The organism is Pseudomonas sp. KCJK9016, from assembly GCF_046231795.1.
Lineage (GTDB): Bacteria > Pseudomonadota > Gammaproteobacteria > Pseudomonadales > Pseudomonadaceae > Aquipseudomonas > Aquipseudomonas bananamidigenes.
Map to the genome: position 1 here is coordinate 230,687 of NZ_JBJJMM010000001.1, position 57,671 is coordinate 288,357.

Here is a 57,671-nt window from a genome sequence, read left to right on the forward strand (position 1 = left end):
GCCGGGTGTTCGGCGGCAAACGCCAGCTGGAAGGCCAATTCCCGAATGCCTACTACGTATCGCCGGCCATCGTTGAAATGCCGGAGCAGAGCGACGTGGTGTGCAGCGAGACCTTCGCGCCGATCCTGTACGTGGTCGGCTACCGCGATTTCGATGAGGCGCTGCGCCTGAACAACGCCGTGCCGCAAGGCCTGTCGTCGTGCATCTTCACCACCGATGTGCGCGAGGCCGAGAAATTCATGTCGGCGGTCGGCAGCGACTGCGGCATCGCCAACGTCAACATCGGGCCAAGCGGTGCGGAAATCGGCGGCGCGTTCGGTGGCGAGAAAGAAACGGGTGGCGGTCGTGAGTCCGGTTCGGATGCGTGGCGCGCCTACATGCGCCGCCAGACCAACACCGTGAACTACTCGCTGGAGTTGCCGCTGGCGCAGGGCATCACATTCGATTGACAGAGTAATCGATGCGACGAGGAAACCTGTGGGAGCGGGCAAGCCCGCTCTCATAGTGTCAGCTGTGTGTTTTGTTAGGTTTCTGTTGGAGTCTGGCAATGCCGTTACGCGAAGAATGTCTGTGGGAAAAGCTCACGCCGCAACGACCGGATAACAGGGCGCTCAGGGGCGAGGTCAAAGTCGATGTCTGCGTGATCGGCGCCGGGTTTACCGGGCTGTCGGCGGCGCTGCATCTGTTGGAGAAAGGCAAAAGCGTCTGCGTGCTCGAAGCCCATCGCGCCGGGCAGGGCGGGTCCGGGCGCAATGTCGGGCTGGTCAACGCCGGGATGTGGATCCCGCCGGACGAGATCGAGGCCGGATTCGGCGAGGCGGTCGGCAGCCAGCTCAACCGCATGCTCGGTGCGGCGCCGGCGCTGGTGTTCAGCCTTGTGGATAAATACAACATCGATTGCCAGTTGCGCCGCGAAGGCACCCTGCACATGGCGCACAACGCCAAGGGCGAGGCGGATCTGCGCAGTCGCGAAGAACAATGGAAGCGCCGCGGTGCGCCGGTCGAACTGCTGACCGGAAAAGCCTGTGAGCAAGCGACCGGCACGAAAAAGATAGCGGCTGCGCTACTGGATCGGCGGGCCGGTACGCTCAATCCGATGGCTTACGTCACCGGGCTGGCGAAAGCGGTGGCAGGGCTTGGCGGCCAGATGTTCGACCATTCGCCGGTCACCCGCCTTGAACGCCAGGGCCAGCAGTGGTCGGTGCAGACCGGGCAGGGTTCGGTGCTCGCCGAACAAGTGGTGATCGCGTCCAACGCCTACACCGAAGGTGACTGGACCGAACTCAAGCGCAACTTCTTCCCCGGTTACTACTATCAGGTCGCTTCGGTGCCGCTCACCGAAGATGCGGCTCAGGAGATCCTTCCGGGCGGGCAGGGCTCGTGGGATACCCGCCAGGTGCTGAGCAGCATCCGCCGTGACAAGGACGGGCGTCTGTTACTGGGTAGCCTGGGTAACGGCAATCAGAAACCGATCTGGTTTCTCAAGGCCTGGGCCGACCGGGTGCAGCAGCACTACTTCCCCAACCTCAAGCCCGTGGAATGGGAATGCACCTGGACCGGGCGCATCGCGTTCACCCCCGATCACCTGATGCGCCTGTTCGAACCGGCGCCGGGACTGGTGGCCGTCACCGGTTACAACGGTCGCGGCGTGACCACCGGTACGGTGGTCGGCAAGGCCTTCGCCGATTACCTGTGTAACGGAAATCCTCAAGCCTTGCCGATTCCCTTTGCACCGATGCAGCCCCTGGCAGGCGCGGGCTTGCGCAGTTGCCTGTACGAGGCCGGGTTCTCGCTGTATCACGCGGGCCAGTGCCTGCGCATCGTCATTTGAATGTTGAATTTTGTTGCGCAAAGCGGCGCTTTTTAACGCAGCGACTAGCCTGTAATGGTGCGGGTTGTAGCAGTCTCGCACCAGCAGTGTGCAGTTCGGTGACGCGGGCTGTTACAGGCTGGTTGCACGTTGATTGGCGCCGCGGTTGCAATGATGGCGCGCGTGGGTTGCGCCTGAAAAAACAAATGGTTTCACCTTCCGCGGTTTAGACGGTTGCACGCCCAATGAAAATGGGAACGAAACAGTCGAAAAAGCAAGAAAGCAGCGACTTTTTGAAGAATAAAAAACCGATGGCACGGCCCTTGCTCTGAGCAATCCAGTGAAGTCGCAGTGCCAACTAAAAAAAACCTTGGAGCACCACCTCATGTCCCAGACGTTTTACAAGAAAGGCTTTCTGGCCCTCGCAGTGGCTACTGCGCTGGGTGTTTCTGCGTTTGCACAAGCTGATGTGAAAATCGGTGTGGCGGGCCCCATGACCGGCGCCAACGCGGCATTTGGCGAGCAGTACATGAAGGGGGCACAAGCGGCGGCCGATGCGGTCAACGCGGCGGGCGGCGTCAACGGGGAGAAAATCGTGCTGGTCAAGGGCGATGACGCCTGCGAACCGAAACAGGCGGTGACGGTCGCCAAGGACCTCACCAACCAGAAAGTCGCCGGTGTGGTCGGCCACTTCTGCTCGTCCTCCACCATTCCTGCGTCGGAGATCTACGACGAGGCCGGCATCATCGCGATCACGCCGGGCTCCACCAACCCGCAAGTGACCGAGCGCGGTCTGAGCGCCATGTTCCGCATGTGCGGCCGTGACGACCAGCAGGGCATCGTCGCCGGCGACTACATCGTCGACGTGCTCAAGGGCAAGAAGGTGGCCGTGCTGCACGACAAGGACACCTACGGTCAGGGCCTGGCCGATGCGACCAAGGCACAGCTGGAAAAACGCGGCGTGAAACCGGTGCTGTACGAAGGTCTGACCCGTGGCGAGAAAGACTTCAGCGCCGTGGTCACCAAGATCCGCGCGGCCGGTGCCGACGTGGTCTACTTCGGCGGCCTGCATCCCGAAGCCGGTCCGCTGGTCAAGCAGCTGCGTACCGAAGGCCTGAAAGACGTGAAGTTCATGTCTGACGACGGCATCGTGACCGACGAACTGGTGACCACCGCCGGTGGCCCGCAATACGTCGACGGCGTGCTGATGACCTTCGGCGCCGACCCGCGCCTGCTGCCGGACAGCAAGACCGTGGTCGAGCAGTTCCGCAAGTCCGGCACCGAGCCTGAAGGCTACACCCTATACGCCTACGCCTCGATCCAGGCCCTGGCCGCCGGCTTCAACGGCGCCAAGTCCAACAAGGGCGAAGACGCTGCCAAATGGCTGAAAGCCAACCCTGTGAAAACCGTGATGGGCGAGAAGACCTGGGACGCCAAGGGCGACCTGAAAGTCTCCGACTACGTGGTTTACCAGTGGGACAAGGACGGCAAATATCACCAGCTGGAAAAACAGAAGTAAGGGCTGACGCGATCAGTTGATCCCACTCATCCCATGTGGGAGCGAGCTTGCTCGCGAAGACGGAATCACAGGCAACATCCCTGTTGAATGTTTAACCGCTTTCGCGAGCAAGCTCGCTCCCACAGGATCCTGTGGTGGTCGGGCTGACTGCGCTCTGACATTGCTCCGACGTAAATCTGTATTTTTCCTAGAAGAACCGCGCGCCTGCGGTGCGTGCAGGTTCTCACTGCGTGAGATTGCGTTATGGATGGTATTTTCCTGCAGCAACTGGTCAACGGCCTGACCCTCGGGTCGGTCTATGGCCTGATCGCCATCGGCTACACAATGGTCTACGGCATCATCGGCATGATCAACTTCGCCCACGGCGAGGTTTACATGATTTCCGCTTACCTCGCGGCAATCAGTCTGGCTCTGCTGGCTTACTTCGGTATCGAATCCTTCCCGCTGCTGATGCTCGGCACCCTGGTCTTCACCATTGTCGTCACGGGGGTGTATGGCTGGGTCATCGAACGCATCGCCTACAAACCACTGCGCAACTCCACCCGACTGGCGCCGCTGATCAGCGCCATCGGTATCTCCCTGATCCTGCAGAACTATGCCCAGATCAGTCAGGGCGCCCGCCAACAGGGTGTTCCGACGCTGCTCACCGGCGCCTGGCGCATCGACGTCGGCTCGGGCTTCGTCCAGCTGACCTACACCAAAGTCTTCATTCTCGTGGCCGCATTCATCGGCATGGGGTTGCTGACCTATGTGATCAAGTACACCAAGCTCGGCCGCATGTGCCGCGCCACCCAGCAGGACCGCAAAATGGCCTCGATCCTGGGGATCAACACCGACCGGGTGATTTCCTACGTGTTCATCATCGGTGCGGCGATGGCGGCCCTGGCCGGCGTGCTGATCACCATGAACTACGGCACGTTCGACTTCTACGCAGGCTTCGTCATCGGCATCAAGGCGTTTACCGCCGCGGTGCTCGGCGGGATCGGCTCGCTGCCCGGCGCCATGCTCGGCGGGATCATCCTCGGGATCTCCGAGTCGCTGTTCTCGGGTCTGGTCAACTCCGACTACAAAGACGTGTTCAGCTTCTCGCTGCTCGTACTTGTTCTGGTCTTCCGGCCTCAAGGCCTGCTGGGCCGTCCTCTTGTGTCGAAGGTGTAAGCGATGTCTTCAACCACAGCAAAATCCATTGATGTCAAAAAAAGCCTGGTTGAGGCGATACTCGCCGGTCTGATCGCCCTGATCGTGTTCGGGCCGATCGTCGGCGTGGTACTCGACGGCTACAGCTTCAACCTCGAACCCACCCGTGTGGCGTGGATCATTGCCATCGTCATGGCGGGGCGGTTTTTCCTGAGCCTGTTCCTGCAGACGCCCAGGGGTCTGAAAATTCTCGAAGGATTCGAGAGCACCGGCTCCGGCGTGCATGTGCTGCCACCGGACTACAAGTCGCGCCTGCGCTGGATCATCCCGGTGATGATCGCCATCGCCGTGGCGCTGCCGTTCTTCTCCAATTCCTACCTGCTGGGCGTGGTCATCCTCGGGTTGATCTACGTGCTGCTGGGCCTGGGGCTGAACATCGTGGTCGGTCTGGCCGGTCTGCTCGACCTGGGTTACGTGGCGTTCTACGCCATCGGCGCCTATGGTCTGGCGCTCGGTTATCAGTACCTCGGTCTGGGCTTCTGGACAGTGCTGCCACTGGCGGCCATCACTGCTGGCCTGGCCGGTTGCATCCTCGGTTTCCCGGTGCTGCGCCTGCATGGCGACTACCTGGCGATCGTGACCCTGGGCTTCGGTGAAATCATTCGTCTGGTACTCAACAACTGGTTGTCCCTGACCGGCGGCCCGAACGGCATGCCGGCGCCACTGCCGACCTTCTTCGGTCTGGAATTCGGCAAGCGGGCGAAGGATGGCGGGGTACCGTTCCACGAGTTCTTCGGCATCGCCTACAACCCGGACGTGAAGTACTACTTCATTTATACGGTGTTGTTCCTGGTGGTTCTGGCCGTGCTGTACATCAAGCATCGTCTGGTGAAAATGCCGGTCGGCCGCGCCTGGGAAGCCCTGCGTGAAGACGAGATCGCCTGCCGCTCGATGGGGCTGAACCACGTGCTGGTCAAACTCTCGGCGTTCACCATCGGCGCCTCCACGGCAGGCCTGGCGGGTGTGTTTTTCGCCACCTATCAAGGTTTCGTCAACCCGACCTCGTTCACCTTCTTCGAATCGGCGCTGATCCTTGCCATCGTCGTGCTCGGTGGCATGGGCTCGACCATCGGCGTGGTGATCGCCGCGTTCGTGCTGACGGTTGCCCCGGAACTGTTGCGCAGCTTTGCCGAATATCGCGTGCTGCTGTTCGGCATCCTGATGGTGTTGATGATGATCTGGCGACCTCGCGGACTGATCCGCATCAGCCGTACCGGGGTCACTCCACGCAAAGGTGCCATTCACTATGAGAGGGCTGCGCCATGAGTGAAGTCGTACTCTCTGTTGAAAAACTGATGATGCACTTCGGTGGCATCAAGGCCTTGAGCGACGTCAGCCTGAAGGTCAAACGCAACTCGATCTTCGCCCTGATCGGCCCCAACGGCGCCGGCAAGACCACGGTGTTCAACTGCCTGACCGGGTTCTACAAGGCCTCCGGCGGCAAGATCGAACTCAACGTGCGAGGCCGGCAGACCAATGTCATCCAACTGCTGGGCGAGTCGTTCAAACCAACCGACTTCGTCTCGCCGAAAAACTTCGCCAGTCGCCTGTACTACAAGATGTTTGGCGGCACTCACCTGGTGAACCGCGCGGGCCTGGCCCGGACCTTCCAGAACATTCGCCTGTTCAAGGAAATGTCGGTGCTGGAAAACCTGCTGGTGGCCCAGCACATGTGGGTCAACCGCAACATGCTGGCCGGCATCCTCAACACCAAGGGCTATCGCAAGGCCGAAAGCGATGCGCTGGACTGCGCGTTCTACTGGCTGGAAGTGGTGGATCTGGTGGACTGCGCCAACCGTCTGGCCGGTGAGTTGTCCTACGGCCAGCAGCGTCGTCTGGAGATCGCCCGGGCCATGTGCACGCGGCCACAGATCATCTGCCTCGACGAACCGGCCGCCGGCCTCAACCCTCAGGAAACCGAAGCGCTGAGCGCGATGATCCGGCTGCTGCGCGACGAGCACGATCTGACCGTGGTGCTGATCGAACACGACATGGGCATGGTCATGAGCATTTCCGATCACATCGTGGTACTGGACCACGGCATTGTCATCGCCGAGGGCGGTCCGGACGATATCCGCCACGATCCGAAAGTAATTGCGGCTTATCTGGGCGCCGATGAAGAGGAAGTCGTATGACGCAACCCATCCTCGAACTCAAGGAACTGGACGTGTTCTACGGCCCGATCCAGGCCCTCAAAGGCGTCTCGCTGCAGATCAACGAAGGGGAAACCGTCAGCCTGATCGGCTCCAACGGCGCCGGCAAGTCGACCCTGCTGATGTCGATCTTCGGCCAGCCCCGGGCGGCGGGCGGGCAGATCCTCTATCAGGGCGTGGACATCACCCACAAGTCATCGCACTACATCGCCTCCAACGGCATCGCGCAGTCGCCGGAAGGGCGGCGGGTGTTCCCCGACATGACCGTCGAGGAAAACCTGCTGATGGGCACCATCCCGATCGGCGACAAATATGCGAAGGAGGACATGCAACGCATGTTCGAGCTGTTCCCTCGGCTCGAAGAGCGCCGCAATCAGCGTGCAATGACCATGTCCGGCGGCGAGCAGCAAATGCTCGCCATCGCCCGGGCGCTGATGAGCCGGCCAAAGTTGCTGCTGCTGGATGAACCGAGCCTGGGGCTGGCGCCGATCGTGGTGAAACAGATCTTCGCCACCCTGCGGGAACTGGCGAAAACCGGCATGACCATTTTCCTCGTCGAGCAGAACGCCAACCATGCGTTGAAACTGTCCGACCGGGCGTATGTGATGGTCAACGGCGAGATTCGCCTCAGTGGCACCGGTCAGGAACTGCTGGTGAACGAGGAGGTGCGTAACGCCTATCTTGGCGGGCACTGAGTTCTCAGGTTTTCCACAGCGATACAGAGCCCCGAGACGCGAGTCCCGGGGCTTTTTTGTATCCAGAATCGATCACGATCCACGCCATTCCCGAAATTGTGGAAAACAAAATCCGGAACCTGCCAAAGCGCGACATATAGACGCTGCAAATGGCTGTTTTTCCACCGTTTTGACTTGTCCCCGGTTGCTGTGGAGCCGGCTGTGAATAACGTGGGAGTAGCTGGCTGAAAGCCTTTAAAGACGTGGTCTTCAGGCGAACGGTCGTTTTTTGAACAGGCCGTTTGCCGGTAGCGCCCAGCCGTTTTGTCAACCTTTTTATGGCTGCGGGAAAGCACGGGATCGTCTGTGCGCAAGCCTGTGGATAAGTCTGTGATCAAACTCTGGAAAGACTGCGCAGAGCGCCGTGATTGCTGGCCCCGGGCAAGCAGGGTGGTGACCGGTCGGTCGTGCGCAATGCCATGCCCGGCATAATCGGCGGATCCGGGTCAAGCGAAATACTTTGCCTTCGTCGCGCAAAGCCTTGTGTGGCGCGGCTTTGCGCTTTTCCACTTGCCCCCGGAAACTGTGGAAGGGCATGTGGATAACATGCGGGCATGTGGCTACAGGCCACGTCAGACAAGGCGTTGAGCCGGTTGATCAAATTCTGAGCAGAAATGTCCGCCGGTCGATGGTTGCTCGTGAATGCCGGGCCGGGCATGCTGCCTGCTGATTTTCTATTCCAATGGCTACCCCGGGTGGCCGAAGCAAGGAGAACACGATGTCCAACACCCTGTTTATCACCGGCGCGACGTCCGGTTTTGGTGAAGCCTGTGCCCGTCGTTTTGCCGAGGCCGGCTGGAAACTGGTGCTGACCGGTCGTCGTGAAGAACGCCTCAACGCGCTGTGCGCCGAGCTGTCGAAGCAGACCGAAGTGCATGGCCTGGTGCTGGACGTACGTGACCGCAAGGCAATGGAGGAGGCGATTGCCAACCTGCCGCCGTCGTTCGCCAAACTGCGCGGCCTGATCAACAACGCCGGTCTGGCGCTGGGCGTGGACCCGGCACCGAAGTGCGACCTCGACGATTGGGACACCATGGTCGACACCAACGTCAAAGGCCTGATGTACGGCACCCGCCTGTTGCTGCCACGCCTGATCGCCCACGGTCGCGGCGCCGGCATCGTCAACCTCGGTTCCATCGCCGGCAACTACCCGTACCCGGGCAGCCACGTTTATGGCGCGACCAAGGCGTTCGTCAAACAGTTCTCGCTGAACCTGCGTTGCGACTTGCAGGGCACCGGCGTTCGCGTGAGCAACATTGAGCCGGGTCTGTGCGAGAGCGAGTTCTCGCTGGTGCGCTTCGGCGGTGACCAGGCGCGTTATGACGCAACCTACGCCGGCGCCGAGCCGATCCAGCCGCAGGACATCGCCGAGACGATTTTCTGGGTGCTCAATACCCCGGCGCACATCAACATCAACAGCCTGGAACTGATGCCGGTGAGCCAGACCTGGGCGGGTTTTGCCATCGAGCGTAACAAGATCTGACACAGCGTAACGGCTAATCGCTGGCAAGCCAGCTCCCACAGGTATCGCGGCAATCCCGGAATTTCGCCGCACCGATAACCCTGTGGGAGCGAGCTTGCTCCGGGCGGCGATCCGACGATGGGGCCGGAACAGGCAAATCGCCGCATAAGGTAGACTCCTTACTCAACAACCCCACCGCACCCTGCGGTTTTCAAGGTGTTTCGAGGAGTCAAAGTGAGTAACCGAGGTGAGCAGTCGCTGCTCAAACAATCGACCCTTCTGATGTTTGCCGTGTCGATTGCCGGGATCGTCACCGGTTTTGTATCGGGTTCCCAATCCATCCTGTTCGATGGTTTTTTTTCGCTGATTGCAACGTTCATCAAAGTCCTGATGCTGATCACGGCGAAGCTGATCGCCAAGCAGAGCAACCACCGCTTCCAGTTCGGTTTCTGGCATCTGGAACCGATGGTGCTGCTGATCGAGGGCAGTTTCCTGTTATTGATCGCGATCTACGCGTTTCTCAACGGCGTGTTCGGCATCATCAATGGCGGTCGTGAAATCGAACTGGGGCTGGTGATCATCTACGCGGCGGTGTTTACCGTTGTCGAATTCGCCTACTTCTTCTACGTGCGTCACCGCAATCGCAAGCTCAAGTCGAGTCTGATCCAGTTCGACAACATCAGCTGGCTGGTGGACGCGATGCTGTCGGTTGGCCTGTTGATCAGTTTCCTCGTGGCGTTGCTGCTCAAATCCCGGGGCTATGGCGAATGGGCCAAATTCGTCGACCCGCTGATTCTCATCGTACTGGCCCTGACCATGCTGCCGCCGGCCTTCAAGATCCTCGGCCCGGCGCTGCGTGACGTGCTCGGCATTGCGCCGGACACGCTGGATGAGCAGGTGCGCGAAGTGATGGAGGCGGCGAAGGTCGAGCATGGTTTCGACGATTACGTGTCCTACGTGCAGAAGCACGGGCGGGCGCGATTCATCGAGATTCATGTGGTGTTGCCAGCGGATTACCGGCTGCAGAGTGTCGGTCAGCTGGATGTGCTGCGCGAGGCGATTTCCGCGAAGCTGGGCAAACCGGATGCGGCGCGCTGGCTGACCATCAGTTTTACGGGTGACAGGAAGTGGATTGCCTGAGGTTATGTGGCGAGGGAGTTTGCTCCCTCGCCACTGTTGTCAGCCCAGATAATCGGCGAGGCCGCGATAGCAGGTCGCCAGGTGATACGGCGTGGTCGAGGGCATGTCCTTGCGGCTGACCTCGCCCTGTTCGTCACGGCATTCATGCCAGCCGCCGACATGCAGGAAACGCTGCTGCAACGCCTGCAACTGGCGCAGCACGGCAGCTTCGCTGCCCGGACGCAAGGTCAGGGCACGCAGGTATTCGGCCTGGGCCCAGATGCGCTGGGTCGAATCTTTCGGGCGCCCGTCCAGATTCAGGTCGAGCATTGCGCGAACGGCACCGGACGGTCGCACCACGCCGTACTGCTCGGTGAAGGCAAACGCCCGGTCCAGCGCGGCATGCAGTTTCGAACCGCGCAGCAGCGGCGAAGATTCCAGCAGGAAGTACCACTCGAATTGATGACCCGGCTCGTACCAGTTATCCACAGCCCCCAGCGGTTTTTCCATCAGCACACCGGCCTGCGGATCGACGAAGTGCTTGTGCATGGCTGTGCATAACTCGCTCAGCGCCTGCTTGACCGGCGCATCTTCGCGCACGGCCAGCGTGGCCAGGAAGGCTTCGGCCAGGTGCATCAGCGGGTTCTGCAACGGGCCGGTTTCCAGCGTGGTCCAGTCGCGGTCGAGGCAGGCTTCGTAGAGACCGTCGCCGGTGGCGAAACGCCGGCCGATGACTTCCAGCGCTGCATTGAGGGTCGATTCGACCAACGGCTCGCGAGACTTTTCCCAGTAATGAGCGCAGGCGAACAGGATGAACGCGTGGGTGTAGAGGTCCTTGCGCTGATCCAGCGGTTTGCCCTGGGGATCGATGCTGTAGAACCAGCCGCCGTGCTCGGCATCGTGGAAGTGTCGTTGCAGGGAGCGGAACAGCGCGGCCGCCCGTACTTCGGCGTTATCCACAACCCCGATCAGGCTGGAAAACAGATACAGCTGCCTTGCGCAGGCCATGGCCCGATAGCGCTGCGGTGGCAGCGGCTGATGCGCGGCGTCCAGCGCCTCGTAAGGCAACGCCATGTCGGCGTTCCAGCCAGGTCCTTGCCAGAGGGGCACGATCACGTTCAGGAAATGCTGTTGCACTTCACCGAACAGGGCGGTCAATTCAGGCAGGGAGGTGGAGCGGGAAGCGTGGGGCATGGGCGGACGTCGTCACGGCTGGGGCGATTGCGCGACATGGTAGCAGAGAGACCGGCCTTGGAGACGCAGTGTCTGTCAGTCCGCCTTCGCGAGCGGGCTCGCTCCCACACGGGTCACGTTGAACACAATATTTGTGAGCAACACAAAACAACTGTGGGAGCGAGCCAGCTCGCGAAGAGGCCAGTTCAAGCGATGGAAATCAGCCGGTCAGCAACCACGCGCCAGTCACCGCCGAAGCCGCTCCGGCCAGTCGAACCAGCGGTGCGGCAGCCTGAGGCAGAAAGCGCACGACGGCATAACCGGCCGCATGCAGGGCTGCTGTCGCGACCACGAAACCGGCGGCATACGCCCACGGGCTCGACATGTCCGGCAGCTCCAGACCATGGGCCACGCCATGGAACAGCGCAAACAGCGCCGTTGCGGCCACTGCCATCGCCAGTGGCAGACGCACCGCCAGCGCCACCGCCAGACCCAGCGCCAGCACTGAAGCGGCAATCCCGCCTTCCAGCGCCGGCAACTCCAGCCCTTCAAACCCGAGCATCCCGCCGATCAGCATGGTGCCGACAAAGGTGCACGGCAGCGCCCAGCGCGCCGCGCCTTGCTGCTGCGCGGCCCACAGACCGACGGCCACCATCGCCAGCAAATGGTCGAGGCCGCCGATCGGGTGGCTGATGCCGGCCACCAGACCAGAATCGCCGTGGCCGGGGTGGGCGAAGGCCAGGGCCGGTGTCAGCAGCAGTGCGACGGCGCCGAAAATGCGTTTGAGTGTCATGGATAAGCTTCCTTGTTGATCAGTGAATCAGGCTGCCGTCAGCAGGCCCTGGCGTTCGATGAAGGCGATGATGTCTTCCAGGCCCTGCCCGGTTTTCTGATTGCTGAACACGAACGGCTTGCCGTTGCGCATGCGCTGGGTGTCGCTGTTCATCATCTCCAGCGAGGCGCCGACCAGCGGCGCGAGGTCGATCTTGTTGATCACCAGCAGGTCGGATTTGCAAATGCCGGGCCCGCCCTTGCGCGGCAGCTTGTCGCCGGCCGATACGTCGATCACGTAGATGGTCAGGTCGGACAGTTCCGGGCTGAAGGTCGCGGAAAGGTTGTCACCTCCGGACTCCACCAGAATCAGATCCAGCCCCGGAAAGCGCCGGTTCAGTTGATCCACGGCTTCGAGGTTGATCGAGGCGTCTTCGCGAATCGCGGTGTGCGGGCAGCCGCCGGTTTCCACGCCGATGATGCGCTCCGGTGCCAGCGCTTCGTTGCGCACCAGAAAGTCGGCGTCTTCACGGGTGTAGATGTCGTTGGTGACAACCGCCAGGTTATAGCGCTCGCGCAGCGCCAGACACAGGGCCAGGGTCAACGCGGTTTTGCCGGAACCGACCGGGCCGCCGATGCCGACGCGCAGGGGTTGTGTGTGCATGAGATTCTCCAGACTGAAAGGCCCTAGGAACGGAACAGGCGGCTGTACTGGCGCTCATGGGCCATGCACGCCAGGGACAGACCGAACGCGGCGCTGCCGAGGTGTTCGGGATTGATTCGGGTGGCGTCCTGCTGCGCCTGTTGCAGCAGCGGCAGCAGTTCGCTGGTCAGGCGCTGGGCGGCTTGCTGGCCCAGCGGCAGGGTTTTCATCAGCACCGCGAGCTGGTTTTCCAGCCAGCTCCACAGCCATGCGGCGAGGGCGTCCTGCGGGCTGATCTGCCAGGCGCGGGCGGCCAGTGCCCAGCACAGGGCCAGATGCGGTTCGTTGCAGTGTTCGAGAAAGTCCCGTGCAGCCTGATCAAGTTCGGGCAAGCCGTTGAGCAATTGCTGCAGCGAATAACCCATCTGCCGGCTCTCCAGATGCAGTTCGCGGGTTTCGCGGCTGGCGCGGTGGCTTTCGCAGATACGCCGCAGCTCATCCCAGTTTTCATCCGCAGCCGCCTGGCAATGGGCAAGCAGCAGGGGGGCTTCGAATCGCGCGAGATTGAGCAGCAATTGATCGCTGATCCAGCGCCGGGCGCTGTCCGGGTTGTTCACTCGGCCGTTATCCACCGCCATTTCCAGACCCTGGGAATAGCTGTAGCCGCCAATCGGCAGTTGCGGACTGGCCAGGCGCAGCAGCGCCCAGGCCGGGTTCACAAACGTACGCCGAACTGGTGGAGTTTCGGCGCGTAGTTGAAGTCTTCGTCGCCGTGACGCGAATGGTGATGGCCACCGCCGTAGGCGCCGTGTTCCGGCTGGAACGGCGCCTCGATGGATTCAACCTGCGCGCCCAGCTGTTCCAGCATCGCCTTGAGCACGTAATCGTCGAGCAGACGCAACCAGCCGTCACCGACTTGCAGTGCGACATGGCGATTGCCCAGGTGATAGGCCGCGCGGGTCAGTTCGAAGACGTTGGCGCAGGTGACGTGCAGCAGTTGTTCGGAGCGGGCGCAGACCCGGACGATCCGGCCATCTTCGGCTTGCAGGCATTCGCCGTCATGCAGCGGCGGTTGACCACGCTCCAGAAACAGCCCGACGTCTTCGCCTTCGGCACTGAAACAGCGCAGGCGGCTTTTGCTCCTGGCCTCGAAGGTCAGGTGCAATTCGGCGGCCCAGAGGGGTTGAGGGTCGATTCGGCGGTGAATCACCAGCATCGGAAAGCTTCCTGCCATTGACAATGCTCAGGCTAGAGCAAGGGGCTTGCCAACCGGACGATATGTAGGAAAACCCTGTCGGAGCGTAGCGGATGTTTCAAGATGTTGCAGGATTGTGAGGTGTTTTGGTGCGTGAAGTTTTTTACATGCACCCTTTTGCGGCACAAAAAAATCGCAGCCTTGGCTGCGATCTTTTGGTGACTCACTCGGTACTCCCGAGTCCTTGCCAATGCTTGAGCCCGATAAAGATGAAGCGCAGTTGCTGGGTCATCTTCGCCTGCGGCGTCAAATGCTCGGGCAGGGCTTCGGATGGCGGGTCAATGATGTCCGGCAGGGTGGCGAACACCGACTTGACGATCAGGTCGGCCATCACGCTCAAGCCTTCGCGATTGAGGTGTTGCAGCTTGGGCATCAAGGCCAGGTCCGCCGCGAGGTCGGAGCTGATGTCCTCACGCAAGCGGCCAATGGCCTGACGCACCGGCAACGATCCGCCGTACTGCTCACGAGCCAGAAACAGGAATTGCGAACGGTTGGCGCTGACCACGTCGAGGAAGATCCGCACCGAGGCATCGATGATTCCGCCCATGACGAATTCGTTATGGCGGACCAGGCGAATGGTTTCGCGGAAGGTCTGGCCGACTTCGCTGACCAGTACCAGGCCGAGTTCATCCATATCGGCGAAATGCCGGTAGAAACCGGTGGGCACGATGCCGGCGGTTTTCGTCACTTCACGCAGGCTCAGGCTGCCGAATCCTCGGCCGCTTTCCATCAGGTGGCGGGCAGCGTCCATCAGGGCGTTGCGGGTCTGTTGTTTCTGTTCGGCGCGGGGCAGCATCGCAAGGGTGTGTTCTTAGGCAAGACAAGCGCCGCACTCTAGCAAATCGGCTTTGTCGGCGTCGAACGGCAGCGGGGATACAGCGGGATTTCGCGACTTCTTCATACCGGCTCCTGAAAAGTCAAAAGCCCAATCCGGGGATTGGGCTTTTTTTCCAGGCCGCCACGGGCTTAGCTCAAGGCGCTGTTGCGTTCGATCACGCGGTCACCACCACCTTCGGCCAGGGTTTGACCTTGTGGGGTCTTGTCGTAGCCGTCAGCTGCGAGGGTCTGACCTTGAGGGGTCTTGTCGTAGCCGTCAGCAGCCAGGGTCTGACCTTGTGGAGTCTTGTCATAACCGTCCTGGACCAGGCCTTTCTCTTCCAGACGATCACGGCCGCCTTCGGCTAAGGTTTGACCTTGTGGAGTCTTGTCATAGCCATCTTGAACCAGACCTTTTTCTTCCAGGCGGTTACGACCGTTTTCAGCCAGGGTCTGGCCTTGTGGCGTGCGGTCCGAACCATCAGCAGCAACGGTCTGGCTGAACACCGAGTGGCTGGATTTCACTTGCGGAGTAGCCTGATCGGCAGCTGGCAGAGCGAAAGCGGTGCTGGCCAGCATCGAGAGGGCAAAACTGAACAGAATTTGGCGTTTCATGATGGGTTGCTCCTTGGGAGGGCGATAAAGTGGGTACGAAGCCAATGCTACTCTCGATAAGTCGATATAAAAGTTCATAAACACAATGGTAATAATCAACAGAATTGATTGTTCGCTTGGGAGGCTCTAGCTCGGGCGTTTCAGGCGAGCGGTTTTGCACCGGAGTGGGTATTTTCCACCCACTTTTGCCTCGCAAAAGTGCGGGGGCGGTAACGTCAACTCGACCGATCGGTCAGCAGTGCGACCGTTTTTTGGCCTCGATGGGGCTTTCGATTAAACCTGCGGGCTGTTTGCCAGTCGTAGACTTCATGAGGGCCTGGCAAGGCCCGTCGTTCAAGCGGTGTCGATCCGCCGTCGTTTTCAGGAGCTTTGTGCATGACGCGCAGCCGTAAAATTTTCGTCTGGACCTTCGCCACCCTCGTGCTGCTGCTGGCGGTGCTGGTCCTGATCATCGTGTTCTTCGACTGGAACCGGATCAAACCGCCGCTCAACGCCAAAGTTTCGGAAGAACTGCACCGAGCGTTCGCCATCAATGGCAACCTCGCCGTGGTCTGGCAGCGCGAGCCGGACGAGGGCGGCTGGCGCGCCTGGGTGCCGTGGCCGCATGTGGTGGCCGAAGACCTGACCCTGGGTAACCCGGACTGGTCGAAGCAACCGCAGATGGTCACCCTCAAAAAGGTCGAGTTGCGCATCTCTCCGCTGGCCTTGCTGGCGCAACGGGTGACGATCCCACGCATCGACCTGACCGAGCCCAACGCGCAATTGCAGCGTCTGGCCGATGGCCGCGCCAACTGGACGTTCAAGTTCGATCCCAAGGACCCGAATGCCGAACCGTCTAACTGGGTGGTGGACATCGGCGCCATCGGTTTCGACAAGGGCCACGTCACCCTGGACGACCAGACCCTCAAGACCAGTCTCGACCTGTTGATCGATCCACTGGGCAAGCCGATTCCCTTCAGCGATATCGTCGGCGACAAAGCGGCGAAAACCGCATTGGAGAAGGGTGGTGCGCCGCAGGATTATGCGTTCGCACTTAAAGTCACAGGCCAGTACCACGGCCAAAAGCTCGCCGGCCAGGGCAAGATCGGCGGTCTGCTGGCCTTGCAGGATGCGGCGAAACCGTTCCCGCTGCAGGCTCAGGCGAAAATCGGCGATACCAGCATCGAGCTGGCCGGCACGCTGACCGATCCACTGAACCTCGGCGCCCTCGATCTGCGCCTCAAACTGGCGGGCGCCAGCCTCGGCAATCTCTATCCGCTGACCGGCGTGACCCTGCCGGACACGCCGCCGTATTCCACCGACGGTCATCTGATCGCCAAACTCCATGAGCCGGGTGGCGCGCAGTTCCGCTACGAGCAGTTCAACGGCAAGATCGGTGGCAGCGACATTCACGGTGACCTGGCCTACGTCGCCAGTCAGCCACGACCCAGACTCAGCGGGGCGCTGCTGTCCAATCAACTGCTGTTCGCCGACCTCGCGCCGCTGATTGGCGCGGATTCCAATGACAAGCAGAAGGCCCGTGGTGGCGAGAGCAAGCAACCGGCGGACAAGGTGCTGCCGGTGGAGGAGTTCAAGACTGACCGCTGGCGGGCGATGGACGCCGACGTCGAGTTCACCGGCAAGCGCATCGTCCACAGCGAGAAGCTGCCGTTCACCGACCTCTATACCCACCTCAAACTCAATGACGGCGAGCTGAGCCTTGAGCCGCTGCGCTTTGGCGTCGCCGGCGGCAATCTCGATGCGCAGATCCGCCTCAACGGCCGCACCGAGCCACTGGAAGGGCGGGCGAAACTGACCGCGCGCAAGTTCAAGCTCAAGCAACTGTTCCCGACCTTCGAACCGATGAAGACCAGTTTCGGCGAGCTCAACGGCGATGCCGACATCAGCGGGCGCGGCAACTCGGTGGCCAAACTGCTGGGCGGCGCCAACGGCAATCTGAAGATGTTGATCAACGACGGCGCCATCAGCCGTGAGTTGATGGAACTGGCAGGACTCAACGTCGGCAACTACGTGGTCGGCAAGGTGTTTGGCGACAAGGAAGTGAAGATCAATTGCGCGGCGGCGGATTTCGATATCAAGACCGGCCTGGCGACGACGCGACTGTTCGTGTTCGATACCGAGAACGCCATCGTCTACATCGACGGCACGGCAAACATGGCCACCGAGCAACTGGACTTGACCGTGACGCCGGAATCAAAGGGCTGGCGGCTGATCTCCCTGCGTTCGCCGTTGTACGTGCGCGGCAAGTTCATCAAGCCTGACGCCGGAGTGAAAGCGGTGCCGCTGATGCTGCGCGGTGCCGGCATGGTGGCGCTGGGCGTGATCGCCGCGCCGGCGGCGGGGCTGCTGGCACTGGTGGCGCCGAGTGGCGGCGAACCTAATCAGTGCGCGCCGTTGCTGGAGCAGATGAAGGCGGGCAAGGCACCTGTCACGGTGAAACCTACGAAATGATCGGTGATTGACAGGGCCTCTTCGCGAGCAGGCTCGCTCCCACACTTGAAATGCATTCCAGTGGGAGCGGGCCTGCTCGCGAAGGCGATTTTCGCCAGAATTACAGGTCTTTCAGGATGTCCGCCATGTCATCGGCATGCTCTTCTTCCTGAGCCAGGATGTCTTCGAAGATGCGCCGGGTGGTCGGGTCTTTATCGCCGATGTACTGGATGATTTCACGATAGCTGTCGATGGCGATCCGTTCGGCTACCAGGTCTTCGTAGACCATTTCCTTCAGGGTTTTGCCCGCCACGTATTGCGCGTGGGACAGCTTCGACAGCAGGTCCGGGTTGAACTCGGGCTCGCCACCCAGTTGCACGATGCGCTCGGCGAGGCGGTCGGCGTGATCCGCTTCCTGCGTGGCGTGCTCAAGAAACTCGTCGGCGGCGACGTTGGCTTTCAGGCCGTTGGCCATGAAGTAATGGCGCTTGTAGCGCAATACGCAGACCAGTTCGGTGGCCAGCGATTCATTGAGCAGGCGCAGCACTTCCTCACGATTGGCGCTGTAGCTTTCGGTCACCGCGCCGTTTTCGACGTGTTGTCGTGCGCGCTCGCGCAGGGTTTGAACATCAGACAGATGCAGGTCGCTCATTTCAGTCTCCTGGAGGCTAATCCGGTGGGCGCCACGTTCGGCCGACGTGATCGCTACCCAGGTTGTGAGTGATGCGAGCGGCAAAAAGTTTTATGTATTTTTCGCGGGTCTCGGCGACAGCCCGGACAACTGCGCCTCTTCCTGCAACCAGGTGAAGAATGCCCGCACCGGGGGATGCCGCTCGCGCCCCGGCACGCAAAGTGCGCTGTAACCGGCGCCATCGACCTGCACCTCGCCCTTGTACGGCACCAGCAAACCGCTGGCGACGTTCTCCGACACCAGAATGTTGCTCGCCAGCACCAGCCCTTGTCCGGCGATGGCCGCCTGCAGGGCGTAATGTTCTTCGTCGTATTCGCGCACGGCCGGGTGCTTATTCAGCCAGTGCTCTCCCGACTGCGCGCACCAGGCTTCCCAGCCGTGGGCATACAGCTTCGAGTTATGCCAGCGCACGCTGATCAGCGTCGGAGTGCGACGGGCGGCCAGCGCCACTTGTTCCGGCGAGCCGTAGACGCCGAACGATTCATCGAACAGGCACAAGCCGTACAGGTTCGGGTAATCGTCGAGGCTGTAGCGCAATACCAGATCGACGCTGGCGTCCTGATGCAGGTCGATCACTTCGCAATGGGTGTCCAGCCGCACGTTGATATTCGGATGTTTCGCGTAAAACCGACCCAGTCGCGGCACCAGCCACAGTGCGGCGAACGCCGCGGTGGTCGACAGTGTCAGGCTGCTGACGCTGCGTTGCGGGCGCAGGGTGTCGACGCTTTGCGCCACTTCCAGCAGCGCGCCGTGCAGGCTGCGGAACAGCCGCTCGCCGCCCTCGGTCAGGCGTACCTGACGCGGCAGACGCTCGAACAGCGCCACGCCGAGCCAGTCCTCCAGCGAACGGATCTGATGGGAAATCGCCGTTGGTGTCACCGCCAGTTCTTCGGCGGCAGCCTTGAAACTCAAGAGGCGCGAGGCGGATTCGAAGGCGCGCAGGGCGGTCAGTGGCAATGACGCGAACATGACAACTCCATGGATGAAAGCAATTCATCCAGACTGATTTTTGCTCATTTGAGGCAACAACTGAATGGCTGCAATCTGCCGCCACACAGTCATTCAAGTCTAGTGCCAAAGGAGTTTCAGATGAGCAAGATTCTTGCGATCCATGCCAGCCCACGCGGCGACCGTTCCCATTCTCGGCGTCTGGCGGAAGGTTTTCTCAGCGCCTGGCAAGTCCGTCATCCTCAGGCTCAAGTCACTCGTCGCGAAGTTGGCCGGGCACTGATTCCGGCGGTCAACGAGGCGTTTGTCGCTGCGGCGTTTTACCCCGAGCCCGAAACACGGCCGCTGACGATGCAGGCCGATCTGGCCCTCAGCGACCAACTGGTGGGCGAGTTGTTCGATCATGACCTGCTGCTGATTTCCACGCCGATGTACAACTTCAACGTGCCCAGCGGTCTCAAGGCCTGGGTCGACCAGATCGTGCGGTTGGGCCTGACGTTCGACCATACCCTGGACAATGGCATCGCCCAGTACACGCCACTGTTGCGCGGCAAAAAAGCGCTGATCGTCACCACGCGCGGCGGCTTCGGCTTCGGCCCGGGCGGCGAGCTGGAGGCATTGAACCACGCCGATCCTTGGCTGCGCACGGCGCTGGGTTTCATCGGTATCAACGACGTCTCGGTGGTCGCTGCCGAGGGCGAAGAATCCGCCGAACGCACCTTCGCGGTGTCGGTGGCCGAGGCCGAGCAGCGCTTGCTCGATCTCGCCCGGGAGTTCTAGGTGGCCTGGCTGTTTCTGCTGATCGCCGCCGGTTTCGAAGTCACCTTCGCCATGGGCATGAAGTACGCCGAGGGTTTCACCCGGCTCTGGCCCTCACTGATTACCGTGGTCGCGGCGGTGGGCGGGATTTATTTCCTGACCCTGGCGATGCGCGAATTGCCGGTCAGCATCGCCTACCCGATCTGGACCGCCATCGGTTCACTGGGCACGGTGTTTCTCGGTTTTGCGCTGCTGGGCGAGAGCCTGACGCTGGTGAAGGTGCTGTCGGTGGGGCTGATTGTGGCGGGGGTGGTGGGGCTGAAGTAGGCTGGTCGTGGAGTTGTCATCATCACGGAGGATGCTTGGCGGGCGTTTTGCACGTCATGCAACCACCCACCGACCACAGGGATGTCTGCCTATGTCGCAGGAATCGGCCACACGTTATCCACTGGTGCTGGTGCCGGGAATGCTCGGTTTCATCCGGCTGGTGCTGTACCCGTACTGGTACGGGATCATCAAGGCGCTGCGTCGGGGCGGGGCGACGGTGATTGCGGTGCAGGTGTCGCCGCTCAATTCCACCGAAGTGCGTGGCGAGCAGTTGCTGGCACGTATCGATGAAATCCTGCGCGAGACCGGTGCCGCCAAAGTCAATCTGTTCGGTCATAGCCAGGGCTCGCTGACGGCGCGTTACGCGGCGGCCAAGCGCCCGGATCTGGTGGCCTCGGTGACCTCGGTGGCCGGGCCCAATCACGGTTCGGAACTGGCCGACTATCTGGCGAAACATTATCCGGCGGACAGCGCCCGGGGCCGCATCCTCGAGGCACTGTTGCGGTTTGTCGGCTGGTTGATGGCGCTGCTGGAAACCGGTTACCACGGGCCGAAACTGCCGGTGGATATCCATGCTTCACATCATTCACTGACCACTGAAGGCGTGGCGCTGTTCAACCAGCGTTATCCACAGGGCCTGCCTGATACGTGGGGCGGGCACGGGCCGGAGGAGGTCAACGGCGTGCGCTATTACTCGTGGTCCGGCACCTTGCAGCCGGGCAAGACCGACCGTGGCGGCAACCTGTTCGACGGCACCAACCGCAGCTGTCGGTTGTTCGCCAAAACCTTCGTGCGCGAGCCGGGGCAGTGCGACGGCATGGTCGGACGCTTCAGCTCGCACCTCGGTACGGTCATCGGGGATGACTACCCACTGGACCACTTCGACATCGTCAACCAGTCGCTGGGACTGGTCGGCAAAGGCGCGAACCCGGTGCGGCTGTTTGTCGAGCATGCGGCGCGGTTGAAAGCCGCTGGTTTATAGCCATGTGGGAATCAGGCAACGCTGACTCGGCGACCGAGGACAGTGGTCCAGCGTTCGGAAAGAATCACCCCGCCCAGCGTCAGTACGCCGCCGACCAGGTGATACATCGCCAGTTGTTCCTTCAACACCACCGCAGCAATCAGCGCCGTGATCAATGGCAGCAGGTTGAAGAACAGCGTGGTCCGGCTCGGCCCCAGGCGCTGCACGGCCTGCATCCACGCCAGCGGCGCGAGCATCGAGGCCAGCAGGCACGCGTAGAGCACCAGCGGAATGTTCTGCAGGGTCAGACCGGTTTTCGGCGATGCGGCGTACAGCGGAAACAGCACCACCACCGCCACCAGCACCTGCAAATACAGCAACACCAGAGGCGGCAGGCGCAGCTGCCATTTTTTCAGCAGGGTGCTGTAGATCGCGTAGGCGAGGGTGGCGATCAGCATCATCGCGTCACCCAGGTTCACTCCGTGTTGCAGCAGTGCGCCGAGGCTGCCGGACGACACCACCACCAGCACCCCGGCGAAGGACAGCACCGCACCGACCAGCGCGCCGGCGGTCAGGCGCTGGCCGAGGCTGATGATCGCCATGGCCAGCGACATCAACGGCATCAGCGACAGAATGATGCCCATGTTGGTGGCGCTGGTCATCGTGGCCGCGAAATAGGCCAGGCTCTGATAGACCGCCATGCCGAGCACGCCGAGAATGAAGATCTTGCCCAGGTTCGGGCGGATCTGCGGCCAGTGCGCAATCACCTTCCCGAGCATGAACGGGGTGAACAGCAGACCGGCGAGCAGCCAGCGGTAGAAGCCGATCTCGGCGGGGAAAATGGCACCGACCGCGAGTTTGTTGATCACGGTGTTGCCGGCCCAGATGAAAATCGCCAGCAGGGGAAACGCGTATTGCATGGGAAGAGAAACCAGTACGTTGATGAGCGCTGATTATCCCTTGTCCGGATGCCGGCCTATACTTCGAACCGGACAACCTGCCTCTGATTCCGGACAGCATGAACAGTAAACACATCGATCTGCTGGATTTCAGCGAACTGCCGTCGGCCGTGTACTTTCGCTATGCCGACTTCAATGCCCATGAATATGCCGCGCCGCACCGTCACCCGTGGGGCACACTGGAGTACGCAGCCCACGGGGTGTTGCACATGGAGGTCGACGGCAGTCGCTTCATGTCGCCGCCGCAATACGCGGTGTGGGTGCCGCCGCAGGTCGAGCACAGTTTCTACAGTCATCAGCCGGTGAATTATCGGGCGGTCTGCCTGGCGCCGGCGGTGTGCGCGGATTTACCGGCGCAAGCGTGCACCCTGGCGATCAGCGATATCCTCAAGGCCATTCTCAAGGACTTCGCCGCCCGGGATGTGAAGATCCCTGCGCTCGAGGCCGACCAGAGACTGGCCCGGGTGCTGGTGGATCAACTGCGTCAGGCGCCGGTTCACCAATGCTATTTGCCGTATGCCAGCAGTCCCGGTTTGCGGATCATCCTCGAGACCCTGCAGGCCGGGCCCGGTAACAATGAACCGCTGGCGCACTGGGCGGCGCAGGTGCATGTCAGCGAACGCACCCTGGCCCGGCAATTCGTCCGGGAGCTGGGGATGAGTTTCGGCGAGTGGCGTCAGCGCCTGCGTTATCTCGCCGCCATCGAGGCATTGGAGAGTTCACGCAGCGTGCAGGAAATCGCCTTCGATCTCGGTTACAGCAGCGGCTCGGCGTTCATCGCCATGTTCGCCCGGCAGGCCGGGTGTACGCCGGAGCAATACCGGCGCAGTCATCTGGAAGGCAGGAAGGTGTAACAAGATTTGGCTACACTCAGCCGGAGGCCGTATCCATCGATGCGGCGACAAGGAGAAAACTCCATGAAGATGCTGCGTGTCCCTTTGTTGATGATCGGTCTGCTGCTGTGCTCGCAGGGTTTCGCCGCCACGGCGCAACAGAACAAGATGACCACTTGCAACGCCGACGCCACGGCCAAGAGCCTCAAAGGCGATGAGCGCAAAGCCTTCATGAGCACTTGCCTCAAGGCCGCGCCGGCCGCCAACGATGCCAAGACCCTGACCCCGCAGCAGGAAAAGATGAAAACCTGCAATGCCGACGCGAAAACCAAAGCCCTGACCGGTGATGCGCGCAAGGCGTTCATGAGTGATTGTCTGAAGAAAAAATAATCAGTTGGACTTGTGGTGAGCAGGTTGGCCTCATCGTCGGATCGCCGCCCGGGCCAAGCCCGCTCCCACAGGTATTCAAGCGGTTCACGACATGGGTGTTCGACACTTGACCTGTGGGAGCTGGCTTGCCAGCGATGAGGCCCTATAGGTCTGGCTGCATATCCCTAGTGCTCATCCCGGATCGCTGGCAGACTGCCAATCCTTTTACGCCGTTCGTTTTGAGGCTGTATGCCAACGTTTTCTGAGCGTCATGTTGTGTTCTGGGTCAGTTGCATCATCATTTTCGGCGGTTTGCTGCTGGTACTGCCGCTGCGTTTATTGCCCAGTCTGCTGGCGGGGCTGCTGGTATTCGAGCTGGTCAACATGCTCACCCCGCAACTGCAAAGGCTGATCGAAGGCCGTCGCGCGCGCTGGCTGGCGGTGGCGTTACTGGGCACGCTGGTGGTGAGTGTGCTGGCGCTGATCTTTGCCGGGGCCATCAGTTTCCTGATGCACGAAGCGGAAAACCCCGGGGCTTCCCTCGATAAATTCATGGGCGTGGTCGACCGAGCCCGCGGGCAGTTGCCGCCGTTTCTCGACAGCTACCTGCCGGCCAGTGCCGCCGAGTTCCGTGTCGCCATTGGCCAATGGGCGAGCAAACACCTGTCCGAGCTGCAACTGGTAGGCAAGGATGCGGCGCACATGTTCGTGACCTTGTTGATCGGCATGGTGCTCGGCGCGATCATTGCGCTGCAGCGCATACCGGACGTGACCAAGCGCAAGCCGCTGGCGGCTGCACTGTTCGACCGCCTGCACCTGCTGGTTCAGGCGTTTCGCAATATCGTCTTCGCGCAGATCAAGATTTCGCTGCTCAACACCTTCTTCACCGGGATTTTCCTGGCGGTCATCCTGCCGCTGTTGGGGATCAAGCTGCCGCTGACCAAGACCCTGATCGTGCTGACCTTCCTGCTCGGCCTGCTGCCGGTGATCGGCAACCTGATGTCGAATACGCTGATCACCATTGTCGGCCTGTCGCTGTCGATCTGGGTCGCGGTTGCCGCGCTGGGTTACCTGATCTTTATCCACAAGCTCGAATACTTCCTCAACGCGCGCATCGTTGGCGGGCAGATCAGTGCCAAGTCCTGGGAGTTGCTGCTGGCGATGCTGGTGTTCGAAGCCGCGTTCGGCCTGCCGGGGGTGGTGGCGGGGCCGATTTATTACGCGTATCTGAAGAGTGAGCTGAAGCTCGGAGGAATGGTTTAAGGGCAGCTGCGAATTTCGAGCTGCGAGCTGCGAGCTGCGAGCTGCAAGAAAAAGGCAAGAGCGGTGGTCGCTCTTGCCTTTTCTTTTACTTGTAGCTTGCAGCTCGAAGCTGGCGTCAAACGCCGTAACGTTTCATGGCCTCGATCGCCAGACCGCTGCCGATGCTGCCGAAGATATTGCCTTCCACATGCCGGGCATTCGGCAGCATCGCTGAAACGCTGTTGCGCAGCGCCGGAATGCCGCTGGAGCCGCCGGTGAAGAACACCGTATCGACCTGACCTACCGCCACATTGGCGTCCGCCAGCAATTGCGTGACGCTGCCGCGCACCCGTTCCAGTTGCGAGTCGATGGCTGACTCGAACAAGGCACGACTGAGTTCCACGTTCAACCCGGACTCGATGCGATCCAGTGCTACATGGCGACTGTCGTTGTGGGTCAGATGAATCTTGGTTTCTTCCACTTCCATCGCCAGCCAGTGCCCGGCGCGCTGTTCGATCAGCTTGAACAGACGGTCGATGCCGCCGGTGTCTTCGATGTCGTAGCGCATGCTGCCCAGAGCCAGGGTCGACTTCTGCGAATACACCGAGTTGATGGTGTGCCAGGTTGCCAGGTTCATGTGGTGGCTGGTGGGCATCAGCGCGCCGCTCTTCATGCGGCTGCCGTAGCCGAACAGCGGCATCAGGCCCTGCAGGCTCAGTTGCTTGTCGAAGTCGGTCCCGCCGATGTGCACGCCGCCGGTGGCGAGGATATCGTCGTGACGGTTGTCCATGCCCCGGCGCTCCGGCGACAGGCGCACCAGGGAGAAGTCCGAAGTACCACCGCCGATGTCGACGATCAGTACCAGTTCTTCCCTTTCGATGGTCGATTCATAGTCGAATGCCGCAGCAATCGGCTCGTACTGGAACGACACGTCCTTGAAACCGAGCTTGCGCGCCACTTCCACCAGGGTGTCTTCGGCTTCCTGGTCGGCCAGCGGATCGTCATCGACGAAGAACACCGGGCGACCCAGCACAACCTGCTCGAACTCACGACCGGCGGCGGCTTCGGCGCGACTCTTGAGTTGGCCGATGAACAGCCCGAGCAAGTCCTTGAATGGCATCGCGGTGCCGAGAACGCTGGTGTCGTGCTTGATCAGCTTGGAGCCGAGCAGGCTCTTGAGCGAGCGCATCAGCCGGCCTTCGTAGCCTTCCAGGTATTCGTGCAGCGCCAGGCGACCGTAGACCGGGCGGCGCTCCTCGATATTGAAGAACACCACCGAGGGCAGGGTGATCTTGTCGTCTTCCAGCGCGATCATCGTTTCCATGCCGGGGCGCAGCCAGCCGACGGTGGAGTTGGAGGTGCCGAAGTCGATGCCGCAGGCACGGGCTGGAGAGGCGTCTTTCATGTCTTTCGGTTCCGGTCAAAAAAACGGCCGCGCAGTGTATGCCAGTGCGCGGCAGATTCGAAGGCCGGTCATCCGCTATTTCACGACTATGCTTGCTTGAAAGTCGCCGCTTTGCCCCAAACTTGCTGGCATGGGCCGGCAGACACACCGGCGGTCACAAGAACCGCCGTCCACTGCCGATAAACTTCTGCTGCGCCACCCGGTCACAACCTTGAGATCGGTCAACCCGGCACGCGCGAACAGGCGCATGCTGGCATCGGCGCGAAATCGATAACGGATGGTGATTCCTTCGATGGACTTCAAAGACTATTACAAGATACTCGGCGTGGAGCCGACGGCTGACGACAAGGCGATCAAGGCGGCCTATCGCAAGCTGGCGCGCAAATATCACCCCGATGTCAGCAAGGAAAAAGACGCCGAGAGCAAGTTCAAGGATGTCTCGGAAGCCTATGAAGCGCTGAAAAGTGCCGACAAGCGCGCCGAATACGACGACCTGCGCCGCTACGGCCAACATGGTCAGCCGTTCCAGGGCCCTCCGGGCTGGCAGAGCCGTGGCGGTTTTGGCGGTGGTGGCGACACCGGCGATTTCTCGGACTTTTTCAGTTCGATCTTCGGCAATCGCGGCCCCGGTTTCGGCGGCGGTGGTGGCCGGCAATCCCGTAGCACCGGGCGTCGAGGACAAGACGTGGAACTGGAACTGCCGATTTTCCTGGAAGAGACCCTGTCGAACGAATCGAAAAAGATCAGCTTCCAGGTGCCGCAATACAACGCCAGCGGCCAGCACGTCAGCAACACCAGCAAGAGCCTGAACGTGAAAATTCCGGCGGGCGTGACGGACGGCGAGCGCATCCGCCTCAAGGGGCAGGGCGCACCGGGCATCGGTGGCGGTACCAATGGCGATCTGTACCTGACCATCCGTTTCGCGCCACACCCGAAATTCGATGTCGAAGGCGAGAACCTGATCATCACCCTGCCGCTGGCGCCGTGGGAACTGGCGCTGGGTACCGAAGTGGCGGTGCCGACCCTGACCGGCAAGATCAACCTCAAGGTACCGGCCGGCAGCCAGAACGGCCAGCGCATGCGTGCCAAGGGCCATGGTCTGCAGAACAAGGCGGGTGAACGCGGCTACCTGTTCGTCCAGCTGAAGGCTGTCATGCCGAAAGCGACAGGCGATGACGTCAAGGCGCTGTGGCAGGAACTGGCGAAGAAAGCCGCCTTCAATCCGCGAGAGAACTTCTGAATCCGACGACGGAGTAGCCCATCATGAGCAGCCCCCTGATCGTTCAACTGGACATGACAGAATTCTGTAAGGCGGCCGGCTTGTCGGACGCCTGGGTGATCGAAATTGTCGATCACGGCATCCTCGAACCTCAGGGCACGCAGCCCCGGGAATGGCGCTTCACCGACTATGAGCTGGCCCTGGCCAAACGCGCCGCGAGGTTGCGGCGCGATCTGGAGCTGGAGTGGGAAGGCGTCGCCCTGGCGCTGGATCTGCTGGACGAGGTGAAGGAGCTCCGGGCGGAGAACCGCATGCTGCGCCAGCGACTGGCGCGGCTGGTGGTCGAATAGCGTTCAGGCCTGTCTGGGCAGCGTCACGCTGAACAGCGTTCCTTCTGCTTCGCTTGAGCTGACTTCGATGGTCCCGCCGTGGGCGGTCACCACTTCCTTGACGATGAACAGCCCCAGCCCGAGGCTGGTCGATGCCTGACCGAGCTCTTCATCGGAGCTGCGCACCAAGGGATCGAAAATCGTGCCGATGGCCTCTTCGGAAATCGGCTCGCCATGGTTGTGCACCGTCAGGATCACGACATTGCCTTCACCTTTCAATGTCACGATCAGATCCTGCGGGTGAGTCCCGTGCTGCAAGGCGTTGCCGATCAGATTCTGCAGCAGTTGGGCCAGTCGTCCGGCATCCCAGACGCCACGGGTGTCGCCTTCGATGATCAGCGTCGGATCGCTTTGCGGGTTGCCGGCGCAGGCTTCGGCAATCGCTGCCCGCGCCGTATCGGCCAGATCCATCGGCGCCGGCTCTATCGGCAGGCTCTTGCCCAGGCGACTGCGCACCAGTTCCAGCAGATCACTGACCATCGCTGCCATGTGCCGCGAACCCTGCCTGATATTCTGTGCGCAGAGCAGCGCTTCGTCTTGCAAGGCGGTTTTACGCATCAGCATTTCGACGGACATGCTGACGGCCTGCAGCGGTGCGCGCAGGTCGTGGCCGAGGATGGCCAGGAATATGTCCCGCGAGCGATTGACCTGTTCGGCGTAAGCGGCGGTGGACTCGACCAGCGCTTCATCAATGGCTTCATTGAAGCGGATCATTTCCTGAAAACAGGCCATGTCCGGTTTTTCGAGGCTGTTGACCCACAGACGGATCACACAGGCGCGCAGGTGGCGAAATTCGGAGGTCATCTGGACCAGATCGAATCCCTCCGTATGGCGCAGTTCGCCATGGCTGGCGCCGGCCCGATCCAGGCTCGGAGTCTTGTCCGGCCCCTCTCCTCTGGCCTTGGCCCGTTGCTCGCTGGCGGTCTGCGTCGTGGTCATGTCCCGGGCAGCGGCCAGCAGGATGGCCCGTGCGTGATCGCGCAAGGCGTCGCGATCCAGATACTCGCTTGCCGGTGTGATCGTCCTGGCGAACTGCTCCCACTCTTCGACGATCCGGTCCGTGTATTGACGGATGAATTCGGGTAGACGCATGACCGGGATCCTGGACATTCAGCAAAGGGGTCTTTCGATGGTAGACCCTTTGCGCGATAACGGTAGCGCCGTCGGGAACCCTGATTCTCTGTAATAACCAGGTACCACCGTACAGGCTGATCGACATGGTGTGCTGACGCTTCAACAATGCTGGAGCAATGCCATGTCAGACAGAACCAACACCCCGCCCCGCCCGCCGGTGACCCGCAGTATTCACCGTGAACTTCTGGAAAAAAGCATTCCTGAGTGGCTGACCGATGCCACTTCGGAGCGCAGAAAGGCGCTCAAGAGCGCCGACCGGTCTGTACCGGACTGGTATCGTCAGGCCACGCCTCAACAGCGCAAGGCAATCGACGAAAGTCATGTCGCGAGCTTCAAGGCCCAGACCTCTCTGGACAAGGCCATGGCCTGGCTACAGGACATCGATACCTTCGCCGCGCCTTTACTGAGCAAAGCCCTGAAGGATCGGTTCAATGTCGAGCCGGACGTCAGCAAGACGTTTGTGTTGCTGAGAAAACCGCTGGAAATTGGCATCTTCGGAATTGATGTCAGCAGTTTCGAAGTCATGAATCTGCCTCTGTTACAGGCGGCACTGCATAACTTCGAGGCGTCGGAATGCGAAAGCGGAGCCTTCCATGAAACATCGCAATTTCAGGTAGAGGGGGCCACTCCCGGTTCGCGGCAAAGGCTCGACATTCCTCTTACGGTCGAGCAGTTCACCGGGTTGTGCCGTTCACTGGATATTGGTGCGAAGTATCAGGCGTACCTCAAGGAGCATCTTCACCCCAGGGACAGCGCGTCGGAAGCGGTGCTGCGGGAGACGTTCGGGGCCGCACAGAAGACCGCTCTGCGAGCGGCGGCCGAGCGGGCGCTGCTGCAAAAGGATATCGAGCCGAAGGATTACACCTCGATCATTGAACTGATTGCGGGAAACCCTCAGCCAGTCCAGGGCAAGAAACGGATCTGGCTCTGCGATCTGTGCTTGATGCACCGTCGTGTCACCGGGTGCGTCTGGTTTTCAATCAGCGAAAAGTACCGTTACACCGATGAATCCATCATTTACATTCCCGGTGATCCCGACCATCCACTCAAACGTTACAGCAACGATGAACTGGAAACTCTGTTCAGGAGGCGTTTCACCGCGCGTAATGATATGCCCGCGCAGGATCCGAGCCCCACGGCTTATCAGCGTTTCTTCAGCCGGTTCGTGAGCTACGCCGATCTTCCCCGTTACTTTTCCGAATTCACCAATGACGCACCGGGCAAGACGTTTACTAAAACGCTGGAACCCTATGGTCCGTTACTCAATGCCTTGCTCAAGGGGGGCAGCCCCTTCGTCGGGATTTTCGGGATCAAGGAGTTGCCGCCGCCATCAGCATTCAGCCAGGTGCCCAACGCGGCGCCCTGGCTGGGGATCACTGGTGATCCACAAAAGGGTCGGGGGTTGTGGGGAGAAAACATTGAACTGTGGGGCTATCTGTTCGACCGCCATAGGGAAAAACTGATCGATGATGCCCGCAGCCATGCGGTGCCCACGGCGGACGTTGATGCCAGAGTGCGTTCGGAGAAATTCGCGGCGCTGCTCAATATCGGCATGTTGGGGCTCACAGCAGTATCGATGTTCGTACCGGTAATGGGTGAGGTCATGATGGCGGTGATGATGTATCCGCTGCTGGCAGAGGCCTTTCTTGGCGCAATGGAATGGGCAGAGGGTGACCGCAAGGCTGCGAAACGACACCTGATTGATGTGGGAGAAAACCTGATATTGCTCGCGGTGACGGCCGGGGCCGGGAAAGGTCTGGCAAAAATGGTCGCGTCAAGGGCGGAACCGGTCATCGAAAGCCTGCATTCGATTCAACTGCCCGATGGCTCGACCCGTTTGTGGAAGGCCGGTCTTGGTGGTTATGAATCGTCCGTCTCTTTCAATCCCGAAGCAATGCCCAACGCCAGGGGCCAATACGAACTGAACGGTAAGTACTACATCAGGATCGAAGACCGGTTTTACGAGCAGTTCTACGATACAAAAGTGTCACGCTGGCGAATCCGTCATCCCACGGATCCGGAGACTTATCAGCCGGTGTTGAGTCACAACGGCGCTGGCGCCTGGCGCTATGTCCAGGAACGCCCGCTCACCTGGAATCGCCTGACCTTGATGCGACGTATGGGGCCGGTCGCTGAAGCTTATTCCGACGAACAGTTGCTTGGAATCGCCGACATCAGCGGCATGAGCGACAGTGCGTTGCGCAAGATGCACATGGACAACGCACTGCCTCCTCCCCAGCTCACCGAGGCTGTTCGGCTGTTCGATGCCGACCGTGACGTCGGCCAGGTGATCGAGCAACTGGCGAGCGGGCACGGCATCGACGGACGCTATCTGTATAGCCTGCCGCTGGTGACCGAAATGCCGCGATGGCCTGTCGACCGTCTGCTGGAGGTCTTTGAGCGCAACGATCTGTCCGGAGCGTCGGTCAAGTACGGTGCGGAGCGCCTGATACCGGGCGCGGTGTTAAAGCCGACAGTTCGCATCAGCCAGGCTGATGCCCTGAGCGGTGAATTGCCTGCGCGGATTCTGGCGCAACTCGATGAATCGGAAATCACTCGCTTTCTGGGTGGGGAACCGGCGCGGGTACGGGAGTTGCGGCTGATGGAGTTCAGAAAGCAACTGGCCGATTTTGCCCGGACCCGGCGGCCGGCGCTGTTTGAAAGTCTTTATACGGGCACATCGCCGGCGGACGCACGTGTCGTCAAATTGCAACGAGCGATTCCCGGTCTGAGCGAGCCGGCGGCACAACGAGTGCTGAGTCAGGCGGACGCTGAAGAGCTCGCCCGCCTGGATGCAACGCATCGTGTGCCGTTGAGCATGCTGGAGTCGGGCCATTGGTATGCGCGGGAGGGGCGGCTTACTCGCGCCTTTGCCGGTCTTTACAATGAAAACATGGCCCTGCCCGACAGTATTCGTCTGGCGCTGCATTCACTGGAAAAGTTGCCGGGCTGGCTCCCGGGTGTGCGCCTCGAGATACGCGAAGGCGGGATGAATGGACGGGTGATCGATGCCATCGGCAGCGAATCTGACGGGATTCGCAAGTACCTGGTCAAGCGGGGGCCTTACTATCAGGCGTTCAACGAGCGCGGGGAAACCCTCAATTCGATGTCCGTTTATGGAAGCAATTTTTACAGTTCGATAATGCATGCATTACCCGATGGAGCCCGTCTATCGCTGGGTATCCCCGAAGTCGGACGCGACGCCGATCTACAGCGTGCCATCATTGATTACGCCATAGGACATCGCAGCGAATCGCAGCAAGTGTTGCTCGATGCCGACAAGCCAAATGTCAAGTTTCGGCCGCCAGAAAGAATTTCATCAGAACGGGTCGGCTACCGCGCCAGCGGCTCGACCGGCGAACTCGTACCTTCGCTGGTGGCGCGGGTACGGGACGTTTATCCCGCGTTGACCGACGAGCAGGCTCGCAGCTTCATACTTGAACAATGGCGCGCGGGAATGAACGATCAGCAGATTCATCATTTGCTCAACAATCTGATGCGCGAGTGGCTGGCGCTGGAGGCGCTGCTTGATCACTGGCTTGCATCCGCTCCCGTTACCGGGTTGAGCTCGCAATATGGCGCGCGATTTGCTGTAGAAAGCCTGAAAGCCTGTTGGCGCAATGCGCCGCTGGTTGCCCAAGGAATCGAGTTTCGAAGCCTCAACATCATAGTCCAGCGACCCTTGCCAGAGCTGCCTGCAAGCTTTCTCCATGTGCGTAGCCTGCTGCTGATGGGGCCGGACACCGCTCGACTGTTGAAGCATTTTCCAAACGTCAAGACACTGCATCTATCGGTGCAGGAAGCTGAAATCGACGGAATGTTCGAAGGGTTGAAACAGTTGCGACAACTGACGGAACTGGATCTCACTGTCCCGTCGTCACAACGATTGTCTTCGAAACTGGGCGGACTGCCGAATCTGGAGAGCCTTAATTTGATAGTCACCGGCAGCGGTGATCGGACAGGTGTCTCCCAGGCGCTGGACGTCAGAGGCCTGCGAAATTTGCGCAGGCTGGAACTGGCGGATGACAGTCTGGGCAACTGGCCCCTGGGTGTACTCGATCTGCCGCAACTGCAACAGCTGAATCTGCAGCGCACACGCATAGCCAGCTTTCCCGCCGGACTCTATGAAGGACATGAGCCCTTATTGAGGGGAGTGACCATGGACTGGTCGCGGTTCACTTCGGAGAACTTCCGTCCGGTCTTCGAATTCTTCAGACAGCAGCCACAGCGCGCGGGCGATCTGGATGCCATGCTCAACGATTACTGTCGGGGGCAGATCAAACGTTTTGGCGGCAGGCTGTCCGGTTTTTATGAGGGGCTGCTCGACCCTTTTTTCGCGCAATGGCCGGGTGCTCAGGAGCGGTACGAGGCGATCGAAGCACTGAATGCGCAATACACCGAGCTTGAACGGCTGGACGACTGGATCGGTAATCCTTCGGATCTTTTCCATGGCGGATATGTGAAGTCGGCGGTGGCGGAAGCCATCAGGACCAATTGGCGTGCCGGATTGTTACAGCGTTATGGCGCCAGCTCGGGCAGCCGTTTCAATCTCTTCGTCGCCGGCCAGGCGCCGGTGCTGGAGCTCACCGGTGTGGCGGTGGACACCTTGCCAACCCTTCCGACAGAGGGTTTTGGCCATGTGACGAGGCTGCGACTGAACGGCTTTAGCGCACCCGCTGCGCAAGTCCGGAGCTTTGTGCGTTCATTCAGCAACGTGCAGAACCTCGAACTGAGCGAGTGCAACCTGACCGGACTGCCATTGCAGGGAGAGGATCTGACAGCGCTGGAGCACTTGAGCCTGCGTGACAATCCGATACCCGCGCTTGACGTGGGTGCGCTGACCCGTCTCAGATCGCTGGATCTGCGTTCGACCCATTTGATGCGATGGCCGGCGGGGACGGAGAAGCTGTCACAACTGACCTGGCTGGACCTGCGCAATACCTGGATCGATACGTTGTCCCAGGCCGATCTGGCCCGGGATGAGTTATTGATCAATACCAACCTGACCGGGGCGCCGTTGACCCGACTGGCAGAAGCCGATCTCGCGATGGCCAGGCAGCGCGTCGAGCGTATTCGGGGACTTGAGGGCGGTACGTTGGCCCGGTTTGCCCTCGAATCGGTACCGAACGAGTTCCCGCCGCGCGAAAGCGGTTCGCTGGTGATGAGTCGCATGTTGCCTCTACCTCCTGTGCCAGAAGCCGGGGCCGCCTCGTTCGTCACACGCCTGCAACGGATCTTTCCCGACTACAGTGAGGAGCAGGCCCGGCAAACGATCGGGCAGATGTATGCCCTCGCCATGGATGACACGCAGATCGGAAATCGACTGGATAGCTGGGACCGAGTGTTCGAGAGCCTGACCCGTCGGCTCAATGCCTGGTCCTTTATTCGAGAAAGTCTTGGGGAGGGCTGGCAGGTTTCATCGCAGACCCGCAGCCTTGCGTCGCAACGCATCATGGCGTGTTGGCGGGAAGGGTTATTGGGGCGCAGTGGCGGTCCAGGCGGTGTCCTGAGTCTCAACGGCTTGCAGCTGGGTGACCTGCCTCGAATGCCTGTGGAATTTGCCCATGTCCGCGAACTCGATCTGACCGGGGTGAGAATATCCGAGCAGGGTTCGAACGGTTTCCTTGAAGCCTTTCCCAATCTCTTGACCCTGCGTCTCAGTGGTCAGGCCCTTCAGGTCTTGCCCGAGACGATTTCCCGGATGACAGGGCTACAGAGGCTGGAGCTGTCAGGTGTCGGCCTTGCGGATTCGGTTTCGCTCTATTTCACGCTGGCGCCGCTGGAACATCTGCAGTGGCTGGATCTGAGCCACAACCTGTTGCAGGAGTTCAATGTCGAGCTGTTTGAAGAGCTGCAAGGCCTGGATCTGCGTAACAATCATTTGGTCGAATTCCCCGTCGGGGTACTGGAGGCAAGGTCTCTCCATGCACTGAACCTGAGCGGCAATGACATTTTCTCGATTCCGGAAAACGCACTGGATGGAGCCCATGAGGTGCTGATGCAGGGAACGGACCTGTCCGACAACCATAATTTGTCCCTCGAAGCACTCGAGGCTTTACGCAATTATGCGCAGGCTGGAAACCTTGACTCAGTGCTGGGTATCCCTCGAGACCAGGTGCAGTGGATGATCGACGGTTACGACAGCGGGACTGAAAGCGAGATGATTTCCGAAACACGGAGCGTGGAGTCGAGTGAGATCGAATCCGATGAAGAAAATGCCGATCTGCAAGAGCAGGAAGTCATCCACCAATTGGAGCCCTGGCTGGAAGGGGGACGGGCCGTGGATGGCGATAGTCAGCGAAGGATATGGCAACGACTCGCCGCCGAGCCGGGCAATGGCGACTTTTTCCATTTGCTCGAACGAATGAGGGAAACCCTGGAGTTCCGCCTGTACCGCGCCGATCTCACTCGTCGCACGTGGACCATCCTGGAGGCGGCCGATCGTTTTTCCGATCTGCGCCAGACGCTGTTCGCCATGGCCCGCACCCACACCACCTGTATCGATGGTCGAACATTGGCTTTCAGCGAGATCGAGGTCAAGGTATTCGAGTACAACACCCTGCTGCAGTCCGAGTCTGGACTCGCGCAAAGAGGTCATGCGCTGCTGAATCTGTCCCGGCAGTTGTTTCGTCTGGAGCAGGTCGAAAAGATCGCCGCAGAATCCATTCATGGGCGAGCCGATCCGGCGGAAGTCCGTTTGCAGTATCGCATCGGTCTGACAGGCGGCTGGCCTGACGGTCTGCCCCTGCCGGGGCAACCCAGATCCATGGCTTTCGACAAGCCCGTCAGTGGCAGGCGGCTGGACGAAGCGCGGGAGCGGATCCTGGCCGTGGAACGCAGCAGGTTCTATGAGGATCTGATCGGACGGCGCTACTGGGTGGACTATCTCAGGGAAAAATACTCGCAGGCATTCGACGTGCTGGAGCGCGAGGCCGCTGAGAGGCACGCGCAGGTCGAAGGTCGGTTCGAGGATCTGGGCAGCAGTGCCTATCACGAAGCCTTGAACAATCTGTCCATCGAAAAAGACACCGCACTGAATACGAAACTCATCGAGTTGTCTCGACTGGAGGCAGACGACGGCATGTCCCCGACCGTGGACCGCCATCGCCCCGGTAGCTCGAAAGACATGACCGGCTGATACCTCGTTGTGCCGTTTGAACCTGGCGCCGGTCGAACCGGCGCCAGGCCTCACTCAGAACAGAAAATACCGCTGCGCCATCGGCAGCGTTTCCGCCGGTTCGCACCAGAGCAGCACACCATCGGCCTTGACCTGGTAGGTTTGCGGATCGACGTCGATGTCCGGCAGGTAATCGTTGTGGATCAGGTCGGTTTTCTGCACATCACGGCAACCTTTGACCACGGCGATTTTTTTCTTCAGTCCCAGGGCTTCGGGCAATCCCGCTTCCTGCGCCGCCTGGCTGATGAAGGTCAGGCTGGTGGCGTGCAGCGAGCCACCATGACTGGCGAACATCGGGCGGTAGTGCACCGGTTGCGGGGTCGGGATCGAGGCGTTGGCGTCGCCCATCAGGCTCGCGGCGATGGCGCCGCCCTTGAGGATCAGCGTCGGTTTCACGCCGAAAAATGCCGGGCGCCAGAGCACCAGATCGGCCCACTTGCCGACTTCCACCGAACCCACTTCATGGCTGATGCCGTGGGTGATCGCCGGGTTGATCGTGTACTTGGCGATGTAGCGTCTGGCGCGGAAGTTATCGTTGCCTTCGCCATCCTGAGGCAACGGGCCGCGTTGCTTTTTCATCTTGTCGGCGGTCTGCCAGGTGCGTGTGATGACTTCGCCGACGCGGCCCATGGCCTGGCTGTCGGAGCTGATCATCGAGAACGCGCCGAGGTCGTGGAGGATGTCCTCGGCGGCAATGGTTTCGCGGCGGATGCGGCTTTCGGCGAACGCCACGTCTTCGGCGATGCTCGGGTCGAGGTGGTGGCAGACCATCAGCATGTCGAGGTGTTCATCGATGGTATTGCGGGTGAACGGCCGGGTCGGGTTGGTCGAACTCGGCAGCACGTTGGCGAAACCGCAGGCCTTGATGATGTCCGGCGCATGGCCGCCGCCGGCGCCTTCGGTGTGATAGGTGTGGATGGTGCGGCCCTTGAACGCGCCGAGGGTGGTTTCGACGAAGCCGGATTCGTTCAGCGTGTCGGTGTGGATCGCCACCTGCACGTCGTACTGATCGGCGACGCTCAGGCAGTTGTCGATGCTCGCCGGGGTGGTGCCCCAATCCTCGTGCAGCTTGAGGCCGATGGCGCCGGCCCTGACCTGTTCGATCAGTGGCTCCGGCAGGCTGGCGTTACCCTTGCCGGTGAGGCCAATGTTCATCGGGAATGCATCCGCCGCCTGGAGCATCCGCGCCAGGTGCCAGGGCCCGGAAGTACAGGTCGTTGCATTGGTGCCGGTGGCCGGCCCGGTACCACCGCCGATCATGGTGGTGACGCCGCTCATCAGCGCTTCTTCGATCTGCTGCGGGCAGATGAAGTGGATGTGGGTGTCGATGCCGCCGGCGGTGAGGATCATGCCTTCGCCGGCAATCACTTCGGTGCTGGCGCCAATGGCGATATTCACGCCGGGCTGCACGTCCGGGTTGCCGGCCTTGCCGATGGCGGCTATGCGCCCGTCCTTGAGGCCGACGTCGGCCTTGACGATGCCCCAGTGGTCGATGATCAGCGCGTTGGTGATCAGCGTGTCGACCACTTCGGCGGCCAGCAACTGGCTCTGGCCCTGGCCATCGCGGATCACTTTGCCGCCGCCGAATTTCACTTCTTCGCCGTAGGTGGTGAGGTCTTGTTCGACTTCGATCCACAACTCGGTGTCGGCCAGGCGCACCTTGTCGCCGACGGTGGGGCCGAACATGTCTGCGTAGGCTTGACGCGAGATCTTCATTTCAATTCCTTGCACAAATTTATTGTGGCGAGGGAGCTTGCTCCCGCCGGGCTGCGCAGCAGCCCCAAAACCGTGATTGATTTTCGTCAGATACACCGCATTTCCCGGGTTTACGAGTGCTGTGCACTCGAGCGGGAGCAAGCTCCCTCGCCACAGGAATCTTCTGGTCAGTCGAGGTCACCCATGACCCGCCCGGCAAACCCGAACACCCGCCGATGGCCGGCGTATTCCACCAGTTCCACTTCGCGGCTCTGTCCTGGCTCGAAGCGCACGGCGGTGCCCGCCGGAATGTTCAGGCGCATGCCGCGGCTGGCGGCGCGATCAAAGGTCAGGGCGTCGTTGGTTTCGAAAAAGTGATAGTGCGAGCCGACCTGGATCGGACGGTCGCCGCTGTTGGCCACTTTCAGGCTGATCGTGCGACGGCCGACGTTGAGTTCGATATCGCCGGGCTGGATCCGGTATTCGCCGGGAATCATCGGTTCGCTCCTTGCAGGACTTTGTAATAGAGGGCCGTCGGGCGATACGTGCCGTTCGGATCGCAGGCGTAGTCGGGGATCTCCCCGGCGCGGGTGTAGCCCAGGGCCTTGTAGAATTCTTCGGCCGGGGAACCGGCCTCGGTATCGAGGTAGAGCATGCCGCGGCTGTGCTGGCGGGCCGTCAATTCCAGTGCTTCCATCAGTTGCTGGCCGAGGCCGCGGCGCCGCGCCTGTTCGCGCACCAGCAGTTTCTGTACCTCGGCACGGTTCAGACCGTTGGCCTTCTGGCACAGGCTCAGTTGCACGCTGGCCTGCACCTGTTCGTCCTTGACCACCACCCACAGCAAGACGTTGCCCTTGTTCAGATTGTCCTGCACTTCATCGAAATAGGCGCGGGCCTGAGCGGCATCGAGGTCGGCCATGAAGCCGACACTGGCGCCATAGCCCACGGCGTCCAGCAGCAGGTCGATCAGGCCCTGACGATAGTGGGCAAAACTTTCAGCATTGACGCGTCGCAGTTGGGCGGAGTTCATCGGTGTCATTCCTTTTGGGCGGGCGGTGGCTCCGCGCCAGGATTGAGGGTCAGTTGCATGAAGGTCAGGTCGAGCCAGCGGCCAAACTTGGTGCCCACCTGTGGCATCTGTCCGGTGGTGATGAACCCGGCGTGTTCGTGCAGGCGGATCGACGCGGCGTTACCGCTTTCGATGGCCGCGACCATGATGTGCTTGCCACAGCTCTTCGCCCGTTCGATCAGCGCGGTCATCAACTGCGGGCCGAGACCGTTGCCGCGCTGGTCGCTGCGCACGTAGACCGAGTGTTCGACGGTGTGGCGGAAACCGTCGAACGGTCGCCAGTCACCGAACGAAGCGTAGCCGAGGGTGACGTTGTCGGCGTCGACGATCACCAGGATCGGATAACCCTGGGCCTGGCGGGCGCTGAACCACGCCTGACGGTTGCCCAGATCGACGGCGGATTCATTCCAGATCGCCGTGGTGTTGAGCACGGCGTCGTTGTAGATGTCGCGGATCGCCGGCAGGTCGGCGTGCAGGGCATCGCGAATGGTGTAAGTCATGGCGCGGCCTCAGACGATCGGTTGGTGGACGGTGACCAGTTTGGTGCCGTCGGGAAACGTCGCTTCGACCTGGATCTCCGGAATCATTTCCGGGATGCCTTCCATCACTTGATCGCGAGTCAGCAGGGTCGTGCCGTAATGCATCAGTTCGGCCACGGTCTGGCCGTCACGGGCGCCTTCGAGCAGCGCCGCCGAGATGTAGGCCATGGCTTCCGGGTAGTTGAGCTTCACGCCACGGGCCAGTCGCCGCTCGGCTACGAGGCCGGCGGTGAAGATCAGCAGCTTGTCTTTTTCGCGTGGGGTCAGGTCCATCGTTTGAAATCCATTTGGGCAGATTTGTGTGGTTCTAGTGGTGAGTGGGGTGTCAGTTGAAACCGCCCCCTCAAGTGCTCCAGATTCTCGGCGGCTGAGCTTCACGGCCAAGCAGCGCAGGCCTGAGCAATCGCCACAGATCGATCAGCCACGCCCGCGCCAGCAATGCTTCACCGGCCAGGCAACGGGCGACCAGAAGACCGGGCAATTGCGTCAGGTCCCCGCGCACTTCATGCCCCAGCGAGCGGCAGCGCTCCAGCAGTTCGGCGTCAATTTCACCAGTCACCAGCAACGTCGCAAACACCGGATGGCCATCCAGTCCGATCGGCGAATCAAGCAAGCCATCAGCGCCGACGATGCGCTGGCGCTCATGCCACAGCAACCGCCCATCGCGGCGAATATCCAGATGCGCCTGGAAATGCCCGAGGTCGAAACGCTCGCCACTGGCCGGGCGACCGAGCGCCACGACGTCCCAGTAGAACAGTCGCGCATCGCCTTCAAGCTCGATCGAGGTCGTGAGTTCCGCCTGGGCGGCGCTGTAGACGATGGTTTCCTGAGGCAGCCATTCCAGTGTCGCGCCGGCGGCAACGTGCAGGTTCAGCGATTGATAAGCGGGGCCTGCCGCGCGATACCACTTGGCTGCGCCGGGGCTGGTGATTTGTGCCCAGGCGTTTTGTTCGACGCGGGCACTGATGTTCAGCCGATCACCGCCGGCAATGCCGCCGGGCGGGTGGACGACGATGTGCTGGCAGACCTCGGGCCCTTCGGCATACAGATGCTTTTGCACCCGCAGCGGTCCGAGGTGGCGGCGACGAGTCGGGCGCGTGCAATCGCCGAAACGGGCGTAGGCCAGCTCAAGCTCGGCGTGCCAGCTCGGGGTAAACAGGGCAGTCGCTAAAGGTAGATTCATGTTTTCTGATTATCGTCAGGACGCTACAGGTTAGATCGTAACCAGCCCGCGCACACCCTCGCTTTCCATATTTTCCCCGCGACCCTGTTGCACGATCTCGCCCCGGGACATCACCAGGTACTGATCGGCCAGTTCCGCGGCGAAGTCGTAGAACTGCTCCACCAGCAGAATCGCCATATCGCCACGAGCCGCGAGCTTCCTGATCACTGCGCCGATCTCCTTGATCACCGACGGCTGGATGCCTTCGGTGGGTTCGTCGAGGATCAGCAAGCGCGGACGACTGGCCAGTGCGCGACCGATCGCCAGTTGCTGTTGTTGGCCACCGGACAGGTCGCCGCCACGTCGCTGTTTCATTTGCAGCAATACGGGGAACAGTTCGTAGATGAACGCGGGAACTTCCTTGGCTTCACTGCCGGGAAAACGGGAAAGACCCATCAACAGGTTTTCTTCCACGGTCAGTCGCCCGAAGATTTCCCGGCCCTGGGGTACGTAGGCGATGCCGGCATGTACCCTTTGATGCGGCTTGAGCGCAGTGATCGGTTTGCCTTCCCAGTTCACCACGCCTTCCCTGGCCGGCAGCAGGCCCATCAGGCATTTGAGCAGCGTGGTCTTGCCCACGCCGTTGCGCCCGAGCAGGCAGGTCACTTCACCGACCTTCACGTCAAAACTCAGGCCGCGCAGGATGTGGCTTCCGCCGTAATACTGGTGCAGTTTTTCGACTTGCAGCATGTTGGAATTCCTCTTCAGCGGCCGAGATAGACTTCGATCACGCGCTCGTTGTCCTGCACCTGTTCCAGCGACCCCTCGGCCAGCACGCTGCCCTGATGCAACACCGTGACGTGGTCGGCAATCGTGCCGACGAAGCCCATGTCGTGCTCCACCACCATCAGCGAATGCTTGCCCGCCAGCGACTTGAACAGCTCGGCGGTGAACTCGGTTTCGGCGTCGGTCATGCCTGCCACCGGTTCGTCGAGCAGCAGCAGTTGCGGGTCTTGCATCAGCAACATGCCGATTTCCAGAAACTGCTTCTGCCCGTGGGACAACAGCCCCGCCGGGCGATTGACCGAGGTGGTCAGGCCAATGGTGTCGAGCACTTCGCTGATCCGGTCCTTTTGCTCGCCGGTCAGACGTGCCCGCAGGCTGGCCCATACCGACTTGTCGGTTTTCTGCGCCAGCTCCAGGTTCTCGAACACGCTCAAGGCTTCGAACACCGTCGGCTTCTGGAACTTGCGACCGATGCCGGCCTGGGCGATCTGCACTTCGCTCATCTGCGTCAGGTCGAGGGTTTCGCCGAACCAGGCCTTGCCGTGGCTCGGGCGGGTCTTGCCGGTGATCACGTCCATCAGCGTGGTTTTGCCCGCGCCGTTGGGGCCGATGATGCAGCGCAATTCGCCGACGCCGATGTACAGGTTCAGCGCGTTCAGCGCGCGGAAGCCGTCGAAGCTGACGCTGATATCTTCCAGGGTCAGGATCGTGCCGTGACGGGTGTTCAGCCCTGGCCCGACGCGTTGGCCCAGACCGAGGGCATCACGGCTGGTGCCGGCGTCCTTGTTCGGTTCCAGCGGCGGGAAGAAGGCCGGCTCCAGCATGAATTCAGCGCTCGCCGTGACTCTCATGATTCACCTCGTTTCTTCAGCAGACCGATCACACCCCTGGGCAGGTACAACGTCACGATGATGAACAGCGCGCCGAGGAAGAACAGCCAGTATTCGGGGAAGGCCACGGTGAACCAGCTCTTCATGCCGTTGACCACGCCGGCGCCGAGCAGCGGGCCGATCAGGGTGCCGCGTCCGCCAAGGGCTACCCACACAGCGGCTTCGATGGAGTTGGTCGGCGACATTTCACCGGGGTTGATGATGCCCACTTGTGGCACGTACAGCGCACCGGCCAGACCACACAACACTGCGCTCAACACCCAGACGAACAGCTTGAAACCGCGAGGGTCGTAGCCGCAGAACATCAGGCGATTTTCCGCATCACGCAACGCGGTCAGCACCCTTCCGAATTTGCTGCGGGCCAGGCGCCAGCCGATGAGCAGACTCGCCACCAGCAACAGCACCGTCGCCAGAAACAGCACGGCGCGAGTGCCGGGTTCGGTGATGCCGAAACCGAGGATCGTGCGGAAATTGGTGAAACCGTTGTTGCCGCCGAAACCGGTCTCGTTGCGGAAAAACAGCAGCATCCCGGCGAAGGTCAAGGCCTGGGTCATGATCGAGAAATACACGCCCTTGATCCGCGAACGGAAGGCGAAAAAACCGAACACCAACGCCAGCAACCCCGGCGCCAGCACCACCAGGCACAGCGCCCAGAGAAAATTGCCGGTGCCGCTCCAGTACCACGGCAACTCGGTCCACGACAGGAAGGTCATGAACGCCGGCAAGCCATCGCCGGCGGCCTGGCGCATCAGGTACATGCCCATCGCATAACCGCCGAGGGCGAAGAACAGTCCGTGGCCCAGCGACAGCAGACCGGCATAGCCCCAGACCAGGTCCAGTGCCAGGGCGACGATGGCGTAACAGAGAATTTTGCCGACCAGCGTCAGGGTATAAGCCGAAACGTGCAGTGCATTGTCCTGCGGCAACAACGACAGCAGCGGCAGGGCAATCAGCAAGACAAGAACTACGGCGCCGACAGCGATGGAAACTTTGGGTCCGGCCTTTTGTGTGGCCGTGACTAGCAGGGGCTGGTTCATCAGTCGATCACCCGTCCTTTCAGTGCGAATAGGCCTTGCGGACGTTTCTGGATGAACAGAATGATCAGCGCGAGGATCAGGATCTTGCCGAGTACCGCACCGATCTGCGGTTCGAGAATCTTGTTGGCGATGCCCAGGCCGAACGCGGCGAACACGCTGCCGGCCAGTTGCCCGACGCCGCCGAGCACCACCACCAGGAACGAGTCGATGATGTAGCTCTGGCCGAGGTCAGGGCCGACGTTGCCGATCTGGCTCAGCGCCACGCCACCGAGCCCGGCGATACCCGAACCGAGGCCGAAGGCGAGCATGTCGACGCGACCGGTGGGCACGCCGCAGCAGGCCGCCATGTTGCGGTTCTGGGTGACGGCGCGCACGTTCAGGCCGAGGCGGGTCTTGTTCAGCAGCAGCCAGGTCAGCGCCACCACAAACAGCGCGAAGGCGATGATCACGATGCGGTTGTACGGCAGCACCAGATTCGGCAGCACTTGAATCCCGCCGGACAGCCATGCCGGGTTCGCGACTTCCACGTTCTGCGCACCGAACACCAGACGCACCAGTTGAATCAGCATCAGGCTGATGCCCCAGGTGGCGAGCAGGGTTTCCAGCGGCCGGCCGTAGAGGTGACGAATCACCGTGCGCTCCAGGGCCATGCCGATGGCGGCGGTGACGAAGAACGCCACCGGCAGCGCGATCAGTGGATAAAACTCGATGGCCTGCGGTGCGTAGCGTTGGAACATCAACTGCACGACGTAGGTCGAGTAGGCACCGAGCATCAGCATCTCGCCGTGGGCCATGTTGATCACACCCAGCAGGCCGAAAGTGATCGCCAGACCCAGCGCCGCCAACAGAAGAATCGAGCCGAGGGACATGCCGCTGAAGGCCTGACCGAGCAGTTCGCCAACCAGCAGTTTGCGTTTGACCTGAGCGAGACTGGTTTCGGCAGCGGTGCGAACGTTGGTGTCGGTTTCGACGCCGGGTTCGAGCAAGCCTTCAAGACGGGTGCGGGCCAACGGGTCGCCGGTTTCGCCGAGCAGACGCACGGCCGCGAGGCGCACCGCCGGGTCCGTGTCGACCAGTTGCAGGTTGGCCAGCGCCAGGCTCAGGGCGGCATGGACGCTTTCGTCTGTTTCGCCAGCCAGTTGCCGGTCGAGGAATTTCAGTTGTGCCGGTTTGGCGCTTTTCTGCAATTGCTGCGCGGCGGTCAGACGGGTTTTGGCGTCGGCGGCGAGCAATTGGTGGCTGGCCAGCGCGGTGTCGATCAGCCCCCGCAGGCGGTTGTTCAGGCGCAGGGTCTTGGGTTGGCCGTCGAGGGTCAGTTCGCCTTGTTGCAGGGCGTTGATCAGTTCGACACGCCCCGGATCGGGCTGCGCGGCCCAGGCTTCCAGCAGTTTTGCCTGTTGCATGGGGTTGGCGGCGACGAAGTCTTCGGCGTCGCTGGCGTGGACGGCCATCGGCAGCAGCAGTGCGATGGCCAGGATCAAGCGATAAAGGGCAGTGGGCATAGGGAGGCGCCTTGCTCGGACTATTGTGGGAGCGAGCCTGCTCGCGATAGCGGTGGTTCAATCACAGTGATGTTGAATGTGCTGCCGTCATCGCGAGCAGGTCGAAGCGTCGAACCGTCGCTCCCACAGGGATTTGTACCCGCCTCAAGTATCGAGGCGGGCATCCAATGGCTCAGTTGCTCTTGACCGCATACTCCGGCTTCTTGTCGTTACCCGGAATGAACGGGCTCCACGGCTGCGCACGGATCGGACCTTCGGTCTGCCACACCACGTTGAACTGACCGTCGTTCTGGATCTCGCCGATCATCACCGGTTTGTGCAGGTGATGATTGGTCTTGTCCATGGTCAGGGTGTAGCCGGACGGCGCAGCGAAAGTCTGGCCGGCAAGGGCTTCGCGAACCTTGTCGACGTCGGTGGATTTGGCTTTCTCCACCGCTTGCGCCCACATATGGATGCCGACGTAAGTGGCTTCCATCGGGTCGTTGGTCACCGCTTTGTCGGCGCCCGGCAGGTTGTGTTTCTTCGCGTAGGCTTTCCAGTCAGCGACGAACTTCTTGTTCACCGGGTTCTCCACCGACTCGAAGTAGTTCCACGCCGCGAGGTTGCCTACCAGCGGTTTGGTGTCGATGCCACGCAGTTCTTCCTCGCCCACCGAGAACGCCACCACCGGTACGTCGGTGGCCTTCAGCCCCTGGTTGGCCAGCTCTTTGTAGAACGGCACGTTGGAGTCGCCATTCACGGTGGAGATCACGGCAGTCTTGCCGCCGGCGGAAAACTTTTTGATGTTGGCGACGATGGTTTGATAGTCGCTGTGGCCGAACGGGGTGTAGACCTCTTCGATGTCTTTGTCCGCTACGCCTTTGGAATGCAGGAACGATCGCAGGATCTTGTTGGTGGTGCGCGGGTAGACGTAGTCGGTGCCGAGCAGGAAGAAGCGTTTGGCGCCGCCACCTTCTTCGCTCATCAGGTATTCAACCGCCGGGATCGCCTGCTGGTTCGGCGCGGCGCCGGTGTAGAACACGTTCGGCGACATTTCTTCGCCTTCGTACTGCACCGGGTAGAACAGCAGACCGTTGAGCTCCTCGAACACCGGCAGCACCGATTTGCGCGACACCGAGGTCCAGCACCCGAACACCACCGCCACCTTGTCCTGGGTCAGCAACTGCCGGCCCTTCTCCGCGAACAGCGGCCAGTTCGATGCCGGATCGACCACCACCGGCTCCAGCATCTTGCCGTTCACCCCGCCCTTGGCGTTGATCTCGTCGATGGTCATCAACGCCATGTCCTTGAGCGAGGTTTCGGAGATCGCCATGGTGCCGGACAACGAATGCAGAATCCCGACCTTGATGGTCTCGGCGGCCTGTACCGTCCAGGTCATGCCCATCGCGGCAATGGATGCCGTGAGTGTGAAAGCCTTGATCAAACTGCGACGCTTCATTGTGCGATCTCCACGAACGTTGAGTTTTTATGGTTGGCAGATGCGAACGACTGAAGGGTGTTTTGCAAGGGCTGTGCCCAAGACTGCAAGGGCTGTGTTCCGGGGAGGGAACGGACTTGCGACGAAAGACTTTGCACCATGGTGGCGCTGGAACTGCAGGTGGGTGCGCGACGTGCGCCGATGTGGTGCCTGCCCGGTGCCCGTCACGGATGCATCGGCCACAAAGTGCTCAATGAACCCATTACACCACCGGATACACACGCGATAACTATGTACTTCTGACCCTCCCGAGCCTCTGGGCAGACTCATTCGATTGCAGTCCCGATTTTATCTAACAGGATGTTGATCATGAATGACGTGTCAAGCCGCGATACACGTGCCGCGGTACCTCCTCAGAAGGCGAGATTGCCGAAACTCAGTCCAATATTTCTGACTGAGGAAGATGCTGCGTACTGGGTTCACAATCAGATCCCGCGTGGCGCTGACCGGGAGTACGGAAGTGTGATCCTGCGACTGCCCGAGGGAGAATTCGCCGCCAGCAAACCTCTGCCCGGGGAGGTGAACCGCTTCGATTTCAGAACCATCATCGACGTCGATTCGAAAGGCAACTATGTCCATCCCCGGGACTACACCTGCGTTGCCAACGTGCATTCGCATCCTCCGGCGTACGACATGGTGCGCAAGGCCAATCCGGGTCAGGACGAAGCTTCGGTCAGGTTGTTCCTCAATTTCTTTTCGGACCTGGATTTCATTGCTGACGTGTCGGAACGCACTTTTTTTGGCAGTGCTTACCTTTCGGGGCCGGACGGCTCGCTGCTCAAGTATTCGCCCAGCGGCTCGCCGGATGAGCTCAGCTACTACCAATGGCTTCGGGCCGGAGCACCACCGGGCCATCCTGCCGGGGCGTTCGGGGTCGAAAACATTGTCAGGAAGGTGGCTTCGGTCGGAGAGCTCAAGGTTATTGTTTCGAATGCGGACTGGGGCGGATCCGTCGGCAAGGTTCCGTCGAACTGGCAGCAAGGCAAAGCCTTCGGCGCAGGCCGGATTACCGAATTACCGCTCATGACCCGAGTGTGCGGCAGTGCTGAACGGGCGGTACTTGCCGCGCTTAAAAACGGTGGTTCCCACACGGCGGGACTGGTGTTGAAAAAACAGTCGACGAATGATTACGTTGCGACATTGGCACGTCCCTTCGCAGAGGAACCCTGGAACCCGGCGCGCTTTTTTCCAGCTCAAGACAACCATGCACTCAGGATGCCGCCCGACTGCGCGCTGGAGGGGTTTTACTACGCCTCCCGGCCGGACCCTTCGCAGTTTTCCCGTCACCAGCCATGGCTGTACGAGAATTTTTTCACTCCGCCAGAGATGGCGCTCGCCATCGTCTGGCATGCGCGCAGCAAACACCTCGGTGAAAAGGGCAGATCGTTGTCGTTGTATATGCAGGCCAGGGATGCATCGCTGTTGAAGTACGGTTTCAGCGACTCGGACTCCGAAAGGGGCATGGGCCTGGTGAATCGTGACGGCACCATCCGTGATGGTGGCGAACAGGGCCTGTTGCGGGCAGGGAGGCTGAAGCCGCAAGCGTACGTTTTGATGCTGGCGCGTATCGGACGACTGGAAGTGTTGCGAGGAAGTCTACTTTGGGGACGTATAGGCACCGTGGGTTCCGACTGGGTTCCTTTTGCCGGTTTTGCATGGCCGACGCTCGGACGGGCGTTTCTCTCTGCAGACGATGCCGCACGTCATGTACACGCGAAAATTGGCGAGCGCCGTGACCGTCAATATGCGGGCTATATTTTTCAGAGCAATGACCAGCGTTTTTACGCGACAGAGCCAGTGGAGGGCGCAATAGCGGCTCTGAGCCAAGGCATGTTTTATCCCAGGGACAACGCGGGGCGTCCGATATTTCCGGACGATCATGTCTTGCAGGCGCACTATGTTTCTCATCTGGCGGTATCGACGCTGGATCCTTCGATGGTGCAACGGTTGAAGTGGACTCGCCTGGACGCGATATTGAGCCTGCACATGTTCAGCGTCGAAGAGATGAGGCAGGCGCTGCTGGACGAAATTCCGCTCTACATGTCCGGTGCCCAGCGTGTCCTTCTGCGCTTCGAGGCCTCCGAGACCGCCATGGCGCGCAAGCTTGCCTTGCGATTGGGCTCGGAAAAACATCCCGGCCCGTTGGTAACCGAATTGCAAACCGGAACGCTGTCGCCTGTCGGCTTTATTCGGGAGCAGGCGGCGGCTGGTCGACTGACGGTCGTATTGAACAGTGAGCTCTGGGGAGCGCGCGCAACGGTGACTCCAGACTGGTCGCCGGGGACTTCGCCCCAAGTCTGGAAGCGACCCGAGCAGGTGGCATTCGGGGCCGTGTTCTCCTCGTCGGACGAGGCCGCGGACGATCAATATACCCGTGACGTTCGGCTGCATGATCAGGAAAAAGCCTGGTTCGGTTTTATCCTGAAGCACAAGGAGCGCGAAGAGTATGTCGCCACTGAACTGGTACCGATTGGTGATGCAAGGAACGATGTGTTTCAGCCGCAGAGTCTGTTCGGCGTCACCAGGATGCCGCCCTGGTATCAATACCCGGAAGGTTTTCGCAGGCATGCTTTTTTTTACTCGCGCCAACGCCTGAAGCATCCTGTGAACAGTTCGGGAACCTGGTTGTCGTCCTACTTCATTCCGCCCGACGATCTCTTCATTGCGGTGTACTACTCGCGGCGGCGGTCGGTCACTGAATCGGCCGAGTCGATTCCGTTGTACATCTCCACGCAGGACGGGGCCTTGCTGAAGTTCGACAATCGCAAGGGCAATGCGTTGTTCGACAACGACATACCCCATATGGGGCTGGAGGAGTTCAAGAGAAACCTGGCCAGTGGAAAGCTGTCACCCGAGGAGTTCGTCCGGGTGGTGGCCCGACATGGAGGGCTGACGGTCATGCGCACAAGCCTCTGCTGGGACAGGCCCTGGCCGGTCGATCCTGATTGGCGTGCCGGCATGAATCTGCAACGGCGCTGGCTCGGGCCGGCGTTCCAGTCCCCGGATGATGCTGTGGAGTCGGTCCGCGCCAGGCTGACCGGCAACGCCGATCAACTCTTCGGTGGGGTGCTGCTCAGACGTGCGGATGGCCTGTATCTGGCGACCGATCCTGTCGAGGTGCCTCAGGAAGACTTCGACGTTCAACTGATCTTTCCTGATGAAAGCCTTGGCTCTGCGCAGTTTCCTGAGGGTTGTCTGGTTGTGGCGCGTTACCGCACACGGAGAGTGACGGGATTGCCGCTGGTGCTAACCGAAATACAGAAAGAGACTTACCTCAACATGTTGTCGGTGGACACCCTTTACTCGGCAATGACCCGTCCTGGCAATCATGCCGCGATCAGCGAGTACCTGTTTGCGCCGGACGGCTCGCTCATTCGTTACGACGTCGGTGTCCTGCGTCGCTTGCGCGCTGATCTTGCAAACGCCCTGCACGACTTCAAAGGCCTGCCTGATGATCTGGATGGCAGAAAAATAAAACAGCAAATATACAGCGGTGCATTGCTGCCCGGTGCATGGGTCGACGCCCTTGCCCGTTCAGGTTATCTGCAGGTGGTAACGGGGAGTCGCTTCTGGGGCGAAAGAGGCGCGCTCAGTGGCTGGGCGCCTTATCCGCCGTCAGTGCTCCCTTCGGTGTTCGATTATCACAGGCCACGAGCGGCCACTCCGTGCAGTCCCATGTTCATCCAGCCGGACGGGGTGGCACGTCATGTCAACGCGGGACCGCGCAGCACCTCGTTTGTGACCTTCGGTTTCATTCTGACGAACACCCGCGCAGGTCTCTATTTCGGCAGCATGCCAGTGTCGCTCGAACGGACGAAAATGGCTCTTGACAGTGTCTTTCCGCAAGGCGTCTTACCCTCAAGCTCTACCGTGCATGGCCTTTACTTGCGCTCCGCACAGGTCACCGCAGGGGCGAGGGATGACGATCCGAGGCACTTCATGCCCCCACCGACGTTCGTTCAGCAGGTATGCGCTGCGGCCTACACCCCGCAAGGCTACAAGTTGGTTTACTTGTCCTGTGCCGATGGGGCGTTGTTGCGATTCGAGATGGCGGCGTTCGAGCCTGGCGAGTTCCTTGATCGATATGGGCAGATCGAACTGAGGCCCAACCAGTTTGCGTCTGTTGAGCGTGCACAAATCGATGAAGTGGAATACGAGCGCGGCAGAATCGACCTGGAGGCTTACATTCTGCGCATGGCGCGGGCCGGCACACTTGCGGTCATCCTGACCAGTGATTATTGGTCACGGCCGGGCGTGGTGGACGAAAGCTGGCAACCGCGAACCGCAAGTCTTCCCCGGCATTCGCCGTGGGCCGCTGACCAAAGGCCGGTACTGGGGCCCGTTTTCCATCATGCCGATGACGCCGCACGCTACGCACAGCTACGAGCGGGCAGTGGGTATCATCTGGACAACGGATACGAGAGTGCGATTCTCGAGCGAACACCCTCGCTGTTCGATACGACACCCCGATTCGTTGCGCTTGAACCGTTACCGCGTTCTGCGAAGGGCGAAAGTCCAGTGGAGTGGATCTTCCGCACGGCGAAGGATCCGGCGGCAACGCGCGTCAAAGCGCCGCCTCTCTATCCCGAGGGTTACACCCTGGTGGCGAGTCATCAGTTGCACTTGTCCGGTAACACGACGTTCGGTCCGGACACTGAACAGGTCTACGCCAATTTCGCATCGCCTGCCGAGATTCATGCACACACGCATGAGCTTAAAGGAAAGGGGTTCAAGATCAGGGATTACTACTACTCGACACCGCATGGTGTGCTGATCCGATATACCCCTGCCTATACCCAGGCTGAAAAAGACTTGCTGTTGTTCAGTCAGCCGAAGTTCACGGGGGCGAAGTGGGAGACCGGGCTCTCGCCGGCAGAAATCATTTCGAGGCTCATTGAACTGAGCGATTTCAGGGTGCTGATACCCGGTCATTACTGGAGGCAAACCGGACGTATGGGCACCCGATGGCGCGAACGTCGGCAACAGCCTGCTGCTGTGGGTATTGTTCGCAATCGAGAGGAACTGTAATTGCACAGCTGAATGGCGGACATGTCTGTGTGCCGTCATTTCTTGCGCATCAACCCGATAAAGAACAAACCACCGAGAGCGGCGGTGGCGACGCCGATGGGCAGGTCTTCCGGGGCGATCAACGTGCGTGCGGCGACATCGACCCACACCAGAAACACACTGCCGAGCAACACGCACACCGGCAGCAGGCGTCGATGTTCTGCACCGATCAGACGCCGGGCAATGTGTGGCACCATCAGCCCGACAAACCCGATGGAGCCGCTGATCGATACCAATACCCCGGTCATCAGCGAAGCAATCACGAATACCCGCAGACGCACCGCCCGGGCATTCAGACCGAGGGTGACAGCGGTCTGTTCGCCGGCCATCAAGGCGTTCAGCGGGCGGGCCATGCCGATCAGCAGAATCAACCCGAGCAATACGCTGAGCGCCGGCACCGCCAACAACTCCCAGCGCGCGAGACCGAGCCCGCCGAGCATCCAGAACATCACCGCCGAACTGGCCCGGTGATCGCCCATGAACAACAGCAGATTGGCGATCGCCATCATCACGAATGAGACTGCCACACCGCACAGCAGCAGACGATCGCTGTCCAGCCGACCTTGGCGGTTGGCGATTCCCAGCACCAGAAACATGCTCGACAATGCGCCGATGAACGCGGCAATCGGCAAGGTCAGCAGGCCGACGATTTCACCGACATGCAGTACCACGATCACTGCGCCGAGGGTGGCGCCGGAAGTGACGCCGAGCAGATGTGGATCGGCCAGTGGATTACGCGTCACCGCTTGCAGCACCGCGCCGATCAACGCCAGCCCGGCACCGACCAATGCACCGAGCAACATGCGCGGCACGCGGATCAGCCAGACGATGTGCTCCTGGCCGGCGCTCCAGTCCGGAACGCCAAGACCGAACATTTTATGCAGCAGAATCCGCCACACCACGTCCACCGGAACCCGCGCCGGGCCGAAGCCCAGCGACACCACGCACGACACCAGCAGCACGGCGCCGAGGGCGAGCAGCAGCCAGCCGTAACCACGATTGATCATGCGCCGTGGAAACCTTTGGCCAGGGTTTCAACCGCCAGCACGTTGTCGATCCCCGGCGTGGCCTGCACGTAAGGGATGACGATGAAACGCTGGTTTTTGATCGCGTCCACCGATTGCAGCGCCTTGTTCTTCAGCAGGAATTCAATCTTCTGCCCGGCAGTGATTTCGCTGTAATCGACGATCACGATCACCTGCGGATTGCTTTCGACCACGGTTTCCCAGTTGACCCGGGTCCAGCTCGCTTCGACGTCATCAAGCACGTTGCGCCCGCCAGCGGCGTCGATCAGCGCTTGCGGCATGCCGAGGCGGCCGGAGGTCATGGCGCGGTCTTCGCCGCTGTCGTACAGGAACACTCGCGGTTTTTCGGCGGGCAAGTCTTTGCGGATTTGCGCGACCTGATTTTGCATGTCGGCGATCAACGCGTCGGCGCGGTCCTGCACGTCGAAGATCTTGCCCAGGTTGCGCAGGTCGTTGTAAGTGTCCTCCAGTGTGGCGGCCGGGCGCTTCATCACGAAGGCGCAGGATTCGGTCAGTTCATAGACATTGATACCCAGCGGTTGCAGGGTCTGCGGCGTGAGATCGCCGCCGACGCGCATGCCGTAATCCCAACCGGCGAAGAAGAAATCGACGTTGGCGTCGAGCAACGTTTCCACCGACGGATACTTGGCCGCCAGTTCCGGCAAGCCGTCGAGCAGGCTCTGCATTTGCGGCGTTACCGATTTCCAGCCACTGACACCGCTGTAGCCGGCCATCTTCGACTTGAGGCCGAGGGCAAGCATCATCTGGGTCATGTTGATGTCATGACTGACCGCGTGTTTCGGCGCTTCCTTGAAAGTCACTTCGCGGTTGCAGCTGTGGATCGTCAGCGGGTACTTCGTGGCCTCGGCGAAGGCGTGGGTGGTGCCCAGCAGCAGAGCGAGGCAAAGCAGGGAGCGCACAATCATGGTCGGGTTATCCAGGTGATTCGCGGGTAGCCGTGGAGGGGGTGTGGATCGATCAATGCTTCGACGCCGAACACGTCGCGCAGCAGTTCGACGGTCAGCACTTCTTGCGGGGTACCGCTGGCGACGACGCGACCGTGATTGATCACGTACAGGCGGTCACAGAACGCGGCGGCCAGGTTCAGGTCGTGGATGCTCGCCAACGTGCCGATCCGCAAACGCTTGACCCGCTGCATCAGTTCCAGCTGATAGCGCGGATCGAGGTGATTGGTGGGCTCGTCGAGGATCAGCAGTTGCGGTTGCTGGGTCAGGGCACGGGCCAGGATCACCCGCTGTTTTTCACCACCGGACAGCGTGGCGAACGCGTGGTCTTCGAAGCCGTCCATGCCTACGGACTTGAGGGCTTGGGTGGCGAGATGGCGATCTTCCAGCGTGTCGCCATCGAACAGGCCCTTGTGCGGCGTGCGCCCCATGGCGACCACTTCCTCGACGGTCAGACCGAAGGTGTCGGGGAATTCCTGCAGGACAACGGCGATACGTTGTGCGCACCAACGCGAGGATTGCCTCCACACGTTGTGGTGGTCGAGTCTGACCTCACCGCGTTCCGGCTGGCTGAAGCGGTAGGCACAGCGCAACAGGCTGGTCTTGCCACTGCCATTGGGCCCGATCAGCCCGACGAATTCACCGGCGGCCACGTGCAGCGACGCATCACTCAGCCGGAACGGGTGATGGCAGTATCCATGGCCCAAGGGGGACCAGGCGAGATCGGTGAGCGTCAGTGAAGTCATGTGTTGTTCAGCTTGAAGTCCATGAAGTGAGTCCGGCCGTTCCATTGCCCGCAGCCGGTCAGCGCAAAAGAAAGCCCGCAGCGGGGGCGGCGGGCAATGAGCTGAAAATGGGTTATACAGTAACACTTAAATCGACCGAATATCAGGTCCGCCAGTTTAAGGACTTGTCTGAATCGTGCATCTCGCCGGTCTCATGATGATGTTGAGGCCGGTTCAGTTTGCCGGCCCAGACGTGACAACAGCAGTCGGTCCAGCAACCACACCACCACCAGCGAAGCGCCCACCAGTGGAAACACCACCGCCAGCGCCAGCATGATCGCCACCCCGGTTTTCCATTTCGGCAGGTCGTGGCGCAGCGGCGGGACGCCGAATTTTCCCTGCGGGCGACGCTTCCACCAGATCACCACGCCGCTGATGGCGCTGAGCAGGATCATCAGGCAGATCAGCAGCACGATGATCTGATTGAAGGTGCCGAACATCTTGCCTTCGTGCAGCATCACGCCGATCTCGGTGGCCCGGGCAACGGCGCCGTAGTGCTCGAAACGCACGTCGGCCAATACTTTGCCGGTGTACTGATCGACGTGCAGGGTCGCATCGTTGCGCGGGTCGTCGGCGAACACGGCGATGGTGAATACACCCGTGGCGGTGGTCGGCAGGGTAATGCTGTAGCCCGGTTCGACCTTGCGCTCGATGGCGATGTCCTGCACGTTCTGCAGACTGACCATCGGCGCGGCGGGACCGTGTTGCATGCCGCCGTGGGCCATGTGTTCGGCGTGGTCGCCGGACATCGGCATCGGGGTATTTTCCATCGCCCAGGGTACGGTCTGGCGGGCGGCGTTGTTGAGGCTGCCGGCCTCGACGTCAGAGGTCGGCACGTTATTCCACATCGCCGCCGGGAACACGTTCCACACCTGGGCGTACTGTTTGCCCCAGAAGCCGGTCCAGGTCATGCCGCTGAGCAGCATCACCAGCAGCAACGCGGCGCCCCAGAAACCGGTGACCGCGTGCAGGTCACGCCACAGTACGCGGCCGCGACTGTTCAGGCGCGGCCACAGAATCCCCGCGGCCTGACCGCGCGGCCACCACAGGAAAACCCCGGACACCACCAGCACCACGCCCCAGCCGGCGGCCATTTCGATCAGTCGGTCACCGACGGTGCCGATCATCAGTTCGCCGTGAATCGCCCGGGCGATGGCTTGCAGGTTCTGCTTGGCATCCTGCTCGCCGAGGATGTCGCCGTGGTACGGATCGACGAACACGTTCAGCTCATGGCCGGCATTCTTCACCACGAATTGCGCGCTGCGTTCGGCGTTCGCGGGTGGCAGGTACTGGGTGACCTGGCCTTGTGGATAAGCGCTTTTGACCTTTTGCAGCAGGTCATCGGCCGGCACGGTGTGATGACCGGCCGGGACGTTCAGCAGGCTGCTGTACATCAGCGAATCGAGTTGCGGCTTGAACAGGTAAATGATGCCGGTCAGGGCCAGCATCACCATGAACGGCGCGACGAACAATCCGGCATAAAAATGCCAACGCCAGGCCAGGTTGTAGAAATTCGGTTTGGGCTGTTTCATCACGAGTGCTCCGCTTGGCTTGGATCTTCTGGTTGTCTGTTGTCACTCGCTCCCTCAAGGGGAGCGAGTGCCCTTGAGGGTCAGAAACTCATGTCCACCTTGGTCCAGAGCGTGCGCCCCGGTTCGTTGATGGCTTGCGGGTCGTTGGCCGGGTAGCCGAACCCGGCGTTGCCCGCCAGGTTGAGGTGTTCGGCGTAAGCTTTGCCGAACAGGTTGTCGACGCCGGTGCTGACCTTCCAGTTCTTGTTGATCCGGTAGGCACCGTTGAGCGAGAACACGCCGAAGCCCGAACTCTTGTCGTAATCCTTGCCGACCACGTTGCCCTTGTTCTGGTCGATCCGGTTTTGCGCGGCCACCACCCTCCACAGTGCACCGGCGCTCCAGTTGTCTTCGCTGTAGGTCAGACCGAAACGGGCATCCAGTGGCGGCATTTGCGGCAAGGCCTTGCCGTCGCTGCTGTTCTTGCCCCAGGCGTAGGCCAGGGTCGCATCGGCTTTCCAGTTGTCGGTGAGGTTGTACGCGGCACCGAGTTCACCGCCCATGATCCGCGCGTCGATGTTTTCGGCGCGGGAAGTGCTCATGCCCATCCTCGTCGGGGTGTAGTCGAACAGGATGTAGTCGCGCACCACGCCGATGTAGCCCGAGGCCCAGGCTTCGAGGTCGGCGTCCTTGTAGTTCACGCCGAAGTCGAGTTGGGTGGTCTTTTCCGGTTTGATCGAATCGAACGCATTGACCGAACCCGTCGGCCCGGACTTGGGCGAAAACAGCTCCCAGTAATCCGGGAAGCGCTGTGCATGGCCGAGACCGGCATAGAGCGTGGTCGGGCTGTCGGCCAGGTCATGCTCGTAACGCACGAAGCCGCTGGGCAGGGTGTCGGCGCGGGTATCGCCGGCAGTCGGATTCGGGCGGGACATCATTCCCGAACCGGTGGTCTGCCGGAAATCCTTGGCCGAGGCGCGGTCGACCCGGGCGCCGGTGATCAGCCGGTCGCGGTCGGCGGCGTACCAGGTCATTTCGCTGAACACGCCGTAGTTATGGAAGTCGGCGTCCTTGGTGTACGGCTGATCCTTGTAGGTGTCGATGCCCATGCCGCTGCGCTGACGGTGTTCGTCGGTCTGCGCATCGAGGCCGGTGATCAGCTGGATATCGGCCCAGCGCCAGGTGGCCTTGATCCGCGCGCCGAGGGTGCGACGGTCGACGTTGGACGCCATGGGACCGGCCATCATCCCGGTGCCGGACGGCGTGCGCAGGGTGTAGTTGTCCATCACGTGGTCGGCGTAGTTGTAGTAGACCTGCGCTTCGAACTTCTCCAGTACGTCGGTGATGTTGGATTTCTCGAAGCGCAGCCCGAGGCTTTCGCGCAGGAACTGCGAGCCGTCCATGCCGCGCCCGGCGTAGCGCGCTTCGCCGTCGCCCTTGCCGGCGGTCAGTTCGATCAGGGTGTCGGCGTCTGGGGTCCAGCCCATTGCCACGTCGCCGTTCCACTTGTCATAGCGCGAGGCGACGGTGTCGTTGTTGCCGTCGCGGTAGTCGTCGGAATGCGCGGTGTTGCCGATCACTCGTACGTAGCCCGACGGGCCGCCGGCAGCGGCGTCCACGACTTTGTCGAAGCGTCCGTTGGAGCCGGCCAGCACGCTGGCATTCACCCGTGTGCCGAATTCGCCGAAGCTTTCCGGCTCGCGGTCGAACAGGATCGTGCCGGCTGAGGCGCCCGGCCCGTAGAGCACGGTTTGCGGGCCTTTGATCACGGTGAGTTTGTCGTAGGTCTCTGGCGAGATGTACGAGGTCGGCGCGTCCATCCGGCCGGGGCAGGCGCCGAGCATCATGCTGCCGTTGGTGAGAATGTTCAGGCGCGAACCGAACATGCCGCGCAGTACCGGATCACCGTTGGTGCCGCCGTTGCGCACCAGGGCGAAGCCGGGAATGGTCTTCAGATAGTCGCCGCCATCGCTGGCCGGCACCGGTTGGCGCGGATCTTTCGGGTTGGTGACGATGGTCAGCGGCGAACTCGGGGCAATGGCGGTGATCAC

At 61.0% G+C, this 57,671-nt stretch carries 48 protein-coding genes (2 of these 48 running past the window's edge); 20 read left to right on the top strand and 28 right to left on the bottom strand.

Annotation, left to right across the window (positions count from 1 at the left end; all coding sequences use genetic code 11):
- From ACK6BI_RS00965 to ACK6BI_RS01005, 9 genes are all read left to right on the top strand, one after another.
- Positions 1-449 carry the end of an aldehyde dehydrogenase family protein gene (locus tag ACK6BI_RS00965; protein ID WP_409315643.1) on the top strand. It extends 1,042 nt beyond the left edge of the window, so 449 of the gene's 1,491 nt are visible here — the last part of the coding sequence; the start codon falls outside the window, past its left edge; it ends in the stop codon at positions 447-449.
- 98 nt (positions 450-547) lie between these two features.
- Positions 548-1,831 carry an NAD(P)/FAD-dependent oxidoreductase gene (locus ACK6BI_RS00970; RefSeq protein ID WP_409315644.1) on the top strand — a complete coding sequence of 428 codons (1,284 nt, stop codon included), beginning with the start codon at positions 548-550 and terminating at the stop codon, positions 1,829-1,831.
- Between the two features lie 364 nt (positions 1,832-2,195).
- On the top strand, positions 2,196-3,329 hold the full coding sequence (locus ACK6BI_RS00975) for an ABC transporter substrate-binding protein (RefSeq protein WP_065258798.1): 1,134 nt from the start codon (positions 2,196-2,198) through the stop codon (positions 3,327-3,329).
- 243 nt (positions 3,330-3,572) lie between these two features.
- Entirely contained in the window at positions 3,573-4,487 is a 915-nt protein-coding gene (locus tag ACK6BI_RS00980) for an ABC transporter permease subunit (RefSeq protein WP_065258799.1), read from the top strand.
- Positions 4,488-4,490: 3 nt separating this feature from the next.
- Positions 4,491-5,792, top strand: a complete 1,302-nt coding sequence (livM, locus tag ACK6BI_RS00985) for a high-affinity branched-chain amino acid ABC transporter permease LivM (RefSeq protein ID WP_065258800.1) — start codon at positions 4,491-4,493, stop codon at positions 5,790-5,792.
- The gene (locus ACK6BI_RS00990) at positions 5,789-6,661 is read left to right on the top strand and encodes an ATP-binding cassette domain-containing protein (RefSeq protein ID WP_409315645.1); all 873 of its coding nucleotides are present in this window, start codon (positions 5,789-5,791) and stop codon (positions 6,659-6,661) included. The genes livM and ACK6BI_RS00990 overlap by 4 nt, the downstream gene beginning before the upstream one ends.
- Positions 6,658-7,374 (top strand): ABC transporter ATP-binding protein, encoded by a 717-nt coding sequence (locus ACK6BI_RS00995; RefSeq protein WP_065258802.1) that lies wholly within the window; start codon positions 6,658-6,660, stop codon positions 7,372-7,374. Before ACK6BI_RS00990 ends, ACK6BI_RS00995 begins: the two co-directional genes overlap by 4 nt.
- 757 nt (positions 7,375-8,131) lie before the next feature.
- Positions 8,132-8,896: an SDR family oxidoreductase gene (locus ACK6BI_RS01000; protein ID WP_409315646.1), complete on the top strand. Its 765-nt coding sequence runs from the start codon at positions 8,132-8,134 to the stop codon at positions 8,894-8,896.
- 213 nt (positions 8,897-9,109) lie between these two features.
- Positions 9,110-10,015: a cation diffusion facilitator family transporter gene (locus ACK6BI_RS01005; RefSeq protein ID WP_409315647.1), complete on the top strand. Its 906-nt coding sequence runs from the start codon at positions 9,110-9,112 to the stop codon at positions 10,013-10,015.
- A 39-nt stretch (positions 10,016-10,054) separates the two neighbouring features.
- Here the strand turns inward: ACK6BI_RS01005 and ACK6BI_RS01010 are convergent, their stop codons facing one another.
- From ACK6BI_RS01010 to ACK6BI_RS01040, 7 genes are all read right to left on the bottom strand, one after another.
- Complete coding sequence (locus ACK6BI_RS01010; protein WP_409315648.1) at positions 10,055-11,188, bottom strand: AGE family epimerase/isomerase; 1,134 nt, start codon at positions 11,186-11,188, stop codon at positions 10,055-10,057.
- 199 nt (positions 11,189-11,387) lie between these two features.
- Positions 11,388-11,960, bottom strand: a complete 573-nt coding sequence (locus ACK6BI_RS01015; protein ID WP_409315649.1) for a HupE/UreJ family protein — start codon at positions 11,958-11,960, stop codon at positions 11,388-11,390.
- A 27-nt stretch (positions 11,961-11,987) separates the two neighbouring features.
- On the bottom strand, positions 11,988-12,602 hold the full coding sequence (gene ureG, locus ACK6BI_RS01020; protein ID WP_409315650.1) for an urease accessory protein UreG: 615 nt from the start codon (positions 12,600-12,602) through the stop codon (positions 11,988-11,990).
- A 23-nt stretch (positions 12,603-12,625) separates the two neighbouring features.
- Positions 12,626-13,300, bottom strand: a complete 675-nt coding sequence (locus tag ACK6BI_RS01025; protein ID WP_409315651.1) for an urease accessory protein UreF — start codon at positions 13,298-13,300, stop codon at positions 12,626-12,628.
- Positions 13,297-13,797, bottom strand: a complete 501-nt coding sequence (gene ureE, locus ACK6BI_RS01030; protein WP_409315652.1) for an urease accessory protein UreE — start codon at positions 13,795-13,797, stop codon at positions 13,297-13,299. The genes ACK6BI_RS01025 and ureE overlap by 4 nt, the downstream gene beginning before the upstream one ends.
- A gap of 202 nt (positions 13,798-13,999) precedes the next feature.
- On the bottom strand, positions 14,000-14,632 hold the full coding sequence (locus tag ACK6BI_RS01035) for a TetR family transcriptional regulator (protein ID WP_065258809.1): 633 nt from the start codon (positions 14,630-14,632) through the stop codon (positions 14,000-14,002).
- A 170-nt stretch (positions 14,633-14,802) separates the two neighbouring features.
- Positions 14,803-15,267 carry a hypothetical protein gene (locus tag ACK6BI_RS01040; RefSeq protein WP_409315653.1) on the bottom strand — a complete coding sequence of 155 codons (465 nt, stop codon included), beginning with the start codon at positions 15,265-15,267 and terminating at the stop codon, positions 14,803-14,805.
- A 375-nt stretch (positions 15,268-15,642) separates the two neighbouring features.
- Between ACK6BI_RS01040 and ACK6BI_RS01045 the strand changes: the two genes are divergently transcribed.
- Entirely contained in the window at positions 15,643-17,718 is a 2,076-nt protein-coding gene (locus ACK6BI_RS01045; protein ID WP_409315654.1) for an AsmA family protein, read from the top strand.
- 100 nt (positions 17,719-17,818) lie between these two features.
- Here ACK6BI_RS01045 and ACK6BI_RS01050 read toward each other — a convergent pair whose 3' ends face one another.
- Both ACK6BI_RS01050 and ACK6BI_RS01055 read right to left on the bottom strand, forming a co-directional pair.
- The gene (locus ACK6BI_RS01050) at positions 17,819-18,349 is read right to left on the bottom strand and encodes a bacterioferritin (protein ID WP_409315655.1); all 531 of its coding nucleotides are present in this window, start codon (positions 18,347-18,349) and stop codon (positions 17,819-17,821) included.
- Positions 18,350-18,439: 90 nt separating this feature from the next.
- Positions 18,440-19,357, bottom strand: a complete 918-nt coding sequence (locus tag ACK6BI_RS01055) for a LysR substrate-binding domain-containing protein (RefSeq protein WP_409315656.1) — start codon at positions 19,355-19,357, stop codon at positions 18,440-18,442.
- A 120-nt stretch (positions 19,358-19,477) separates the two neighbouring features.
- Between ACK6BI_RS01055 and ACK6BI_RS01060 the strand changes: the two genes are divergently transcribed.
- The 3 genes from ACK6BI_RS01060 (at position 19,478) to ACK6BI_RS01070 (ending at position 21,404) form a co-directional block, all read left to right on the top strand.
- Positions 19,478-20,116 (top strand): FMN-dependent NADH-azoreductase, encoded by a 639-nt coding sequence (locus ACK6BI_RS01060; RefSeq protein WP_409315657.1) that lies wholly within the window; start codon positions 19,478-19,480, stop codon positions 20,114-20,116.
- Positions 20,117-20,422, top strand: a complete 306-nt coding sequence (locus ACK6BI_RS01065; protein ID WP_409315658.1) for a DMT family transporter — start codon at positions 20,117-20,119, stop codon at positions 20,420-20,422.
- Positions 20,423-20,513: 91 nt separating this feature from the next.
- Positions 20,514-21,404: an alpha/beta fold hydrolase gene (locus tag ACK6BI_RS01070; protein ID WP_409315659.1), complete on the top strand. Its 891-nt coding sequence runs from the start codon at positions 20,514-20,516 to the stop codon at positions 21,402-21,404.
- A gap of 11 nt (positions 21,405-21,415) precedes the next feature.
- On the opposite strand, the gene ACK6BI_RS01075 is transcribed toward ACK6BI_RS01070, so the two are convergent.
- Positions 21,416-22,303, bottom strand: coding sequence for a DMT family transporter (locus ACK6BI_RS01075; RefSeq protein ID WP_409315660.1), 888 nt, complete (start codon positions 22,301-22,303; stop codon positions 21,416-21,418).
- Between the two features lie 98 nt (positions 22,304-22,401).
- On the opposite strand from ACK6BI_RS01075, the gene ACK6BI_RS01080 reads away from it, so the two are divergent.
- The 3 genes from ACK6BI_RS01080 to ACK6BI_RS01090 all read left to right on the top strand — a co-directional run bounded on the left by ACK6BI_RS01080 (position 22,402) and on the right by ACK6BI_RS01090 (position 24,807).
- Positions 22,402-23,196 carry an AraC family transcriptional regulator gene (locus tag ACK6BI_RS01080; protein ID WP_409315661.1) on the top strand — a complete coding sequence of 265 codons (795 nt, stop codon included), beginning with the start codon at positions 22,402-22,404 and terminating at the stop codon, positions 23,194-23,196.
- 63 nt (positions 23,197-23,259) lie between these two features.
- Entirely contained in the window at positions 23,260-23,565 is a 306-nt protein-coding gene (locus ACK6BI_RS01085; protein WP_065258819.1) for a PsiF family protein, read from the top strand.
- A 228-nt stretch (positions 23,566-23,793) separates the two neighbouring features.
- A complete protein-coding gene (locus tag ACK6BI_RS01090) occupies positions 23,794-24,807 on the top strand; it encodes an AI-2E family transporter (protein ID WP_409315662.1) in 1,014 nt (337 codons plus the stop codon).
- Positions 24,808-24,922: 115 nt separating this feature from the next.
- On the opposite strand, the gene ACK6BI_RS01095 is transcribed toward ACK6BI_RS01090, so the two are convergent.
- A complete protein-coding gene (locus ACK6BI_RS01095; RefSeq protein ID WP_409315663.1) occupies positions 24,923-26,191 on the bottom strand; it encodes an Hsp70 family protein in 1,269 nt (422 codons plus the stop codon).
- A 292-nt stretch (positions 26,192-26,483) separates the two neighbouring features.
- Here ACK6BI_RS01095 and ACK6BI_RS01100 point away from each other — a divergent pair, with 292 nt between their 5' ends.
- Together ACK6BI_RS01100 and ACK6BI_RS01105 are read left to right on the top strand one after the other, a co-directional pair.
- A complete protein-coding gene (locus tag ACK6BI_RS01100) occupies positions 26,484-27,431 on the top strand; it encodes a DnaJ C-terminal domain-containing protein (protein ID WP_409315664.1) in 948 nt (315 codons plus the stop codon).
- Between the two features lie 23 nt (positions 27,432-27,454).
- A complete protein-coding gene (locus tag ACK6BI_RS01105; RefSeq protein WP_409315665.1) occupies positions 27,455-27,760 on the top strand; it encodes a chaperone modulator CbpM in 306 nt (101 codons plus the stop codon).
- A gap of 3 nt (positions 27,761-27,763) precedes the next feature.
- Here ACK6BI_RS01105 and ACK6BI_RS01110 read toward each other — a convergent pair whose 3' ends face one another.
- Positions 27,764-28,891 (bottom strand): sensor histidine kinase, encoded by a 1,128-nt coding sequence (locus tag ACK6BI_RS01110; protein WP_409315666.1) that lies wholly within the window; start codon positions 28,889-28,891, stop codon positions 27,764-27,766.
- Positions 28,892-29,054: 163 nt separating this feature from the next.
- Between ACK6BI_RS01110 and ACK6BI_RS01115 the strand changes: the two genes are divergently transcribed.
- Positions 29,055-36,071 (top strand): NEL-type E3 ubiquitin ligase domain-containing protein, encoded by a 7,017-nt coding sequence (locus ACK6BI_RS01115; protein WP_409315667.1) that lies wholly within the window; start codon positions 29,055-29,057, stop codon positions 36,069-36,071.
- Between the two features lie 54 nt (positions 36,072-36,125).
- Here ACK6BI_RS01115 and ureC read toward each other — a convergent pair whose 3' ends face one another.
- The 11 genes from ureC to urtA all read right to left on the bottom strand — a co-directional run bounded on the left by ureC (position 36,126) and on the right by urtA (position 46,228).
- Positions 36,126-37,826 (bottom strand): urease subunit alpha, encoded by a 1,701-nt coding sequence (gene ureC, locus ACK6BI_RS01120; RefSeq protein ID WP_409315668.1) that lies wholly within the window; start codon positions 37,824-37,826, stop codon positions 36,126-36,128.
- A 167-nt stretch (positions 37,827-37,993) separates the two neighbouring features.
- A complete protein-coding gene (locus tag ACK6BI_RS01125) occupies positions 37,994-38,302 on the bottom strand; it encodes an urease subunit beta (protein WP_065258826.1) in 309 nt (102 codons plus the stop codon).
- Entirely contained in the window at positions 38,299-38,835 is a 537-nt protein-coding gene (locus ACK6BI_RS01130) for a GNAT family N-acetyltransferase (protein ID WP_409315669.1), read from the bottom strand. The genes ACK6BI_RS01125 and ACK6BI_RS01130 overlap by 4 nt, the downstream gene beginning before the upstream one ends.
- 5 nt (positions 38,836-38,840) lie before the next feature.
- Positions 38,841-39,374, bottom strand: a complete 534-nt coding sequence (locus tag ACK6BI_RS01135; RefSeq protein ID WP_409315670.1) for a GNAT family N-acetyltransferase — start codon at positions 39,372-39,374, stop codon at positions 38,841-38,843.
- A 9-nt stretch (positions 39,375-39,383) separates the two neighbouring features.
- Positions 39,384-39,686 carry an urease subunit gamma gene (ureA, locus tag ACK6BI_RS01140; RefSeq protein ID WP_039766748.1) on the bottom strand — a complete coding sequence of 101 codons (303 nt, stop codon included), beginning with the start codon at positions 39,684-39,686 and terminating at the stop codon, positions 39,384-39,386.
- A 70-nt stretch (positions 39,687-39,756) separates the two neighbouring features.
- Entirely contained in the window at positions 39,757-40,596 is an 840-nt protein-coding gene (locus ACK6BI_RS01145; protein WP_409315671.1) for an urease accessory protein UreD, read from the bottom strand.
- Positions 40,597-40,626: 30 nt separating this feature from the next.
- Positions 40,627-41,325 carry an urea ABC transporter ATP-binding subunit UrtE gene (gene urtE / locus ACK6BI_RS01150; RefSeq protein ID WP_409315672.1) on the bottom strand — a complete coding sequence of 233 codons (699 nt, stop codon included), beginning with the start codon at positions 41,323-41,325 and terminating at the stop codon, positions 40,627-40,629.
- Between the two features lie 14 nt (positions 41,326-41,339).
- Positions 41,340-42,212 (bottom strand): urea ABC transporter ATP-binding protein UrtD, encoded by an 873-nt coding sequence (gene urtD, locus ACK6BI_RS01155; protein WP_409315673.1) that lies wholly within the window; start codon positions 42,210-42,212, stop codon positions 41,340-41,342.
- The gene (gene urtC / locus ACK6BI_RS01160; protein WP_409315674.1) at positions 42,209-43,288 is read right to left on the bottom strand and encodes an urea ABC transporter permease subunit UrtC; all 1,080 of its coding nucleotides are present in this window, start codon (positions 43,286-43,288) and stop codon (positions 42,209-42,211) included. Before urtC ends, urtD begins: the two co-directional genes overlap by 4 nt.
- The gene (gene urtB, locus ACK6BI_RS01165; RefSeq protein WP_409315675.1) at positions 43,288-44,790 is read right to left on the bottom strand and encodes an urea ABC transporter permease subunit UrtB; all 1,503 of its coding nucleotides are present in this window, start codon (positions 44,788-44,790) and stop codon (positions 43,288-43,290) included. Before urtB ends, urtC begins: the two co-directional genes overlap by 1 nt.
- A 172-nt stretch (positions 44,791-44,962) precedes the next feature.
- Positions 44,963-46,228, bottom strand: a complete 1,266-nt coding sequence (gene urtA, locus ACK6BI_RS01170) for an urea ABC transporter substrate-binding protein (protein ID WP_409315676.1) — start codon at positions 46,226-46,228, stop codon at positions 44,963-44,965.
- 348 nt (positions 46,229-46,576) lie between these two features.
- Here urtA and ACK6BI_RS01175 point away from each other — a divergent pair, with 348 nt between their 5' ends.
- Positions 46,577-51,295 carry a DUF4329 domain-containing protein gene (locus tag ACK6BI_RS01175; RefSeq protein ID WP_409315677.1) on the top strand — a complete coding sequence of 1,573 codons (4,719 nt, stop codon included), beginning with the start codon at positions 46,577-46,579 and terminating at the stop codon, positions 51,293-51,295.
- 35 nt (positions 51,296-51,330) lie between these two features.
- On the opposite strand, the gene ACK6BI_RS01180 is transcribed toward ACK6BI_RS01175, so the two are convergent.
- The 5 genes from ACK6BI_RS01180 to ACK6BI_RS01200 all read right to left on the bottom strand — a co-directional run.
- Positions 51,331-52,341 (bottom strand): FecCD family ABC transporter permease, encoded by a 1,011-nt coding sequence (locus tag ACK6BI_RS01180; RefSeq protein WP_409315678.1) that lies wholly within the window; start codon positions 52,339-52,341, stop codon positions 51,331-51,333.
- Positions 52,338-53,285: an ABC transporter substrate-binding protein gene (locus ACK6BI_RS01185; protein WP_409315679.1), complete on the bottom strand. Its 948-nt coding sequence runs from the start codon at positions 53,283-53,285 to the stop codon at positions 52,338-52,340. The genes ACK6BI_RS01180 and ACK6BI_RS01185 overlap by 4 nt, the downstream gene beginning before the upstream one ends.
- Positions 53,282-54,070, bottom strand: coding sequence for an ABC transporter ATP-binding protein (locus ACK6BI_RS01190; protein ID WP_409315680.1), 789 nt, complete (start codon positions 54,068-54,070; stop codon positions 53,282-53,284). The genes ACK6BI_RS01185 and ACK6BI_RS01190 overlap by 4 nt, the downstream gene beginning before the upstream one ends.
- A gap of 191 nt (positions 54,071-54,261) precedes the next feature.
- Positions 54,262-55,641 carry a PepSY-associated TM helix domain-containing protein gene (locus tag ACK6BI_RS01195; RefSeq protein ID WP_409315681.1) on the bottom strand — a complete coding sequence of 460 codons (1,380 nt, stop codon included), beginning with the start codon at positions 55,639-55,641 and terminating at the stop codon, positions 54,262-54,264.
- Between the two features lie 80 nt (positions 55,642-55,721).
- On the bottom strand, positions 55,722-57,671 hold the 3' portion of the coding sequence (locus tag ACK6BI_RS01200; protein WP_409315682.1) for a TonB-dependent copper receptor. It continues 171 nt past the right edge of the window; only the last 1,950 of its 2,121 coding nucleotides appear in the window; the start codon falls outside the window, past its right edge; the stop codon is at positions 55,722-55,724.

Bases quoted from the DNA above. Each gene is read 5' to 3' on its own strand.
- ACK6BI_RS00970 (WP_409315644.1), top strand. From the start codon at position 548: ATGCCGTTACGCGAAGAATGTCTGTGGGAAAAGCTCACGCCGCAACGA.
- ACK6BI_RS00975 (WP_065258798.1), top strand. From the start codon at position 2,196: ATGTCCCAGACGTTTTACAAGAAAGGCTTTCTGGCCCTCGCAGTGGCT.
- ACK6BI_RS00980 (WP_065258799.1), top strand. From the start codon at position 3,573: ATGGATGGTATTTTCCTGCAGCAACTGGTCAACGGCCTGACCCTCGGG.
- livM (WP_065258800.1), top strand. From the start codon at position 4,491: ATGTCTTCAACCACAGCAAAATCCATTGATGTCAAAAAAAGCCTGGTT.
- ACK6BI_RS00990 (WP_409315645.1), top strand. From the start codon at position 5,789: ATGAGTGAAGTCGTACTCTCTGTTGAAAAACTGATGATGCACTTCGGT.
- ACK6BI_RS00995 (WP_065258802.1), top strand. From the start codon at position 6,658: ATGACGCAACCCATCCTCGAACTCAAGGAACTGGACGTGTTCTACGGC.
- ACK6BI_RS01000 (WP_409315646.1), top strand. From the start codon at position 8,132: ATGTCCAACACCCTGTTTATCACCGGCGCGACGTCCGGTTTTGGTGAA.
- ACK6BI_RS01010 (WP_409315648.1), bottom strand. From the start codon at position 11,188: ATGCCCCACGCTTCCCGCTCCACCTCCCTGCCTGAATTGACCGCCCTG.
- ACK6BI_RS01015 (WP_409315649.1), bottom strand. From the start codon at position 11,960: ATGACACTCAAACGCATTTTCGGCGCCGTCGCACTGCTGCTGACACCG.
- ureG (WP_409315650.1), bottom strand. From the start codon at position 12,602: ATGCACACACAACCCCTGCGCGTCGGCATCGGCGGCCCGGTCGGTTCC.
- ureE (WP_409315652.1), bottom strand. From the start codon at position 13,797: ATGCTGGTGATTCACCGCCGAATCGACCCTCAACCCCTCTGGGCCGCC.
- ACK6BI_RS01035 (WP_065258809.1), bottom strand. From the start codon at position 14,632: ATGCTGCCCCGCGCCGAACAGAAACAACAGACCCGCAACGCCCTGATG.
- ACK6BI_RS01040 (WP_409315653.1), bottom strand. From the start codon at position 15,267: ATGAAACGCCAAATTCTGTTCAGTTTTGCCCTCTCGATGCTGGCCAGC.
- ACK6BI_RS01045 (WP_409315654.1), top strand. From the start codon at position 15,643: ATGACGCGCAGCCGTAAAATTTTCGTCTGGACCTTCGCCACCCTCGTG.
- ACK6BI_RS01050 (WP_409315655.1), bottom strand. From the start codon at position 18,349: ATGAGCGACCTGCATCTGTCTGATGTTCAAACCCTGCGCGAGCGCGCA.
- ACK6BI_RS01055 (WP_409315656.1), bottom strand. From the start codon at position 19,357: ATGTTCGCGTCATTGCCACTGACCGCCCTGCGCGCCTTCGAATCCGCC.
- ACK6BI_RS01060 (WP_409315657.1), top strand. From the start codon at position 19,478: ATGAGCAAGATTCTTGCGATCCATGCCAGCCCACGCGGCGACCGTTCC.
- ACK6BI_RS01070 (WP_409315659.1), top strand. From the start codon at position 20,514: ATGTCGCAGGAATCGGCCACACGTTATCCACTGGTGCTGGTGCCGGGA.
- ACK6BI_RS01075 (WP_409315660.1), bottom strand. From the start codon at position 22,303: ATGCAATACGCGTTTCCCCTGCTGGCGATTTTCATCTGGGCCGGCAAC.
- ACK6BI_RS01080 (WP_409315661.1), top strand. From the start codon at position 22,402: ATGAACAGTAAACACATCGATCTGCTGGATTTCAGCGAACTGCCGTCG.
- ACK6BI_RS01085 (WP_065258819.1), top strand. From the start codon at position 23,260: ATGAAGATGCTGCGTGTCCCTTTGTTGATGATCGGTCTGCTGCTGTGC.
- ACK6BI_RS01090 (WP_409315662.1), top strand. From the start codon at position 23,794: ATGCCAACGTTTTCTGAGCGTCATGTTGTGTTCTGGGTCAGTTGCATC.
- ACK6BI_RS01095 (WP_409315663.1), bottom strand. From the start codon at position 26,191: ATGAAAGACGCCTCTCCAGCCCGTGCCTGCGGCATCGACTTCGGCACC.
- ACK6BI_RS01100 (WP_409315664.1), top strand. From the start codon at position 26,484: ATGGACTTCAAAGACTATTACAAGATACTCGGCGTGGAGCCGACGGCT.
- ACK6BI_RS01105 (WP_409315665.1), top strand. From the start codon at position 27,455: ATGAGCAGCCCCCTGATCGTTCAACTGGACATGACAGAATTCTGTAAG.
- ACK6BI_RS01110 (WP_409315666.1), bottom strand. From the start codon at position 28,891: ATGCGTCTACCCGAATTCATCCGTCAATACACGGACCGGATCGTCGAA.
- ACK6BI_RS01115 (WP_409315667.1), top strand. From the start codon at position 29,055: ATGTCAGACAGAACCAACACCCCGCCCCGCCCGCCGGTGACCCGCAGT.
- ureC (WP_409315668.1), bottom strand. From the start codon at position 37,826: ATGAAGATCTCGCGTCAAGCCTACGCAGACATGTTCGGCCCCACCGTC.
- ACK6BI_RS01125 (WP_065258826.1), bottom strand. From the start codon at position 38,302: ATGATTCCCGGCGAATACCGGATCCAGCCCGGCGATATCGAACTCAAC.
- ACK6BI_RS01130 (WP_409315669.1), bottom strand. From the start codon at position 38,835: ATGAACTCCGCCCAACTGCGACGCGTCAATGCTGAAAGTTTTGCCCAC.
- ACK6BI_RS01135 (WP_409315670.1), bottom strand. From the start codon at position 39,374: ATGACTTACACCATTCGCGATGCCCTGCACGCCGACCTGCCGGCGATC.
- ureA (WP_039766748.1), bottom strand. From the start codon at position 39,686: ATGGACCTGACCCCACGCGAAAAAGACAAGCTGCTGATCTTCACCGCC.
- ACK6BI_RS01145 (WP_409315671.1), bottom strand. From the start codon at position 40,596: ATGAATCTACCTTTAGCGACTGCCCTGTTTACCCCGAGCTGGCACGCC.
- urtE (WP_409315672.1), bottom strand. From the start codon at position 41,325: ATGCTGCAAGTCGAAAAACTGCACCAGTATTACGGCGGAAGCCACATC.
- urtD (WP_409315673.1), bottom strand. From the start codon at position 42,212: ATGAGAGTCACGGCGAGCGCTGAATTCATGCTGGAGCCGGCCTTCTTC.
- urtC (WP_409315674.1), bottom strand. From the start codon at position 43,288: ATGAACCAGCCCCTGCTAGTCACGGCCACACAAAAGGCCGGACCCAAA.
- urtB (WP_409315675.1), bottom strand. From the start codon at position 44,790: ATGCCCACTGCCCTTTATCGCTTGATCCTGGCCATCGCACTGCTGCTG.
- urtA (WP_409315676.1), bottom strand. From the start codon at position 46,228: ATGAAGCGTCGCAGTTTGATCAAGGCTTTCACACTCACGGCATCCATT.
- ACK6BI_RS01175 (WP_409315677.1), top strand. From the start codon at position 46,577: ATGAATGACGTGTCAAGCCGCGATACACGTGCCGCGGTACCTCCTCAG.
- ACK6BI_RS01180 (WP_409315678.1), bottom strand. From the start codon at position 52,341: ATGATCAATCGTGGTTACGGCTGGCTGCTGCTCGCCCTCGGCGCCGTG.
- ACK6BI_RS01185 (WP_409315679.1), bottom strand. From the start codon at position 53,285: ATGATTGTGCGCTCCCTGCTTTGCCTCGCTCTGCTGCTGGGCACCACC.
- ACK6BI_RS01190 (WP_409315680.1), bottom strand. From the start codon at position 54,070: ATGACTTCACTGACGCTCACCGATCTCGCCTGGTCCCCCTTGGGCCAT.
- ACK6BI_RS01195 (WP_409315681.1), bottom strand. From the start codon at position 55,641: ATGAAACAGCCCAAACCGAATTTCTACAACCTGGCCTGGCGTTGGCAT.